The following is a 57,671-nucleotide window of genomic DNA, read 5'->3' on the forward strand; positions in this document are numbered from 1 at the left end:
CCGCCGGCCTTGAGGATGCCCAGCAGGCCGATGATCAGCTCCGCCGAACGTTCGCAGCACAAGGCCACGCGCTCGTCCGGCCGCACCCCCTGGGCGATCAGGTAATGCGCGATGCGATTGGCGCACGCGTTGAGCTCCGCATAGGTCAGCACGCGGTGCTCATCCACCACCGCCACCGCGTCCGGAGACTCGGCCGCCTGTTGCTCGAACAGCTCATGGATCAGCGACTCGCGCGGATAGTCGACCGTGGTCGCGTTGAACTCGGACAGCACCCGCTCGCGCTCGGGCGGAGGCAGGACATCCAGGGCACGCAGCGAACGCGCTCCATCGCGACGCAGCTCCGCGGTCAGACTCTCTATGGTGTGGGCGAAGTATCCGGCCAGGCGCGCCGCGTCCAAGCCGTCGACGACCTGCGCGGTCAGCGCGAACCGGTCGCCGAAGTCATCCACGCTCATCGAAATCGGATAGTTGGTCGTTTCCTCGGCTGCGAGCAGGCGCATGCCTCCTGACATGGCGAAGATGTCGTCGCTGTGCCGATAGTTCAGCAACGCCGTGAACAGGGGCAAGGACGACGGCACGCTGCTGCAGCGCTGCGCGAGCGAAAGCGGGGCGTGCTCATACTCGAGCAACTCGGCCAGGCGGCGCCGCGTCTGTTCGACAGCGTCCGCCGCCGTGCCTTCCACCACCACCCGGATCGGCAGCGTATTGATGAAGATGCCCCAGGCACGGTCCGCGCCGCCCGCGCCATGCATGCGCCCGGACAGCACCGTGCCGAACACCACCTCGTTGCGGCCTGTGCAGCGCGCCAGAACCTGCGCCCACGCCACATGGAACAGCACCGCCGGCGATACGCCGCGTCGGCGTGCCTCCGCGCGGATATCGCGTCCAAGCGACGCATCCAGAGGCAGCTCGACGGTCTCGGATACTGCGCCGCTCTGCCGCGCATCGAGCACGTTGAACGGCGCCGTGGGCTCATCGATATGCGCCAGTTCCTGGCGGAAATAGGCCTCGTGTGCTGCCGCAGGCACGCGCAGCGCCTGCGCCACCAACTGGCGCATCGGCACCTCATCGGCCAGATCCGCACCGTTTCCACTGCGTATCGCATCGATCTCGGCAAGCGCCAGGCCCAGCGTCACGTGATCGCAGACCAGGTGATGCTGCAACATCGACAGCATCCAACCGCCCGCGCGGTCTTCGGCGACGTAGGCCGCCAGCAAGGGCGCACGGGTGAGATCCAGCCGCAAACTGCGCGGATCAGAGAGCCTGGCAAGTTCTTCCAGGGCGTCGCCCACACCCGGCAAGGTCAGTTCGTGCACGGGCACACGCGCCTGTCGATAGACCACCTGCACTGGCGTCGACAATCCTTCCCACACCACAGCGGTACGCAGGATGTCGTGACGCGCCACCACCACGTTCAGCGCGCGCAGGAAATCATCGAGTTCCTCGCGGCGATCGAACGCAAGCAGCGCCCGCAGCAGATAGGTGTCGCCCTCGCCATCCAGCATGTGATGAAACAGGATGCCTTGCTGGGACGGCAGCAGCGGGTAGATGTCCTGGACGTTGGCGACGCCACCGGGCACGGTTGCGACAACGCAGTCGATCTCAGCCTGCGTCAGGCTGACCAACGGCAGCAGCTCCGGCGATATCGACCGCAGCTCCGGCGTCAGCAGGCTGGGCGGTACGGCCTCCGCCTCTTCCACTTCGCCACGACGCAAGGTGGCGGCATAGGCGCTCAATACCGGTGCGGCGAACAGGTGGCGAACTTCGCCGCGCAAGCCCTTCGCGCGCAGACGCGTGGTCATCGCGACCACCAGCAGCGAATGCCCGCCGAGCTCGAAGAAGTGATCGTGGCGACCCACCTGCTCGATATTCAGCAGCGACTGCCAGACCTCGGCCAGCTCTTGCTCGATCTCGCCCTGCGGCGCCTCGTACTCGCGCCGCATCAGCGACGTTGCGTCCGGTGCCGGCAAAGCCTTGCGATCGAGCTTGCCGTTGGGCGTCAGCGGGAACGTGTCGAGCACCACGAAGGCGCTGGGCACCATGTAGTCGGGGAGCTGAGCCGATAGATGCGTACGCAGCTCGGCCACCGAAAGCTCCGCGCCCGTATCCGCCGTCAGGTACGCCACCAGGCGTTTGTCGCCCGGCTCGTCCTCGCGCGCCAGCACCACCGCCTCGCGCACGCCGGCACACCCCGCCAGCCGGGCCTCGATCTCGCCCAGCTCGATGCGGAAGCCGCGGATCTTCACCTGGAAATCGTTGCGCCCCAGGTACTCGATGTTGCCGTCCGGCAGCCAACGGCCGAGGTCGCCGGTCTTGTACATGCGCGCCTGCGGGTCGGCACTGAACCGATCGCGCAGGAAACGTTCGGCCGTCAACGCCGGCTGGTTCAGATAGCCGCGTGCCACGCCATCGCCGCCGATGTAGAGCTCGCCCGCCACGCCCACCGGCACCGGCTCGCCCTGCGCATCCAGGANGCACAACGGCAAGCCCTCGCGACGCTGGAAGGGCGAGGGCGATCTCGCCGGCTGGTTCAGATAGCCGCGTGCCACGCCATCGCCGCCGATGTAGAGCTCGCCCGCCACGCCCACCGGCACCGGCTCGCCCTGCGCATCCAGGATGTACACCTGGGTGTTGGCGATCGGTCGGCCAATCAGCACCGGTCCCGCATGGCTGCGGTCCATCCGCACCCAGGTCGAGTACGTCGTGGTCTCGCTGGGACCGTACAGGTTCACCACCTCTTCGGCCGACGTGCCGGCAAACAGCTGCGCCACCAGCGCCGGCTTCAAAGCNGGTCGAGTACGTCGTGGTCTCGCTGGGACCGTACAGGTTCACCACCTCTTCGGCCGACGTGCCGGCAAACAGCTGCGCCACCAGCGCCGGCTTCAAAGCCTCGCCGGCTAGGTTGATCGTACGTACCGTATCCGGCACGCACTGAGAACGCAGCAACGCGTCGATGCCGGAGGGCACCGTGTTGATCAGCGTCATCGTGTCCTGGGCCGTCACCGCCAGCACATCCGGACGCAGGCTCACCGTGGCCCCGCACGACAGCGGCACGAACAACTCGAACACCGCCAGGTCGAAATTGGTGGASGTGGCAAACAGGGTGTGGCTCAGCTCGGCCGCCGTGAAACTGGCCTGCGCCCAGGCCAACAGRTTGAGCGTGTTGGCATGCTCGATCGCCACGCCCTTGGGCGTGCCGGTGGAACCGGAGGTGTAGATCACATAGGCCAGGTGACGCGAGCTCAGGCCCTGSCGTCGTGCGTCGASGTTGTCGACCGGATGGCTCGCCAGCGTGGCTGGCGCCTGGTCCAACCACAGCACGGGCACGTCGCCGGCGGGCAGATGCCCGTCCAGGCGCGTGGTCGNGTTGTCGACCGGATGGCTCGCCAGCGTGGCTGGCGCCTGGTCCAACCACAGCACGGGCACGTCGCCGGCGGGCAGATGCCCGTCCAGGCGCGTGGTCGAGAGCAGCAGCCGGGGCGMRCTGTCCTGCAGGATGAAGGCCAGCCGTTCGGCCGGATAGGCTGGGTCCAGCGACACGTAGGCSCCGCCGGCCTTGAGGATGCCCAGCAGGCCGACCACCAGGTCGAAGCTGCGTTCGCAGCAGATCGCCACGCGATCATCCGGCCGCACCCCGCGCGCGATCAGCTCGTGCGCCAACTGGTTCGCGCGCGCGTTCAACTCGCCGTACGTCAGATGGTGGTCTTCGTAAACCACCGCCACCGCATCCGGCTGCGCGGTCGCCTGCTGCTCGAACANAGGTGCCAATGCTTGTTGGTGACCCAGGGGTACACGCCGCCGTCGGTGGGGAGCTCGTGCGCCAACTGGTTCGCGCGCGCGTTCAACTCGCCGTACGTCAGATGGTGGTCTTCGTAAACCACCGCCACCGCATCCGGCTGCGCGGTCGCCTGCTGCTCGAACAACTCGTGGATCAGGGCGTCGCGCGGATAGGCGGCCTCGGTGGCATTGAACTGCTCCAGGATGCGTTCGCGCTCTCCATCCAGCAGCATATCCGCCGGAACGAGCACGGCATCGGGCGAGAGCACCGCCAGCTTCAAGGCATTCGCAAAACGCTGGGCGAGCAGCGTGGCCTCATCGCGGGTGAAATAAGCCTCGTTGCAATCGAAATGCACCGCGACGTCGCCGTTCGCACGGACGTCCCATACGGTGACCATCAACGGCGTTCTTTCGCTCTCATGACTGACATAAGTCAGTTCGAGTCCGCACCCCTCGATTTCCAGCGCGCTGTCGGCCTTGAGATAACTGAACCCGACATCGCCCAGCAAGGCATGGCCACCGGTCCGACCCAGATCGCGCAGCAAGTCGCCGTGCGGATAGCGCTGATGACGAAAATGCGCCTTTTGACTGCTCGCAACCTGGCGTACCAGATCCGAAAAGCGCGAGCCGGCGACCTGTTTCAACGGCAACGGACTGACGCCCGAAAATGCGCCGATAAGCTGCTTCTGCGCGGCGCCGCGACGGTTGTGCACCGCGACGGAAATCAGCACGTCCGGCTGTCGGTATGTCAGTCCAAGGCAGGCCCCGAGCGCCCCCAGCAACACCGCATGCGGCCCCACCCCCAAATGCGAAGCGAGCTGCTCCACGCATGCGAATGTGTCGGACGACACCTGCTGCGTGACACGGAAACTGCGGGTCGGCGCATCGCCGGCGCTGCCTGCGTAAAACGGTTGAAGCAAACGCTCCGGCAACGTTGCGCATTGCTGCGCCCAATAGTCCCGATCGCGCAGGTATCTTTCGGTTCCCAGATAGGCATGCTGCTCGGCCGCAACGCTCACGCAGCTCGACACCTGCGCTGCCGCTTCGCCGTTGTAGTACCTCGCCAGCGCCTGCGCCCAGTTGGCGAAGCCCCAGCCATCCACCGCCAGATGGTGGGCGATACCCACGTACCAATATTCGGAATCGCTCAATCGTATGAGCGCCGCCTTGAACATCTCCGTGTTCTCGAACGCCAGTGGCGTGGCGAAAAGCTGGCGAATCCAGACTTCCGCCGCCATCGAAGGGCGCGCCTCAGACGACAGATCCACTTGTTGCAGCACTGTCGTGCGCTCGTGCACGACACCTTGCGCCACATCGTCGTCGGTACAAAAAATCCGTAGACCGAACGCGTCATGCTCCATCACCAGGTCGCTGTGCGCCTTGGCAAGCCGTGCCGTATCGACAGCACCCAGCTTCAGATAGCCGCCTACGTTGTAGCAGGGGCTTTGCGGACGGCGAATCTGATCGAAGTAAATGTCGCTTTGATGCGGACTCAGATGAGCAAGCCGATTGACTCCCCGCATGACATTTCCCTGTCCTTGCATCAGCAACGAAAAATAAGCACCACTGGCTGCGACGCCTATCGCAACCACTCGAACACACGAAGAATCAGGCACCGCACGTATTTGGGATACGTTGCTTCCGAGACGCGGCGTGAGACAGCCGCCCCTTTTACCTGGCTCGTAAGCAATACCCGCAGCACCGCAGCACCCGCAGCGCGCTAAGGCAGCCCTGTTTGACCCCTTTGTTCGACTTGCTTAACTACCCCGCCTCGACTTTCGCAAAATTTGTGAGGGTCGTCAATTCGGAGGCACGACACCAAAGGCAACGCCGCAAAAGTCCTTTGGCAACTTTCGCGTGCATTTCCAAATAGGCGTTCATGGCGTTACGCCTTGATCGAACGCGGCGAACGCAAGCTCAACATGTGGACGATGTGGCGTGTCGCGGAAGGTCTCGGCGCAAAGCCGTCGGAGTCGCTAGCTGACGCTAACTTGCAGGAAAGCATCCGGAAGTTGCTGCCGTCGTTGCCGTGGGAAGCCCTTCAGATTGAAGTTGCTCGAAAGGAACGCATACAGCCGCATGAAATTGTCGAGACTGCCCGTACCAAGGCGTATGCGGCCTACCGGCAGTGCTCGACGGACTCCTATCGACGGATCTATTTCCTAAAGAACGCCCATCACGTGAGAGGTCCTCTCGAGCGACACAGTAGCTCATTGGAATACTTGTGCGCGAAACCTTTGGCAACTACTTACTTTTCTTCGGCGGAACGGTGCTTACTCTTGCTCTCACGGCGGCCTGACCGACTCGCAGCAGGCAACGGCTGCCGTACGACGCCACGTCGGCGCGCTCGTCGATCGCACCACGCTGTATGTGAGCTTGGTTCGGATGGCGGGCTGTGCGGCGCAGGCGGCACCGGAGGGGTTCGCCAAGGCGTTTGCTCCGCTGCCTGAGTCTGCCCGGCAAACCCTGACCTACGACCAAGGCAAGGAGATGGCGTTACATCGCCTCCTGCCACAACGCACCGGCCTGGCAATTTGCTTCGTCGACCCCGCACAGCCCTGGCAACGGAGCATCCGCGAGCTGCGAGAACAGCAATGGCTTGCTACGGCAGTACGTACCGAAGGGGACCGGTCTGTCCATCTACAGCCAGCGTCAACTGGATGCCATCGCCAAACGGTTGAACTATCGACCCGCGCAACACTCGGCTATCACTGTCCAGCGAAAACATTCAAGCGTCACTTAGGGCATCACGATCTCGCGGATCGGATCGATTGACTCCGCCACGTTTTTTGAACTGCCCAATAAGAAGAAGCCCTCTTGGATAGAGGGCTTCTTCGTTCCATCTCTCTAAAAATCAGAGATGTGTTTCTTAGAACGGGATGTCGTCGTCGGCGAAGTCGTCGCCGAAGTCGTTGGACTTGGCCGGGGGCGCATCGCGGCGCGGGGCAGATTCCTGGCGACCGCCACCACCGTAGCCGCCACCGCCACCACCACCGCCGGCAGGACGCGCGGCACGCTCGCCACCGCCACCGCCGCGGAATTCGCGACCGCCGCCACCACCGCCGCCGCCGCCCTCGCCGCCCGGGCCGCCGAGCATCTGCATGTCGTCGGCGACGATATCGGTGAAGTACTTCTCGACACCGTCCTGACCGGTGAACTTGTCGTAGCGGATCGAGCCTTCGATGTAGACCTGGCGGCCCTTGCGCAGGTACTCGCCGGCGATCTCGCCGAGCTTGCCGAACAGCTTGACCCGGTGCCACTCGGTGCGCTCCTGGGTATTGCCGTCCTTGTCCTTGCGCACGCTGGTCGTAGCCAGGCTGAGCGTGGTCACGGCCATGCCGCCCTGGGTGTACTTGGTTTCGGGGTCGTTGCCGAGGTTGCCGACCAGGATGACCTTATTGATGCCACGTGCCATGAGGATGCGGGTCCTTAAGTTGTCGCCGAAAGCGGGCGATAGATAGTGAAGTATAACCGCCGGCCCAGGACCGTCGGGCCGCCGCCCGGTCCGGTGTCGGGAAATGCCGCGGCGAGGGGTAGGCCCGGCCGACCGGCCGAAATGGCTCAGAGCCAGCAGGGACGGGCTTCGCGCGATGGCGACCGGCAGCGACCGGGCCCTTGGCGTCCCGCTCCGGACCCCACCGGGGCCTCCGCCGGTCGTCCCGCCGCGCCGCCTTCGCAGCCCCACCTGCCCGCCCCGCGCCCTGGGTCGTCCGCCGCCCCCGTCTGCCTGCGTGCTGCCCTGCCGCCCGCGGCGGCCGAGCCCCGGAGACCGAGCTGCGCCGGCGGGTCCAGGAGAACCCGGACCCGGTTGCGCACCCCCGCACCTGGCCGCCCCCTGGGCGGGCACGGCCGAAGGCCGGAATCTGATCGCCGAGCAGGTTCGGGCCTTGCAGGCCGATCCGCCGCCACGGGCGCCGCCCGCCGAACAACTGTGCGGCCAACACGGCGCGCGGCCCGGCTGTGGGCCAACCCCGTTGCGCCGCGCAGGCGACGTCCTAACCTGCGAGCGTAGCGTCCAGGCGGCGACCGTCCATCGCGCCCAGGTCATCGATGTTCTTCGCACCCGCGCACCCAATCATGCGACGAAGTTCCCAACGCGACGCGCAGGGCCGCGCCTTCGGTTTGTAGATCGTCGCGAAGGTTTGGATGTCAGTACGACCCAAGCGGTGAGCGCAGCGCGGTTCGGATGACTCCGTCGCGACCGACCCGATCGTCGCGACAATTCCATCGCGCATGGATCACGCGTCGCCGCGACTCGCGCGACGGCGCCGCACGACGCGCAGCGATAGCCACGACGGGCGTTCGCGGCCGGCGCGCTAACAGGTTAGCGGTGCGCAGCGCGCGCATCTCAAGGCAGCGCGAGTCTCATTGCATCGTCGCGTGCGCATGCCGCGCGCGAACGCAAGAGTCGCGCGACACCGGCCGCGCGCTGGAAAAAAATCGCGTGTCCGGTCGCGCGTTCCATCGCCGTTCTTTTTCCAGTACCCCGAACGGCGGACGGCCAGGCAGGCCGGCAGCGACCAGCTGCACAGATTCGGCGAACCAAGGAAGGAGTGATGTATGCCGCACGGCGCAGCGCTAGGACGATCGCCCCACATACGCGGATTTCTCTACGCCAGCGATGCGTGCGCGAAGGTCGCCGAGCGCCTGCCGGTGATCGCCGGCAGCGATTCCAGCGTGTTGATCGTCGGCGAGACCGGAACCGGCAAGGAGATCTGCGCGCAGGCGTTGCACTATCTGTCGCGGCGCTCGGCCGGACCTTGGGTCGCGGTCAATTGCGCGGCGGTGCCGGTGGAGCTGATCGAGAGCGAGCTGTTCGGCCACGTCAAAGGCGCGTTCACCACCGCCCACAGCTCCCGCCACGGCCTGGTCAAGGAGGCCGAGGGCGGCACCATGTTCCTGGACGATATCGACTGCCTGCCCCTGCTTGCGCAGGGCAAGCTGCTGCGCTTCCTGCAACAGCAGGAGTACCGCCCGGTCGGCTGCAACGCCGTGCAGCGCTCCGATGTGCGGGTGATCGCGGCCAGCAACCGCGACCTGCGCGTGCTAGCGCGCCAGAACAGTTTTCGCCAGGACCTGTACTTCCGCCTCAACGTGCTGCCGATCGCGCTGCCGCCGCTGCGCGAGCGGCGCGAGGACATCGCCCTGCTGGCCGGCCACTTCGTCCACCAGTTCGATCAGGCCCACGGCGGCGGCGACGGCCGCCGGCTCACCGCCGAGGCGCTGCAGAAGCTGTTGGCCCACGACTGGCCCGGCAACGTGCGCGAGCTGCGCCACGTGATCGAACGCTCGGTGCTGCTGGCCACGGGCGACAGCATAGGCGCCGACGACATCGACATCGATCCTGATCTGGACGCCGACGCGGACGCGGGCAGCGGCGAACTGGCCGGCGAGTCCTTCCAGTCGGCCAAGAAGCGTGTGGTCGAACGCTTCGAGCGGCAGTACATCGAAACCCTGCTGGCCCTGCACCACGGCAACCTCACCCACGCCGCCCACGCGGCCAAGAAGAACCGACGCGCGTTCTTCGAGCTGGTCCGCAAACACCAGATCGACACCCGCCGCTTCAACGACGCCTCCTGATGACTTCCACCTCGATCACCACGGCGCCTGGCGCCGGCGAAGCGCTGCGCCCGCACCATGCCGAATCGGTCCGTGAGCGAGCCGTTCGCGTGGAATTCGTTCGCGCGGCAACCGCGCACGAGCGCAGCGCCACCGTACCCGGTCGGATTCGTCCGCTTTCCAGGACAAAAACGCCCTACCCCTTACAGCGCGTCGCAGCAGGCTTTCGCCGCATCGGCGCGGCGCGGGCGCAGGACAAAGCAGCACCGATGCCGGCCAAGGCCGCGACCCGCAATCGTTTGGAATCAATCGTTTGCGGTACCGACGGTGTTGGCACGCGACTTGCGCTCTTCAGTCCAAGGCTGGGACGCATGGACGACTACCCCGAAATGCTAGCGATCGTAAGAGCGCTCGCCCGCTACCTGCGGGTGAATCCGAACAGTTCCGATACCGCGGAGGGAATCGCCATGTGGTGGTTCCGCGAACAGACCGTGGTCGACGGGCGCGCCTTGCTCGATGCGCTGGATTGGATGCGCGAACGCGGCCTGGTCGAGATGCTCAGCGCCAGCAGCACCGGCGACCGCTACCGCTGCACCGCCAGCGCCGACGAGCTCGACGGCGTGCTGCAGGAACTGTCGAGGCGCCGGCTGACATGACGTCCGCTCACGCAAGGATGCAGGAGAGTCGCTCGTGCCGTCGCTGACGCTCGCCGCCTTCACCCAACTCGCCGGCTGGCAGACCCTGCAAGGCGATGGCGTGACGCCGTCGGCGCAGATCGCGGTGGCCGAGGACCTGCTCGGCGACACGCCCAGCGGCGACCATCGCAGCCTGACCCTGGCTTACAGCGCGGCCTCGCTGGACCACATCGCGCGGCGTCCGCTGGCCGCGCTGGACCTGGACGACTACGACGAACTGCGGCTGGTCCTGCGCGGCGATCGCAGCTCCGCGCCCGGCTTCTATCTGGAACTGCGCCTGGGTAGCGTCGCCCTGCCGATCGGCGCGCCCGGCAACACCTGGCACCGGCGTGTGCCGGTCGGCGGCGGCGCGGGCTGGGACGTGGTGCGCTTTTCGTTGGCCGACTTGCCGGCCGCGGTGCGCGGCGCCGTCACGGTCGCGCAGTTGCACTGCATCGATGCCGGCCAGGGCTATAGCGTCGCCATCGACGAGGCGCTGGCGGTGCGGCCGAGCATGCTCGCCGATCTGGAGCAGGCCTTGCTGGCACGTTTGCACGAGCGCACCAGCCTGGGCGGCATACCGGTGCCGGCCGAGTTGGTGAGCGCCGGCGGACCGTGGCCCGCGACCACCCCTTGCATCGCGATCGTGCCGATGGACGTGCGCAGTCTCGCCGAGCGCAGCGTCGGCAGCGCGCAACGCTGCGATTTCGTCGCCGATGGCTACCGCGTGCGCCCCGCGCCGAACGCGTTCGAGGCGGCGTACGCGATCGAGGCCGTCGCCGCCGAACGCGCCGATCAGGGCGCGGTGATGGATTTCCTGCTGCGCGAAATCGGCCCGCGCGGCGCGCTGCGCGTGGCCGCGCATCCGTGGTCGATCGAGACCCAGACGCCGCCGGCCTACGAATACAACCCCCACCTCGACCCCGCACCGCGTCAGCGGCTGTATTGCCGCGTGTACGCGTGGCAGGACCACGACGCGCCGTCGTCGGTGCAGCCGGTGCAGGGCCTGGTCAACCACATCGATTGGAAGGAGTCCGGCCATGGCTGAAGACAAGGCGAGCGAACGCGTCCGCCTGATCAATACGCGCTCGCAGCCGGTCGAGCTGCATCTGGGCTCGTCGGTGCACGTACTCGCGGCCGGGCAGAGCCTCGAGCTCGACGCCGCCGCGCTGGCGTCGCCGCAGTTGACCTATCTGCTCAACCGCAAGGCGCTGGCGGTACGCAGCGCAACGCCGCCGGAGGCCGCCGAGGCCGCCGGCAACGCAATCACTCCGCGCAGGCGCGGCCAGGGTGCCGCCGATGGATCCGCGCGGCCCCCGCAACCACCCAAGAGGAAGAAAGAATCATGAGCTTCATCGGCATCAATGTGCGGGAAGTCGACGGAACGGGCGCGCCGGTACTGGCCGCCGCCCCCACCTCCATCGCGGGCTTCAACATCCTGACCCGGCGCGGCACGCCGAATCAGGCCGTGATGGTCGATTCCTACGCTCGCTTCGTCGAGCGTTTCGGCGGCTATTTCCCGGGAGGCCTGGGCGCGTATCTCGTCAAGGGCTACTTCGACAACGGCGGCCAGGTCGCCTACGTCAATCGGGTGGTCTCCGACGACCCCGCCACCGGCCATGCGCCGGGTACGCTGGCGCTGCGCGACGGCAGCCCCGCCGACACGCTGCGGATCTCGGCCGGTTTCCGCGGCACCGAGGATCCGGGCAGTTGGGGCAATACCCTGCAGGTGCGGGTGGCGCGCTCCACGCCCACCACCACCCGCCTGCGCGAAGCCGCGGCTGCCACCATTACCGGCACGGTGGCCATGGTCGCGCCGGTCGACATGAGCACCCTCCCCAGCCTGACGCTGCGCGTGGACGGCTCGCCCGACAACACCGTGATCACCTTCCTGCCCGCCGATTTCCCGGGCGGCGCCGCCAACGCCACCCCGCAGCAGATCCGCGACGCGATCAACGGCCGCCAGAGCCGGGTGGTCGCGTCTCTGACCGGCCCGGGCAACCTGGTGCTGACCTCGACCGGCGAAGTCGCACGGCTGAGCGACGGCTGGACGTCGATCCAGGTCATCGCCGCCAACGCGACCCTGGGCTTCGCGATCGCCGCGGCGGTGCCGGGCACGGCCAGCGCGGTGGCCACCAACGGCGCGACCCTGCGCCGCACCGAGGACTTCGACCTCGGCGACGCGATCGAGGTATTCGACCCGACCGTGCCGGCCAACACCGCCATGGTCAAGCTGCTGTCGCGCAATCCGCTGACCGGCGCGGTCACCTGGGGACCGCCGATCGCCGGCATCGCCGGCTGGACCGCGCAGAACATCCGCGTGCGCAACCTGCGCTTCACCGTGACCGTGGCCGAAGGCGGCACCGAGGCCGAGAACGTGCGCGAGACCTGGTCGGACCTGTCGATGGAAGCCGACACGCCCAACTACGCGCCGGCCCGCATCAACGACACCATCCGCGGCTCGCGCTACGTCGTCGCCGAGGACATGCTCAGCGCCAGCGCGGTCGGCGCCGACCGTCCCGCGGTGCTGGCCTGGACGCCGCTGGCGGCCGGTCGCGACGGCACGCCGACGTCGGCGCACTTCAACGGCGACGCCTCGGTGCGCAGCGGCTTCTTCGCCTTCGATCCGCACGACGTGCAGTTGCTGACCTGCGAGCGCACCGATCCCGGCATCGTCGCCGCTGCCCTGGCCTACTGCGAGAACCGCGGCGACTGCATGTACGTGGGCGCGGTGCCGGAAGGCTTCACCGAGGCCGGCCAGGCGGTCGCCTATGGCCAGTCCTTCCAGGCCAAGAAGGCCTACGGCGCCCTGTACGCGCCGTGGATCACCATCGCCGATCCGGCCGGCGTGGGCGATAACCCGCGTCGCAACCTGCCGCCGGTCGGGCATGTGCTGGGCGTGTTCGCTCGCGTCGAGCGCTCGCGCGGCGTGTGGAAGGCGCCGGCGGGCGACGAGGCCAACCTGGCCGGCGTGCTCGACGTGACCTATCGCCTCACCGACGCCGAGCACACCCAGTTGGTCAAGGACGGTAGCGTCAACGGCATCCGCGCGATCCCGCGCGCCGGCATCGTGATCGATTCCTCGCGCACGCTCAGCACCGATCCGCGCTGGATGTACGTCGGCGTGCGCCTGCTCTTCAACTTCGTCAAGAGCAGCCTGAAGAACGGCCTGCGCTGGGTGCGCCAGGAGCCGAACCGCAGCTCGCTGTGGAACGCCGTCAAGTTCAATGCGGTGAACCCCTTCCTGCTGGGGCTGTGGCGGCAGGGCGCGTTCGGCACGGGTTCGCCGGAGGAAGTGTTCACCGTCATCTGCGACGCCTCGAACAATCCGCCGGACCAGGTCGATCAGGGCTTGCTCAACGTCGAAGTCTATTTCTATCCGTCCAAGCCGGCGGAAACCATCGTCATCACCGTCGGCCAGCAGCCCTCCGGGGCCGCCGCGGCCGAAGCTTGAACTCATCACTAGCGCACGCAGGAGGGCGTCATGCCACAAGTCGGAGACATTTGGGAAAGTTATCGCGCGAGCGAGTTCGTACTGGTGATCGACGGGCGCGAAAGCCCCGGCGTGAGCAAGATCGGCGGACTCAGCGAAGGCGAGATTGAAACCGTGGAACAGCCGCACGGCGGTTCGTTCCGGGTGTTCAAGACCGCCGGCGCGAAGGTCAAGTTCGACTCGCTCACGATCGAGCGGTATGTCGACGGCAGTCCGGAGGACCAGCGCTTCAAGGACTGGTTCCAGGAGTGCTTCAAGCTCAATCGCGACGATCAGGGCGGCTCCGTCCCGCGTCGCGACGGAATGATCGTCAAGCGCCACAACGGCGCCGACGTGCTGACCTTCGCCTTCTACGGGGCCTGGGTGAAGTCGTCGAAATTCACCGACCTGGAAGCCGGGTCGACCAACCACTTCAAGCAGACCATCGTCCTCGAACACGAAGGACTGGAGCGTGTCGAATGAGAACCGAAGCCACCGCACTGCGCGAGGTCCCGCTGGCGCCGCCGCCGAGCACGACCCACCGCACCTACGAGTTCGAGCTGCCGATCGGCGTCTACGACGACGAAGGCCGCCTGCACCGCCACGGCATGCTGCGCAAGATGACCGGCCGCGACGAGGCGATCCTGGCCGATCCGCAGAACCAGCGTAACGGCGGCAAGCTGGTCACCGAACTGCTGGCCAGCTGCATCGTCGGCCTGGGCGAGCTCAAGTCCACCGGCCCGTCTGTGGTCGCGGAAATGTACTCGGCCGACCGCAACTACCTGTTGCTGCGACTGCGCGGCGCGACCTTCGGCAACGAGCTGCAGGCGAGCTACAAGTGCCCGTCCTGCGGCCACAGCCACGAGGTCACCGAAGAGCTCGACGCCCTGCCGGTGCGGCGCATGCCGGAAGAGGAATCGGCGGGCGAGATCCGCATCCGCCTGGAGGACGGCTACATCGACAACCAGGGCGTGGCCCACCACGCGATGGTGATGCGGCTGCCCACCGGCGCGGACGAGTCGGCGGTGGCGCCGCAGATGCGCAAGAACGCCTCGCTGGGCAAGAACGCGCTGCTCGCCCGCTGCCTGAAGTCGCTGGGCGACGTGCCGCAGCACCGGCTCAACGCGATCGGGCCGAAGCTGCTGGCCGAGCTGACCATGACCGACCGGCGCTTGATCGACCGGGCGCTCAACTCGGCCGCGCCCGGCGTCGATCTGATACGCGCGCTGGAGTGCCCGGCCTGCGGCCACGAGTTCAAGGCCAGCCTGGATCTGTCCCATTTTTTGGCATTGGACTGACGCTCGAGGATTTGCGTCGCGAGGTGTTCTTTCTGGCTTACCACCTTCATTGGCCGCACGCCGAGTTGATGGACATGCCCACCGAGGACCGACGCAGCTTCGCGCGTCTGCTGATCGAGCAGATCGAGCGGGAAAACGCCGAGATCGAATCGTCCCGAGGACGTTGAGCCGCAGGTCGTTGAATTGGAGCCGTTGAATGCCCATCGGGCTGCTACTCACATCGCTCTCTGCGCCGTTGGCCGGTATGGCCACGGCGTTCGAGCGATGGAACTCGGTACTACGGCTGGAAGCCGTGGTGATGGACCGCGCGCGCGGCGCCTTCTTGGTGGAATGGTTCGGCGTGCGTCTGCCGCGGCTGGATAGCCGCCTGCGCGTGGTGATCGCCAACATCACCGCGCTGGGCGAGCGCTACCGCGAGGCGCGCGCGCAGTCCAAGGGCGGCCAGACCGGCCCCAACCTGCTCGAACCGGTGGCCGGTATGGCCGGCATGGCCGTCGGCATGTTCATCAGCCCCAGCGGCATCGTCATGTATCTGTACGTGAAGATCCGCGAATCCATGTGCGCGATCGCGGCCAGCCTGCTCACGATTCTCTACAGCCCGATCTTCCTGGCCGAGTTCACCGGCCTGGGCACCGCGGCCGCGGCGATCCTGTTCCCGCTGGCCTTGCTAGGCGGTTTCGTCGTCGCCATCGTCGCAGCCGCGCAGGGCGCCAACGGCGTCCTGGTCATGGCCTACGAGCTGGTCGGCGACGCGACCCGCGCGATCCAGGCGCTCACGCGCTTCATCAACCTGCTCACCGGTCCGCGCGAGGCGATCCGCAACCCGCTGCTGCGCGGCATCCTGGAGCTGGTCGATCGCGTCGCCGCGCTGTTCGCGCAACTGATCGGCGCCGCGGCCTGGCTGTTGACCCGCTTCGGCAGGCTGATCCTGCCGACCGCGATGCAGTTCCACGCCCTGATCGAATTCGGCAAGGGCATCTGGGAGGTGGTCAAGAGTATCGGCGAAGGCACGGTCGCCGCCCTCGAAGGCGCCGATCCGGAAGCGTCGCCGATGGCGATCCTGACGCGCATGATCGACCACGTCATGGCGATGGCGCGACACCTAATCGCAGGCGCGGGCGCGATGCTGGCGCAGATGGCGATAGCGCTGAAGGACGGTTTCGGTTCGATCGCCAACCAGACCCGGGCCTCGATCGATCTGTCGGTGTCCGCCGCGCGCGGACTGATCGAGGACATCCCGCTGATCCGCCAGTTCCGCGCGGCCGCACGCGTGGTGACCGAGGTCCGCAAGATCTTCGCCAGCACCGGCGCGGCCGCCCCGGCCGCGCCGCCGGCCGCCGCGCCGCCGCCATCCTCGTCCGCCAGCCCGGGCGCGATCAGCAGCGCGCTGGCGCCGGCACGCGTGCTGAGCGGCATGCTGGTGGCGCCGCCCACGCCCAGCATGGACATGGCCAAGCGCATGGTCGGCGCGGCGCGCGGCGGCATCACCCTGTCCACGCCCTGGGGCCCGGAGTTCGACGTGGACATGGCGGCGCCGTTCGCGCTGGACCCGGCCACCGACGCATTGGCGCAGCAGCTGATGGCGCCGCCGGCGAGCGTGTTCCGAGGCGAACCGGCGCTGATGGCGCAGGAGTTCGGCGTCGATACGCCCGACCAGGCCTTCGAGTTGCTGCGCACTCACGAGCTGCGCTACCGCGATCTGCTGTACACCGTGGTCGCGCGCATCCTGCCCGCGCAGGTGCGCATCCGCGTGCCCGACCTGCTGGACGCGTTCGACCGCCTAGACCGCGAGGTCTACGGCCGCGACGTGCCCGCGCGCGACCCCGATTTCCCGGTGCGCGATCTGCCCGACAACGGTCGCCTGCGTCCGGTCGTGCGCAAGATCACCGTGCGCTGCCCCGGCGGCGACGCGGTTTCGCTGCGCAATATCGGCAACGACCTGACCCGGCTGCTGCGCGAGCAGACCTACCTGGCGCCGGCGAGCTGACGATCATGCCCATCGATCTGATCCCGCTCGCCTCCGACTGGCTGGCCGCCTTCGACAGCCAACGCCGCCGCATCGGCGGCCTGTCTGCGGCGCTGCAACGCTGGCTGACTCAGCGCCTGGAGCGCATGGGCGAACTCGAGCGACGCACCCGCGCGTTCCCGATCTTCCTGTTCGAAGGCACCGCGCTGTCGGTGGCCATCGACGCCCAGCAGCACGGCGCGTTGCGTCCTTACCGCAGCGCCGGCGCGACCTGGGCGGCTCCGTTCGTGGCCTTCGGGCGCGGCTTCACCCGCATCCCGCAGGCGGTCGAGGACGAGATGATCCTGCCGAACCTGCTCGGTGCGATCGAGGGCATCGTCACTGCGATCGCCGATTCCGTCGACCGCCTGGCCGACCCGCGCGCCTCCACCTTCGATCCGCGCAATGCGCGCGCCTCGGATCTGTTCGGCCTGCTCGGCATGGCGTGGCGCGGTCTGACCACCAGCACCGGCCAGCTGCGCAACATCGTCGGCGACTTTGCCAAGGCCAAAGTCCTGTTCGATGGCCCGGCCGGCGCCGCTGGCGCGGCCGGGGGCGCCGCCGCGGCCACGCCCAGCGCCGCCGTCGCGGCGGCGGCGCCCGCGCCGGCCGGCATGGGCGGCGGCGACAACATGCTCGATACGGTGCTGCGCGGCTTCACCGCGGTGATGCTGATCCTGCCGATCATTCCGGACTGGATCCGCACCCTCGCCAACGCGATCTGGCTGCGCATCCGTCTGACCATCGTCAATGCGCTGCGCGGCATCGAAGCGCGGGTGTTCCGCCTGCGCCGCGAGGTGCTGGCGTTCTTCTTCGAGTCCCTGCCCAAGATGCTGCGCGAGGTGCCGGCCCTGGTCGGGGCCATGGCCACGATGCTGCAGTGGAGCATCAACTACTTCGCCGTGGTCGCGCGCATCTACCTGGAAGTGGCGTTGTTCGCGCTGCAGCGCTTCCTGCACGGCCTGCGCCAGCAGGTCAACGAAGTGATCATCATCGTCAACATCGTGTTCCACATGATCGACGAGATCCTGGCCTTCGATCTGCTGGAGCTGGTCAAGCCCTTTATGGGTCCGACCGCGATGCTGATCGACATGATCGGAGTCACGCTGACCGTCAATCAGGTGATCGATGCGGCCGGCACCGCGATCAACTGGACCCTGTGGGGCGCGGCCAAGGCCGGCATCAACACCGCACGCGCGACCATCGTCTCCACCGCCTTCATGCCGGTGATCAACGACGTGCCCTGGGTCGGGGGCAAACTGGCCGCGCTGCGCGCCAGTCTGCTGCACGACCTGAACCTGATCGACCAGATCGTCGATGCGCTGTTTGCCGATACCGGCGGGCCGATGGTCGAGACCGAAAAGCCGCGCATCAAGCGCATGCCCAACTTCTACAACCTGCTGTTCGGCGTCCCGCCGGGCGTGCTGGGCCGCGAGGTGCGGGATTTCGGCCGCGCCCTGGGCGCCAATGTGCGCGGCCTGTTCGAGAATGTATCGCGCAGCCTCGCCGACCTGGGCGAGGTGTTCTCGCGCACCGCCACCGATTTCGCCCGCACCGGCCCGGCCGGGCGCATGCAGGAGTTCGCACGCGAGTCGGCCGGGCTGGCCAACGGTCTCTACAACGACCAGATCCGCGCCCTCGGCGACCGCATCCACACCGCGCCGATCGGCGCCTTCGAGCGTTGGCTGGCCGGCAACGGCTTCCGCATCATCGAAGCGGCGATCCCGCTGTACATCGGCGAGATGCGTCGCTGGTGGCGCGAGCGCGCCATGGCCGGCGAGGAAAGCTACGTCGAACTCACCCCGACCTCGCCGCACATCCTGGCGCGCCGCGCGCGCCTGGGCCGGGTGCGGGTGCCGCGCCTGACCCTGCGCGCGCACGACCGCGCCCACGACGAATCGCTGGTGCGCGACCTCGCCCAGCATTTCCGCGACGCGATCGGCCAGGCTTACGCCGAGGGCCGGCGCCAACTCGATCAGATCGCAGCGGGAGCCACCTGAGCCATGGCCGACGACCACGCCTCCGACGATATGGTCACCCAGATGGGTCTGATGCTGACCCAGCTGAAGGGCCTGCGCGGCACCTTGGAACAGGTGGCGCAGGCGACCGCGCGCTATGCCGGATTCGCCTTCGCCGAGGCGTTTACGCCCAGCGGCCGCTTCGGCGCGCCGCCGATGCGCGGCGGCGCCTTGCTGGTGCACGTCAACAACCTGCGCGACCTGGTCGCCAGCAGTGGCGTGGCCGGCTTCTTCGAAGGCCTGCTCGGCGGCATCGGCCGCTTCTTCGGCGGCCTGTTCGGCGGATTGATCGGCGGCACCATCGCGGGCGTGGCCTTGCCGGTGATGATCTGGAAGATCGATTCCATCGTCACCAAGCTGCAGGACATCCTCAAGCGCCTGGGCATAGGCGGCGACGACAAGAAGCCCGCCGCGGCCGCCAAGAAGGGCGCCGGCAAAGCGCTCACGCCGACCGAGGCCGCGGTGGCGGCGGCCGACGCCGAGCCGACCGCCACGGTCGCGGGCGCGCCCCTGACCGATCAGATTGGCGAATTCCGCGAAATCCTGAATCTGCTCACCGGCCTGTTCGAGGCCGCCGGCAGCGGCGGCGGCAGTGGCGGCGGCTCGCCCGCGCCCGAGCGACTGCAGGCCTCGCTGACGCCGCAGCACGAGCGCTGGATGGCCATGCTGCAGTCGGTGGAGACCACCGTAGGCGGCGTGACCCGCATCATCAACGGCCTGATCATCCTGGTGCCGATGCTGGTGGGCAGCATCGCTTTGCTGTTCGACAAGCTCGACACCTTCAAGCTGGCGGTGGTCGAAATCCTGCAGTTCCTGGTACGCAACGTGTTGTTGTTGCGCGGCGTGGTGCTGGTGACCGTGTTCGACCTGCTAGGCGTGGTCGCACGCCTGGCCGCCGGACTGGCCCAGGTCATCGGCCAGATGGTCCAGGGCATCCTGGGCAGCCTGTTCGATATCGCCGGCACGGTGCTGGAAGGCGCGCTGGCGGTGTTCCAGTTCCTGGCCGGCGGCCTGCAGCGCACCGTCAACGGCATGCTGCGCTGGTTGGTCGACACCTTGTTCATCGTGCTCGCGCGCTTCAGCGACCTTCGCGTGTTCCGTTTGATCACCCACCTGATCCAGGTCCTGCCGGCGGTGCTGCCGCCGCTGTACGAACTGCTGCGCGACAAATCGACCAGCGCGGGTGGCACCCCGGTCAGCGCACCGCTGACCGGCACCCAGATCAAGGCCCTGACCGATGCCGCCGCCCTGCCCTTGCCGGGCCCGATCACGCCTTCGACCACGTTGCCTTCGACCCTGATGCCGGCCATGCCCGATCCGGCCGCGTTGGCCGCGCCGCCCGCCGCGCTGGTGAGCCTGCGCGCGCAGATGGATGCGCTGCGCACCGGCCTGCTCGACGGCGTGCGCGACTTGGCCGGCAGCGTCGCCACTGGCTTCGGCCTGTTGTCGGATCGCTTCGATCAACTGATCTCGACCGAACTGGACCGCAGCCGCAGCGATTACGCCACCAACTTGAACGCGGTGCGCCAGCGCTCGGCCGAATTCGCCGGCGCCTTCGCCGAGGCCGAACGCGCGGTGCGCGAGCGCCCGGAGACGGGCCTGGAAGCGATCGCGCGCGCCTACGAGCAATGGCTGTCCGGCAACGGCCTGGCCACGCTGCTCGATCAGATCACCCGCCAGTTCTCCAGCACCCCGGCCACCGCCGGCGACTCCATCCCCGGCCGCATCGTCGGCGAAGCCGTCGACCGCCCGCGCGCCTCGATCGAAATTCAGGAAGTGATCATCGACCTGACCGCGGCCACGGTGGCCGGCGGCGACGGTCCGGTCGCCGCCTTGCCCGCTCCCGAAGTGCTGTACGCGCAATTGCTCGCCTATCAGCGCGAACTCGCCCAGCGCGGTTCCGACGACCCCGCCTTGATCACCGCCTGAGCCCACGGAACCGGAGACGCGCCATGGCCTACGGATACCTCGCCTGCTGGAACAGCCTGCCGCCGCTGGTGTTTCGCTTTCAATTCAATCCCGAGGCGCTGACCGAGAAGCGCGCCTACAAGTACACCGACGTCGAAAACTTCGGCAATTGGGCCTTCGACAAGACCTCCGCGGCGATGAGCGCCAGCCAGCCCTGGTACGTGAAGCTGGCGACCGCGCCGGCCGGCGCGCTCGAGGACCTGAAGGAGTTCGGACCGCAGCTGGTGCGCACGCATCCGCTGGAGGCCGGTTGCGGTGAGGCCCGCACCTTCGCCCTGGATTTCGTGCTCGACGGCGCGGTGCGCCCGGAAGGTTCGACCTCGGACGTGGGCAACCTCTACGACGGCGACATCTCGCCGGACCTGGCCCTGCTGCGCTCCTTCGTCAATCCCGGCGTCGACGTCGGCAGCCTGGTCGAGTGGATCAGCAGCGGCTTCGAAAAGACCTTCGCGCCGCCGCTGTGCACGCTGATCTACGGCGGCATCAACACCGACTGCGTGATGGAAAACCTGAGCATCAAGATCACCCGCTTCAACGCCGATACCTCGCCGGCGCGCGCCGAGATCAGCGTCAGCCTCAAGCAGCAGACCAAGGCGATTTCGCCGCTGGTCGAAACCATCGAGCGCTACGTCAACGTCGCCCGAACCATGGGCCGCTCCGGCTACGGCATGGACTACGTCAACGTGCTGCCGGGTGCGTCGGTCATCAAACACATCTTCGATCTCTGAGCAGGAGCCCCCATGCCCGTTTCCGCACGATCGCGATACGCCCGCCTGGCGCCGATGCAGGCCCCCGACGCCGACGGCGAGCCGCGCACCGGCCTGCCGATCCGTCGCCACGAGAGCGTGCCCGCCAGTTCGGCGCGCTATGCGCACCTGGTCACCGGCGCCGAGTCGCTGGAGTATCTGGCATGGCGCTATCAGGGCTCCAGCGAAGGCTGGTGGCGCCTGGCCGACGCCAATCCGCTGCGTTTCCCGCTGGAGTGGCGCCCGGGCGACAAGCTCGACATCGCCTCCGGCGGCAGCGCCCCGGGTCTGGTCGAACGCGACCGGCGCTTCTGAGGACGCGCCATGAGCGACAGCCGCCAACCGTACAAGCGCGTGCACCTGCAGGGCATCGACATCAGCGCCAACGTGCGCAGCGCCGAAGTCGAGGACAACGATCGCCTGATCGACAAGGCGGTGGTGGTGCTCAACGACCCCAGCGGCAGCGGCAGCGAAGCGCCGCGCGAGGGCAACACCTTGCTGGTCGACCTGGGTTGGGGCGAGAACCACGCGGTGTTGTTCGAAGGCGAAGTCACTCAGATCGCGAACGCGGCCGCGGGCTGCAATCCCAAGCAGCTCACCATCACCGCGCTGGACCTGTCCTACCGCATCCGCAAGCGCCCGTTCCGCGCCACCCACCACGTCGGCACGCTGAGTTCGATCCTGCGCGCCCTCGTCACCCGCGAGCCCACCACCGGCATCGCGGTCGGCCAGATCGAGCCCAGCCCGGATCCGGAGTTCACCGAAGCCGCGCCGCTGCGCCAGACCACCCAGAACGACTGGGACTTCATCGTGCTGTTGGCGCGTCGCTACTCCTGCCGCGCCTTCGTCGAATACAACGGCGGCGCCTCCAAGTTCTATTTCATTCCGCTCGCGCGCCTGACCGAGGGCGAGGCGATGGGCACCTTGGCCGCCACCGGCATGGCCGGGCGCATCACCCGCTTCTCCTACGAGCGCACCGCCAGCGCCGCTTCGCCGCGACGCAGCACCGCGACCGTGGATCCGCTCACCGGCGACACCGTCACCACCACCGCGCCACCGCCGCCGGCCGAGCCCGCGCATGCGCCCAGCGAGACCGTCGCCGAAGCCGGCGGACCCGCGCTGGACAGCGCGCTCAGCGTCGCCGGCGAAGCCACCGAAACGCCGCAAAGCCAGCGCCCCGAGACCTTCACCCCCGGCACGCCCTCCAGCGCCGCGCGCGCGACCAGCGACGCCGCCCAGGACCCGACCATGGCGCTGGGCTTCACCGCCCGCGGCGCCTGCGTGGGCACGGTGATGTTGCGCGCCAAGGGCGCGGTCGACGTCACCGGCATCAGCGGCTGGGGCGCGGGGCGCTGGTACGTACGCAAGGTCAAGCACACGGTGCGCACCAGTTCCGGCGGCGGGATGTCGCCTGGCTACACCTCCGAATTCGAACTCACCCGCTAGGACGCCATGAACGCCATCCACCGCCATGCCGAACGCTGGTACGGAAAATACAGCGGCACCGTCACCGGCAACGAAGACCCGGACAAGCAAGGCTGCGTCCTGGTCAACGTGCCGGCGATCTTCGGCACCGAACTCGCGGTCAACGCGCGCCCCTGCTTCCCCTACGGCCACTTCTTCGTGCCGCCGGTGGGGGCCAAGGTGTGGGTGGAGTTCGAAGGCGGCGATCCCGAGTTCGCGATCTGGGTCGGCACCTGGTACCCCAAGACCGCGACGCCAGAGGAGAGTCGGGTCACGCCGCCCGACAACCGCGTGATTCAGACCGCCAGCGGCCACACCATCGAACTCAACGACACCGACGGCGGCGCCAAGGTCGTGATCCGCCACAAGGACAACTCCTTCCTGGCCATCGACGACAAGGGCAGCGTGGTGGTGTCGAACAAGAGCGGCTCGACGCTCTATCTCAACGCCGACAAGGGCGAAGCCTCGCTGATGTCCGAGCAAGGCCACGTACTGGCGATGAACGCCGATGGCGTGGTGCTGATGAACAAGGACGGCGCCAGCCTCGACCTCACCGGCGACACCGTGCGCATCACCGCGGCCAATATCCTGCTCGAAGGCACCACGGTATCGGTGGGTTCCGGCGCCAGCGAACCGACCCTGCTGGCCAAGCAGTTCGACATTCTGTGGAAGCAGTTCATGTTCCACACCCATCCGTCCGCGATGGGTCCGACCGGTCCGGCCACGCCGCCTGCGATGTTGGTGCCGCAACAGCACTTCAGCGCTTCGGTGCTGGTGAAGTGAGGAGACCGCGCGCATGAGCCGCTGCAGCTTCCCCGAACTGCCGATCCCGCTGTCGCTGCCGCCGTTGCCGCCGCTGCCGCTGCCGCCGGCGTTGCCGTCGATGCCGGCGCTGCCCGCCTTGCCGTCCCTGCCGGGACTGGCGCTGCCGACGCTGCCGATCGCGATCACCCTGCCGCCGTTACCGCCGCTGCCGGTGCCGCCTTCGCTGCCGGCGCTGCCGGAGTTGCCGGCCTTGCCGGATCTGCCGGGACTGACGCTGCCGACCTTGCCGATCGCGATCACCTTGCCGCCGCTGCCGCCCCTGCCCGTACCGCCTTCGCTGCCCGCGTTGCCGGCGCTGCCCACCCTGCCGCCCTGCCCGCTGGACTGATGCCATGGCCCTGGACCGCAACACGCTCGAATCGACGCTGGCCGCGACTTTGCGCACCAATTTCCAGAAGGGTGTGGACGAGGAATGGAGCGGCGACGATGCCGCCGACGCGATGGCCAAGGCCATCGCCGACGTCGTCCATGCCTACGTGGTCGGCGCGCGCGTGACCGGTGTGCAGTCGCAAGTACGTGATAACGGCAACGTGCCGATAGGAACCGCCACCCAAACCGGCGAAGTCGGACTGAGCTGAGGAGCACTAGCGACATGGACAACGTCATGGGTTTCGCCTTTCCCTTCGCCCTTTCCGACGGCGGCGTGCAGCGCGCCAACGGTCAGGACAAGATTCGCCAGAACATCCGCGCGCTGCTGGCCACGCGCTTCGGCGAGCGCGTGATGCTGCGCGAGTACGGCACCCGCATCCACTCGCTGGTGCACGACCCCAACGACGACGTCATGGCCACCCTGGTCAAGCGCCAGCTGCAGGAATGCCTGCTGGCCTGGGAACCGCGCGTGCTGGTCACCAACGTCGCCTTCGAACGCCGCGAGGCCGAGCTGTACGTGCGCCTCGACTACACCCACACCAGCGAACCCAGCACGGATTCGCTGCTGGTCCCGTTGGCCTGAGCAAGGAGCGCCGTCATGGCCGTCACCGATCCGTTGCCGCCGGCGATCGATTACACCAACAAGGACTACGCGTCCTTGCGCCGCGCCATGCTCGATCTGGCGCGCCTGCGCCTGCCCGAGTGGACCGACCACACCCCGTCCGATCTGGGCGTGGTGCTGACCGACATGGTCGCCTACGTCGGCGACGTGATCCTGTACTACCAGGACCGCATCGCCAGCGAACTGTTTCCGGGCACCGCGCGCGAACGCCGCAGCGTGCTGCAGCTGCTGCGCCTGATCGGCTACGAACCCACCCCGCCGCTGCCCGCGCGCGCCGACCTGCTGCTGACCTTCTCGGTGCCGGTGGGCCCGGCGGTGATCGCGATCCCCAGCGGCGCGCAGTTCATCGCCAGCCAGCCCAGCGACGATCCGGCGACCTTCGAATACCTGGGCCCGGCGCTGTCCATCGATCTGCATTCGGATCAGGTCCTGCCCGGCGCGGTCGCCGGCCAGGCCCAGTTCGTGCTGCCGGTCTCGCACAGCCGCAGCCTGCCGCCGACCCTGCTCGGCTCGTCCAGCGGCGAGCCCAACCAGAGTTTCCGCCTGCCGCACAAGCCGCCGATCCTGGAAAGCCTGGTGGTCGAAGTCGACGAAGGCGCGGGCTGGGTGCGCTGGGACCGCCGCGACAACTTCCTCTACAGCACCGGCCCCGACGGCCGCACCCTGCTGTCCACGCGCGACTCGCGCGACTACATCTGCCAGTTCGACGAGAACGACGCCTGCGCCATCCTGTTCGGCGACAACGTGTTCGGACGCGTGCCGCCGCGCGGCACCAACAACGTGCGAGCGACCTGCCGCGTCGGCGGCGGCGTGCGCGCCAACGTGGCCGCCAACACCATTACCCGCGCGGTCACCGTGCTGCCCAACCTGCTGGCGGTGACCAACCCGGCCCCGGCCGCGGGCGGCAGCGCCGCGGAAAGCAGCGAGATCGCGGTGCGCAACGGCCCCATGGTCTATCGCAGCGGCCGCCGCGCCGTAACGCCCGACGATTGCGTCGCCCTCGCCCACCACGCCGGCGGCGTGGCCAAGGCGCGCGCGCGCGCCCGCAACTGGAATCAGATCGACCTGATCGTCGCCCCGCAGGGCGATAGCTGGCGTCCGGTGCCGGAGGCGCTGCGCACCGCGCTGTTGGCCTACTTCGAGGACAAGCGCATGGCCGGCACCCAGTTGCGCGTGCTCGACGCCAGCCCGGCGCCGGTCGCGATCGCGATGACGGTGCGCTACGACGCGCGCTATCAGGCCGATCCGCTGCGCCAGCAGATCGCCGACACGGTGGCGCGCTACCTCGCCTACGACGCGGTCGATTTCGGCCAGGCCCTGTACCCCAGCGACCTGTTCGCGCTGATCGAGGCGATACCCGGGGTGCTGTCTCTGGATATCTACCGCTTCAACCGCGCCGACCAGCCCGCCTCGACCCTGGACGACGATCTGCGCCGCTACGACCTGCCGTCGATGGCCGAGCTGCCGGACTTCATCCGCAACGCCCTGATCTCGCGCAGCGCGGTCGCCAGCCGCGTCGACGTCGGGCCCTACGAGCTGCCGGTGCTGTCGCAGCTCGAACTCAGCCTGCAGATCGGCTGAGGGGGCCGGCGTGATCATCGACCGCTTCATCGCAGAATCCGACCTGGTCGCCCGCCGCGTGCGGGTGTGCTGGACGCTGACGCCGGGTCCGGGCGAGACGCTGGCCGACGCGCCGCGGCAGACGCTGCGGCGCAAGACGCGCGATTTCGAATTCCCGCAGCCGCCGCTGGCGCCCGATCCTTACCTCGTTTACGACAGCGCCGCGTTCCCGCCGACTCCCGGTGGCGGCATCAGCGTGATCGATCTGCCGGCCTGGGAAGAACGCGACGGCGCCGAGCGCATCGTGTTCGAGGCGATCAGCGTCGCCCAGGACGTCGGCGGCCAGCCGCTGGAGCGCGTGCGCCGCATCGTCGCCACCAGCTACGGCGCCGACGGCCAGCCGCTGCGGCGGCGCATCGAGATCGTCGATGGTGGCGACGCGCCGCTGTCGCTGACGCCCGGCGACGCCTGCTACTACCAATTGTTCAGCGCGGCCTTCGATCCGGTCGAGGCGCAGCGCCATCGCGCGATCGCCACGCCGGCGGCGCCGCACGGCCTCAACCGCACCATGTACGACCTGCTACCGGCCGTGCATCGCCAGTTCGACGTCAACCTGCGTCCGACCACGCCAGGTTCCGAGGCGATCCCGGAAATGGCCGCGCGTTCGGGCCAGCTGCGGCGCCTGCTCGACGTCTACGGCGCGTCCATGGACAGCGCGCGCAGCTCGGCCGAAAACCTGTGGGACCTGCACGACATCGACCGCGTCGACGGCCGCCGTCTGCCGCAACTGGCGGGCTGGTTGGGCTGGCGCCTGGGCGATGCCGATGCGCTGCCGCTGGCGCGCAACGAACTCAAGGCCACGCCGCGCCTGTACGAATCGGTGGGCACGGTGACGTCGGTCGGCGCCCTGGTCACGCGTTACACCGGTTGGACCACGCGCACCGCCGAGTTCGTGCAGCACCTCGCGCGCAGCAACCACGCGCCGCGTTATCAGATCCATGCAAGCGTGCCGGCGGGAGCGAGCTGGCGTTCGCCACTGGACGCGGCCGCCCTGCTCGGCTTCGGCGCCGGCAACGACGAAGCCTTCGGCGTCGGCCCGGCGCCGGCGACCCTGGTCGGCAACGTCGCCGGCCCTTACGCGATCTTCCCCGGCGCCGAACTCAGCATCGCCGTCGACGGCGGCGCTTCGTTCCGGGTACGTCTGGGCGCGTCGGCCTTCGCCAATCCAGCCGCGGCGACCGCGGCCGAAGTCGCGGCCGCGATCGCGGCGGTCGCCAGCGACATCGTCGCCGACGCGGTCGGCGGCCAGGTCCGGCTGCGCACGCGCAGCGTCGGTCCGGAATCGCAGATCAACGTCAGCGCGCGCGAAAGCGAAGCGCTGACCCTGGACGCAGCCGGCGGCGATCGTCTCGCCGCCGCCGCCGATGCGCTGGGCCGCGTGCGCGTGTTCGCCAGCGACGCCGCGAGCGCGCCCGACCCGGATCAACGCGAAGGCGAGCGCGCGCCTTACGGCGGCCTGGTCTGCAAGACCTGGGACGCCGGCCAATGGCGCGGCGCGACCCGCTTGCTGTCGACGCGACCTGGCGACGACGCCGCGGTCGCGCATCCGGCCGCGGCTACCCTGGCCGACGGCCGCGTGTTCCTGGCCCGTGTCGAAGCGGCCGAGAGCGCCAACGCGCGCGTGCGCTGGAGCTTGGGCAGTTCGCGTCCGCGCTTGCCTGCCGTGCTGCAAGGCCGCCAGCTGCCGCGTTTCCGCCTGGTGGTCGGCACCCGTCTGACCCTGCGCACCGCCGGCGCCAACGACGTATTCCAGGTCAACGCGGTCGATTACGCCAATCCCGCGCTTGCGACCACGGCCGAAGTGGTCGCCGCGATGAACGCGCAACTCACCCAGGCCGTCGCCAGCCCAGCCGGCGACGGTTCGATCCGCCTGACCAGTACCGCGGTGGGTCCGACCGCTCGCTTGTCGGTCGACCTCGCGCTGTCCAGCACCGCGCGCGCGCTCGGCTTCGCCCACGCCACCGCGCCCAGTTTCGGCAGTTGGGACGACACCCTCGATCTGACGCCCGCGCAGACCTTGCCCGCACTCACCCCGGGCAGGCCGACCGAACTCAGCGCGCTCGCCTCCGGCGATGGCGCCGTGCTGGCCTGGAGCGAACACGCCGACGGCCGCTGGCGTCTGCGCGCCAGCGCCTGGCTGGGCGCGTTCGATGCGATCGCAACGGTCAACGGCCTGGCCTTGCGCGGCGAGAACGGCACGGTCAACGTGCTCGACAGCGCCGACGGCCTGCCCAGCGACAACGTGCGCCATTGCCTGGTCGACGGCCTGGGCGCGCTCTGGGTCGCCACCGACGCCGGCGTCGCGCGCCGCCGCGGCAACCTCACCTGGCAGGCCTTCGACATCGGCGACGGCCTGTCCAGCGACGACTGCCGCCGCTTGCTGCAGAGCGACGACGGCGCAGTGTGGGTCGCCACCGACACCGGACTGTCGCGCGTCGCCGCCAACGGCGCGATCACCACGTTGGACGTCGGCGACGGCCTGGCCGACAACGACGTGCGCGCGCTCGCGCTGGCCGCGGACGGCGCGCTCTGGATCGCCACCGCCGCCGGCCTCAGCCGACTCGATCGCAACCTCAGCTTCGCCAATACGCTGGCGCCCGATCTGCCCAGCGACGACGTGCGTGATGTCGCGCTCGCCGCCGACGGCCGCGTCTGGGCCGCCACCGCCGCCGGCATCGCCGAGCGCAGCGCCGCCGGCGTGTGGTCCACGCTGGCGCCGCCGCTGGCGATCGGCAACGACGTGCGCGGTCTGGCCTACGCCGACAACGCCTTGTGGATCGCCGCCGCCAGCGGCGTGTGGCGGCGCGCGGCCGATGGCGCCTGGCGCGGCTGGTCGCTGGCCGACGGCCTGCCCAGCGTCGATGCGCGCGCCATCGGTGTCGACGGTGCCGGCAATGCCTGGGTCGCCACCGGCAACGGCGCCGCGCGTATCGATCGCAACGATGCGGTCATCGCCGTGCGCAGCGCGCAGGGCCTGCCCAGCGACGACGTCAGCGCCTGGTCGTCGCCGTGGTCGGGCGCGATCGCGATCAGCGACGGCGGCGCGGCCGCCGGCGCACGCGGCGATCGCGAACCCTATCTGCTGCGCGAAGCCGGCGGCACGGTGCTGCTGCTGTGGTCGCGCTGGCTGTCCGGCGCCGCCGGACAAGACCGCCGCGCGTTGCGCGCGCGTCGCTACGACCCGGTGGCGCTGAGCTGGGGCCCGATCGCCGACGTCACCACCCCGCCCGCGCCCGGCGCCGCCGATGTGCAGCCGTCCGCGCTAGCGCTGGGTGGCGGCGGCACCCGCGTGTTCTTCAGCAGCGACCGCAACGGCGGGCGCAGCCTGTGGGAAGTGTCCTTGAGCGCGGCCCTGGTCGCGGCCGCGCCGATCGCCCTGCCCTGGGACGAGAACGCGCGCATCGCGCCGCTGCCGCTGATCCTGCCCGTGGCCGGGTTGACCCTGTTGCACCGCTGCGATGCGTCGACCGCGCTGGACCAGCTGGCGCCGATCCTGGCCGGCGCGGCGCCGACCGCCGCGCCCACACGCGTGCCTGAAGCGGCGACGTTGCGCCGGCACAGCAACACCATCACCCCGCGCATGGCCGAAACCGCGCGCAACACCCGCCACCATCAATGGGGCGACCTGCTCGCGTACACGCCGCATCGGCCGCTGGGCGGCGACGACGAACCGCCGCTGTCGCCCAACGAGTTCTACACCCGCGGAACGCTGGGCTTGTACGTGACGCGCGGCCGCTTCGGCCAGGCGCTGACCGTGGCCAATGCCGCGCGCCTGAAACAGCTGCTGGCCGAATTCCTGCCGATCAACTTGCGCGCGGTGATCGTGCTGGCGCCGTCGCTGACCACCGAGGTTCTGTACGCGCCGGGCGCGGATCTCAGCGATTCCTATCTGGACGACTACCCCTTCGTCGAACAGTTCCTCGATCTGGCCGACTCCACCAGCGCCGCGCTGCCCGACTGGGTACTGCTGCTGAGCAACCAGGTCGCCAGCGTCAGCGCCAATCCGACCAACCTGACCACCTTGCGCCGCCGCACCTACTTCCCACCGCCGGTCTGAGCGCGTGCGTTCGCGCAGCGATCCAGCAGGCCTACCACCGAACACGCTCATCGAAGGAATCGAATTATGGACACGGACACCCGGATGCCCCTGCCGCAAGGCATGTACCGCGACGTGCTGCGCGACGCCGACGGGCGCGTGATCTGGGACCGCGGCTGGGCCAAGAACGCGATCCTCACCGATTGCCGGCGTTTGCTCGCCGCCTTCATGGGCGGCACACCGGGCGCCACGCTCGGCATTCAGGGCCTGGCGGTCGGCGCCGGCCTCGCCTCCTGGGACCAGGTGCCGCCACCGCCGCCGACCGGCAACGAAACCGGACTCACCGATCCCTCGCCCTTCGTGGTGCCGGCGGCGAATCTGGATTTCACCTTCATGGACGGACCGGTGCCTTCGGCCACGCCGACCAATCGTCTGCAAATCGTCGCCACGCTCGGCCCCAACGTACCGCCGTGGCCGAACGGCAGCCACGCCAGCGGCAACCTGCGCGAGTTCGGCTTGATCGCCCAACTCGGCGGCGCGCCGACGCAAATCAATCTCGTGCGCCATCCGGTGGTCGCCAAAGACCCGGCCAGCACGCTCGAACGCACCATCTGGCTCGTGTTCTGACACGACCACACGACGGGGACACGCCATGGCCATCATCTCGCCCAACACTTTCGATCCGATCCGCCGCTACGTCAGCGTGCGCCTGGCCCAGGGCGTGCCCCTGGCCGACGCCGACTGGAACGAAGGCGACGACATGCGTCGCTACGAGCTGCGCGCCTTCCTCCGCTGGTTCGTCGGCGACGGCGTGCCGGTCGGCAACGACGGCTTCCGCATCGCCGCGATCAATTCCGCCACCAGCTTCACCATCGTCGCCGGCGGCGGTCCGCAACCGCTGCAGGCCGGGCGCATGCTGGTCGACGGCATGGAGGCCTTCATCACCGCCGACATCGGCTTCAGCGCGCAGCCGCTGCACGCCGGCCAGGCCGGCGCCGCCGCGCTCGCCGCGAGCTGGGGCGTGCCGGTGATCGCCGCACTGCCGGCGCCGCCGGTCGCGCCGGCCACGCGCACCCTCACCGTCTATCTGGACGTGTGGGAACGCCTGGTCACCCTGGCCGAGGATCCGGCACTGGTCCTGCCCGGCCTGGGCACCGAAACCTGCTCGCGCCTGCGTCGCGAATGGGCGGTGCGCGTGCGTACCGGCGCCGCGCCGCCGGTCAACGGCGACCCCGATTTCATCGCCGGCCACAGCTACGCCGCGCTGGCCACGATCACCCAGACCTCGGCCGGCATCATCGACGCGCCGGCGGTGGTCGATCGCCGCCGGCGCGGCATCTCGCTGCCGTCGCAGATGGACTTCAACCAAGTGCTGTCCGACACCTTCGGCGGCGGCTATTCGGTCAACGGCAGCGGCGTGCCGCAACTGCCGTATCCGATGCGCGACGTGATCAACGCCATGCTGCGCGAACGCCCGGCCGCGGTCGGGCCGACCACCGTGCTCAACGCCGGTCCCTACAACACCCCGACCGCGGTGATCGATGCCAGCGGCGTGCCGTGGGTGTTCTGGGTGCGCGTGAACGGCCCCAACCGCTTCCTGTCCTTCAGCCGCCGCATCGCCGGGGTGTGGACGCCGCCCGCCGACGCCTTCCAGTTCACCGGCGTGCTCAGCGTGAGCAGCCTGGCGGCGGCCGCGCAATCCAACGGCACGATCCGCGTGTTCTACTCCGCGCTGTCCGGCAACAACCGCATCTTCAGCCGCGCCTTCACCGGCGCCTGGGGCCCGGAGGAACTGGTCGACTCGATCGATCAGAACTCCCAGGTCAGCGCGGTCACCGATCAGACCGGCACCATCATCGTGGTCTGGCGCCGCGACACCGCTGGCGTGTTCACCGCGCAGAGCGTGCGCTATCCCCTGGGCGGCGCCGCCGGCGCGGTCACCAACGCCGGCACCATGGTGCGGCCCGGCGATCACGCCATCACCATCGATCCCACCGGCGCGCCGCAACTGGTCTACGTGCAGGAGCCCAATCCCACGGGCCCGAACTGGAGCGTGTTCACCAAGCGCTTCATCGCCAACGCCTGGGAAGCCAACTTCACCGACTCCACCCTGACCGTCCCGGTCACCACCTTCATCGACCTGGCCGCGGGCTACACCGCCGACGGCTCGCTGTGGTTGTTCTATTCCACCGTGAGCGCCCCCGGCTTCAGCACCTTGCGCGCGCGCCGGCTGGTGCTCGGCGTAACCGAAACCCGCGAACTGCTGCCGCCGCAGCAGACCGCACGCTTCCCCAGTCTCGCGGTCGACGCCGCCGGCAACGCCGGCCTCTACATCCAGAACGGCGCCCTGCTCCAGCAGGTCGGCCTGGTCCAGCACATCTGAGCGAAAGGAGCTCCTCATGAAACGTCAACTTCCGCTATGGCGGGCCTGGGCGATGATGCTCGCCCTGTTCGTCGGCACCGACGCGGTCGCGGCTACGGCCAGCCCCAACGTCACCGCCGCCAGTACCTCCGAGCCCAAGCTCAACGGCACCGGCGACGCCTGGGTGCCGTTCACCAACGCGCTCGGTTTCCCCAACTCGAGCAAGTCGATCAAGGTCTTCTACTTGTCCGACGATCTGGCGGTGTACCCGCTCAACGGCGCCGCCGCGACCGTGCAGCTACGCGCCAAGACCGGCGGCCCGATGATCAACTGCACTTTCAACGCAGGCGTCCCGGTGCTCAGCGGCACCAACGGCGGCACCTGTACCTTCCGCATCATCAACACCGCCGGCCAGGTCGACACGCTGGAGATTTTCCATCTCGGCATGCTTGCGGGCGACATCCGCGTCACCGCCACCGGCATCACCGCCAGCGGCGGCGGCAACACCGTCGATGCCTACGACAGCGACACCGTGATTCCGGGCTCGAAGCCGACGCCCGCACTGGGCCCGCCGCTGTCGCGCCTGCCCGCACGCCTGGTGCTGGTGTTCGACAAGTCCGGCTCCATGGCCTGGTCGTCCAAGCTCAACGGCGACCCGGTCTGCGGCGCGTTGTACTCGCCCAATCCCGACTGCCAGCGCTGGAAGGTGCTGCGGCGCGCGACCGAACAGATGATCTCGGTGGCTAAGGCCTATCAACTGCCGACTGATAAGTTGGGCGTGGTGTTCTTCGACAACGACGCGACCAACACCGGCGGCATCGCCGCGATGAGCACCGTCAATCTGGATGCGGTGCTGAGCGAAATCGACAAGCCGGCGCATCAGCCCGGCGGCGGCACCTCGATCGGCGACGGCATCGCGAACCTGAATTCGGATCTGGTCGGCGGCGATAACGCCAACTTCAACAACACCATGCTGCTGTTCACCGACGGCGCCCAGAACACCAGCAAATTCCTGGTCTGGGACGGTCTGGACCTGCGCGTCAATACCAACAACAGTCCGATCGGCGGCGACTTGGTGCGTCCGGCCGGCAAGCAGCTGAGCCTGTGCCCGTTCCGCCTGCGCCTGGACGATCCCAGCGACCCGGACTCGAGTTCGCTGCTGCAGAACATCGCCAACTACAGCGGCTGCGGCGCGCTCAACATCGAGACCACGCTGGACAATCCGCCCGCCGGCGCGATCCAGTATTTCCTGCAGGTGCTGGCCGACACCCTGATCGGCGACAAGCTGGAACTGCTGCACACCGACAAGGGCGAGCAGGCCGCGCCGTCCGGTGCCATCGCACCGCCGCCGCTGGACATGAGCTTCAAGACCAGCAAGAAAGATCTGGCCTTCACCATCCTGCTGGGCTGGGACCAGGCCTTCCAGGCCGACGGACGCCCCAACATCAAGCTCAGCAAGGACGGCGTCGACTTCGATCCGCTGCATAACCCGCATTTCACCATCAGCGGTGGCGCCGGCCATGTCGCCTTGACTCTGCGCGCGCCGTTCTGCGACGCGCACGGCAAGTGCGTGTCCAGCGACGGCGATTGGAAAATGCGCGTGGCCCGCACCCTGCCGCGCGGTCTTGGCCACTGGAACCTGTTCGTGATCGGCGACAACGCCAGCATCGTCTCGCGCTACAACGTCGGTCAGACCAAATCCGGCATCGGCGAGCCGCTGCAGCTCAAGGCCACCCTGACCGAAGGCGGCAAGCCGCTGGTGGGGCTGCCCGCCGGCACGGTGCGCGCCTTCATTTCCGGTCCCGCACTGAGCTTGGGCAACATCCTCTCCGACGGTAAGGCCAAGGCGGGCGAAGCACCCCAGGGCGACGCGCTCAGCGCCTCCGGTTTGAAGCTGCAGGCCATGCTGGCCGACCCGGCACAGCGCGACAAGATCCTGAAGGCCCTGGAACTCGGCGCCGAGAAGGGCATCGAGCTGAAGGAAACCAGCCCCGGCGTCTATACCGGCGAGTACCCGGCCACGCTGGCCGAAGGCGTGTATCAGGTCACCTACCGCATCGACAGCACCAGCTCGGACAACGGCGCCTTCACCCGCGTCTTCACCACCGACCACTACGTGCAAGTGGCGCCGGATCCCGCCGCCACCGCCAAGACCATCAAGCACGAGCCCGCACGCACCTGCCCCTCCACCCACGCAGGCGGTTGCATCAAGCTGACCCTGACGCCGGTCGACGGCAAGGGCAACCGCGTCGGTCCCGGCAAGTCGACGAGCTTCCAACTGGTGCAGCCCTTCGAGGGCGCCATCGTCGGCGATGTCACCGACAATCTCGACGGCAGCTACAGTCTGGTGATCGGCTACAACAAGAAGGGCATGGCGCCGCCGGTGTTGCGCATCGACGGCCAAACCCTGACCCTGCCCGACGCGGTCGGTACCGGCGGCAAGGGCGGTGGCGGCAAGCTCACCGGCGACGGCGACAAGCCGATCTGGCAGCAGTGGTGGGTCTGGCTGATCGCCCTGCTGGTGCTGCTGGTGCTGATCCTGCTGATGCGGCGCAAGTAAGCCGTCTTGGGGGGCGCGAGCCGCGCCCTATAGGATACGAAGACGCCGCGAGTTATCGCGGCGTTTTCATTTATCACTTCGCGGTCAAGGTGAAAACGAGGTGCTTTGACGCTAGTCGACCTCCCCAACGGCAAGCTCCGTCCAAATGAGTATTCCGACCAGAGCGCCCACCGTCAGAATCACAGGCATCGCCAGTACGGCCCACCAGGGCATGCGCTTGAACCGATAGGCGATGAAACTCGCCAGAACGCTGGCCGAGCCGACAGGCCACCAGAATCGCATCGAGCTGGGAAACTGTGCGGCGTCACCCGCCAGCAGTCGCCCCATGAGATACAACAGCACCGGAACGACACCCATGCCAGTGGCTAAAGCAGCTACGGCCTGCCATCGACGCTCTGGTTCAGGCCTTACATCTGGCAATCCGCTGTTTGGCGGCCGATAAGGGTCTTCCAAGAACAGTCCATCACCGATGAGGTCAGAGCGATCTTAGAACCTTCGATGCCGCTTCGGCCATAAGCTTCCTGCCCTAGGAATCGCCCGAAGCCTCCTATTCACCGCACCGGCGGCGGCAGCATGGTCTCGCCGCACACGCAGCGTCCGTTCCACAGCAGCATCTCGAAGCCCGGCGCGCATTTCAGGAACTGCTTGCAGGTGTCCACGCCGCCCAAGCTGTCCAGCGGCCCCGGGCTGCGATCGGTGCGCGGCGGCGCGTCGCCTGGCGCCGGTTGCGGCGTGCTCAGGTCGCGACAGCCGCATTCCGGCCACTCGCCCACGCCGATCTGGTTGCCCTCGGCGCAGCCGAAGTTGTTTTCGCAGGTCAGGGGCGTGCGCGGCGGAGTCACCTTCTCGCAGCCGCATTGGGGCGGCTCGCCGGTCGCGATGGTTCCTTCCGCGCAATCGACCAGCTCCGCGCAGCTGCGTTGCGCCGTGGCCGAGGGTATCGCCGCTAACGCCGTCAACCCGATCAAAAGCGCTAGCGCCGCTCGCGATCTCGTTCGCGCATTCATGCCTGGCCTCCTTGCGGCGTTTCCGCAATGACAAGGCAAACACAGAATCGCAGCGGTCGGCGCTACCGCTCGTCGGCAGCGCGTCCGTCGGCCGGCTTATCCGCGCCTGGCGCGCATCCGGGGCTCAGGTGCCGCGGCGTACCTCTCGCCAAACCAGGATCAGCGGGGTCGCGAACACCAGCAAGGCGAAGGCCGCGTAGATCAGGGCCGGAAGCACCTCGCCCCGAAACAGCCACAGGAAGGCCGGCAGGATCACCAGCAGCAGACCCGCCAGCCGGCGCCGAGTCAGCAGATAGGCGCCCACCGCCACCAACATCCACAGCAGCGACAAGGCCATCGCCTCAAACGACGAGACCGGCTTGGCCTGCTGCGCGTCCGGCCCTGGCCCCAGGAACAACACGGCGACCACGGCCAGCACCGCGACCGTCATCAGCATCCAGGCGCACAGGTCGGAGAGACCGAACAGTATTTTGGTAAGGCGCATCGACCCGTTCTCCGATCAGTCTTCGCTGTCGATCGCGTGCAGCCGCGCATATCGGCGCAGAATTGCGGCCGACACGAATTGGTGCAGCACGATCACTCCAGCGAGCAAGACCATGTACAAGGCAAGCGAGAGCTTGCCGTCTCCATACCAGCGCACAGCCCACAGCGTCAGCATCATCGCGCCCAACGAAGCGATGCAGGCAATGATGGAGACTCTGCCGGAGAATATGGAAAGTCCCGAGCACTCGCTGCATTTGAAGGTGCCGCGCACGAACGAGACTCCTGGCATGAACCGATGCAGTCCCGAAGCTGGGGTCTTGCCGCAGTGCGGACAGACGATAGTGCTCAAAGATAGGATCCCGATGCTTCGGCCCCTTCCACTGCGATGCAGCGCAGGAACCCGTTCGCCGCCGACCGCGGCCAAGTCGCCAGAACCCCTGGCACGCCGCGCATCCTGCGCGGCGGAGAGGCCCCGGTCAATGACGGACCATGCAGCGAACGAATGGGAAATGGCTCGTTAGAGCGCAATAAGCGTCGAAGTTTCCAAAGCACCCCGGCCAAATCGCGTTCGCCGCCGCCCAGATCGCCGACCTCAGTTCGGAACGGACGGCTCGTAAGCCGCGAACGGGCCGAAACACACCCAGTCGGGCGATGCCAGACCGGCCATGACCTCGGCCTGGGAGGGGAAATGCTCGCGAAATTCGGGCCAGACCCCGGCCACGTACTCGTCCCACCGCAACGGGTCCAGCTGATGGACTTTGCCGTCGGCCAAATCGATGAACTCGTAGTCGCGCGCCTGGATCTGCGCCACGCCCTGCACCAACGCGGCTTCATGATTGGCTGCCGCTACGTAGACGGCGACGAAGGCGCCGGCCAAGTGCGAAGGCATCTCGCGATTCTGGCCGCGGCCGATCTGCAGGTTGAGTAGGAACAGCTGATTCATCGCCTCACCCGTCCTTGCTCGCACGCGTGGGATCGCCCACGCTGTGGTTCAACGCCACCGCCTGCTTGGTCAGCTTGCGCACGGTCGTGGCCGCGATCGTCATACCCTCGCGCAGGTCCAGGTTGGCCAGCTCGTATTTGCCGCCCGGCTTGAGGCGGGGCTCGATCTCCAGCAGGCGCTTGCCGCGCCAGAAGCCGAGCAGAACCCGCTGCGCTTCGACGCGGATCAGCAGCACCGGGCCGTTGCTGAAATAGACCAGGTGGCCCCACTTCACCACCTCTTCCAGCTTCGCTGCGCCGAGCACGCCCGCGCGCAGGCGTTCGGCGAGGTCGCGTCGCCAGCCGTCCAGCGCGGCGATATAGGCGTCGGGACTTTCGGCGGGCTTGATCTTCTGCATCGCGGGCTCCCGGAGCGGCCAAAGTCGGACAGAGCGAACTGCATGCTATCGAACCAGCCGAACGTCGCCGCGACTCCGCGCCGGCCGTCGGCCCGGCCTTGGCAGGCTCAGCCGGTGTACGGCCCCTTGACCTCGCCCCAGCCCCACTTCGGCATGGGCGCATCCGCGTCGACGGTGGCGCCGGGCTGCGAATTGATCACGGCCAGGCGCGAGCCCCATTCCAGGTAACCCACCAAAGCGGATCGGAACTCCGGATCGTCGGGCATGCCCAGTTCGTCCGCGGTCTCCAGCAACAGGCCGACCCAGCGCCGGCGTTGCTCCTGTCCGAGGTGCCGATTGAGGTGGTGCTGGATCATTTGCGGATGCCCGCCGTGCTTGCGCGAGTAGTCGTCCGGGCCGCCCAGCACTTCGGCCAGGAACGCCGCGACGTGGGCCGGATGATCCGCGCCCATATGCGCGAAGACCTCGCCCAGCAGCGCATCCGCGCGCACGTGTTCGTAGAAGCGTACGGTCAGGCGGTTGAGCGCTTCGATCCCGCCCAGCCACTCGTACAAAGTCGGAACGTCGGTGTTCTGCATGTTCGCTCGCTATGGGCTGGCGCACCGGCGCCCGGCGGGTCCGGCCACGCGCGGCGCCGGGACCCGCGCATGCTAGAGCAAGTCCGCACGCTTACGCAGGCGCAGCGAAGATCTCCGCCAACCGCGTCACGGAAGCGCCGCCCGCGTAGCCCACCGCCCCGACCGGGACACGTCCACCGGTGGCTTCCATCACCCGCCCCGGCCAGATCGGATCGAAGCCGCCGCAGAGCTCGATGAACTGCGCGCCCTCCTCGACCAGGGCCACCGCGACGGCGACCACCGCTGCCTGCTCCGGCACGCCGACGATGACGGTGCGTACGCCGCCGCGTTCGACGACCATGCGGTCGACGGCGGAATCCATTTCTGGCGCTTCGAATATGAATGCCCAGCTGATCACTACCACCCTCCCTGCCTATGCGGCGCTATGCGTGGCGTCAGCCACAGACCCGGCCGGGCATCGGTCCGATCTTGAAACTCCGGTTGCCGAGATCCGACACCTGGCTGGAGCTCACCCTGCCCGAGTTCGGACCTGCGGTGAAGTGCGCATGGATGGATGGCCGACCGTCTTTTGCCGACCGGCCAACGCGTCGCTGAATCGGCAGCTTCCGGGCTTAAGCGAAAGGATGAGGCGAAAGCGCCGCAGCCATCACGTCTTCTGACCCCGCCCTGCGCTAAAAGAGCCCATCGAAGCTGCGAGAGCCCCCCATGACCAAGTCCCTGACGACGGCGTTGGCGATCATGGTGCTGTCTTCGGCCTGCACGCCGATGGCGCATGACGCAGGCGGAGAGGCCGGCGGCACCCAGGAGACGACGCGCGCGCGATCTCCGGTGGCGCTCGCCGTGCGGACGCCGGAGACGCCTCCAACGCCGACCGCCGAATCGATGCCCGCACCGATCGCGCCGGTCGCGTCGGCGCAGCCCCTGGCCGAGCCGGCGGTAATGAAGGGCGGCCCCAACCGTCCCGCCGTCGAACCCGATCCGCCTTTCGTCGCCACCGAGTTCGGCCGCTTCAACGAGCCCTGGGCGATGACCTTCCTGCCCGACGGCCGCCTGCTGGTGACCGAGAAAAATCGCCGCCTGCGGCTGTTCAACACGGCCAGCAAGCAGACCACCGAAATCACCGGCCTGCCGACCGTGGCCTACGGCGGACAAGGCGGTCTCGGCGACGTCGTCCTGCATCCGCAGTTCTCCAGCAATCGCTACGTTTATCTCAGCTACGCCGAAGCCGGCCCCAACAGCACGCGCGGCGCGGCCGTGGCGCGCGCGCAGCTGACGCTCAATGCGGACGGCAACGGCGGCAGCCTGTCGGGCCTGCAAGTGCTGTGGCGGCAGACCCCCAAGGTCACCGGCGAAGGCCACTACAGCCATCGCCTCGCCTTCGGCGGCGACGGCAAGTTGTGGGTCACCTCGGGCGATCGCCAGAAGTTCGACCCCGCCCAGGACATGCAGCAGAACCTGGGCAAACTGATCCGCCTCAACGACGACGGCTCGATCCCAGGCGACAATCCCTTCGTGGGCGTGGGCGGCGTCGCGTCGCAGGTCTGGACCCTGGGCCACCGCAATCTGCTGGGCATCGCCTTTGACAACGCCGGGCGCCTATGGACCCATGAAATGGGACCGGCCGGCGGCGACGAACTCAACCTGATCGAGCGCGGCACCAACTACGGCTGGCCCATCGTCTCCAACGGCGATCACTACGACGGCACCCCGATCCCCGATCATCCGACCCGCCCGGAGTTCAACGCGCCCGAGGCCTACTGGTCGCCGGTGATCGCGCCTGCGGGCTTCATCATCTACAGCGGCGATCTGTTTCCCTCTTTCCGCGGCCAAGGCTTCATCGGCGGCCTCGCTTCGCAGGCGTTGGTGCGGATCCAGTTCGACGGCATACGCGCCAGCGAGTACAAGCGCTATCCGATGGGCGCACGCATCCGCGAGGTCGAGCAAGGGCCCGACGGCGCGATCTGGGTGCTGGAGGACAGCAGCAATGCGCGGCTGTTGAAACTCACACCCAGGCCCTACTGAGGATTCGCGGCCTTACGCGGTGCGGTGGCGCGCAAGCAGACCAAGCTGGCGATCACCGCGATCCCCAGGCCGGTGACGCCGGTCCGCGTGGGCACCAGCAACAACGCGACACCCGCGGACAACGCCGAAATCGCGAACAGATAAATCCCGGCCCTGGACCTGAGCCACAGCATCACGGCACCGGCCAGCAAGCAGACCGCGGCACTGACCGAAGCCAGGAAAGCGACGGCGCTGATTTCGCCGGCCTGCACGGCGCGCAGACCCGATGCCGCGTTGAAGGCATAGAACAACAACTGCAACAGCACGAGGATCAGGACGCTGGTACGCCAGCCCTCGGCTTGGTACGGCGCAGGGCCGACCGCAGCGGCCGGCGGTCGATAAGGGTCGTTCTGGTCCAAGGTCTTCATCTCCAGGTCGAAAGCCGACTGCCCCGATGCAGTATGCCCGCACGGCCGATCCCACCGCCTGCGTTCTACCGCACGCTCGGCGGCGACTAAACCGCCCGCGCGTACCGGCCCGGCGCCTGGCCGACATGGCGACTGAAGGCGGTGCTGAACGTACTGGCCGATGCGTAGCCGACACGCTCGGCGACTTCGGCCAGCCCCAACTCCCGGCGGCGCAGCAGATCCTTGGCCACGGCCATGCGCCAGCTCAGCAGGTATTCCATCGGCGGCAGCCCGACGGTGCGGACGAAGCGATCGAAGAACGAGGAGCGCGACAATGCGGCCTTCTTCGCCAGTTGCTCCACGGTCCAGCCGCGCGCGATCTGCGCATGCATATGGCGCAGGGCGGGCGCGATGCGTCCGTCGGCCAGGCCGCGCAGCAGTCCTGGCGGCGCGTCCTCACTGGGGGTCGCACGCAGCGCCTCGATCAGCAGCACCTCCACCAATCGCGTCAGCACCAGCTCGCGCCCCGGCCTACGCTCGCCGGATTCTTCGCCGACCAGGCGCACCAGGGTGGAAAGGCGCTCGACACCGCGTATGTGCACCAGCGCGGGCAGCAGGGGCACCAGCAGCGACGCATCCGGCGAATCGAACATGAAGTAGCCGCCCAACAGACGCGCATCCGGGCGCCGGCCACGGGTGCCGTGGCGCACCTCGCCGGTCTGCCCGGCCTCGCGATTCGGGTCGAACTGGCGTGCCTGCACCGGCGCGCCGCCCGCAAGGGTGAAACCCGGTGTGGCCGGCAACAGCACGAAATCGCCGGCTTCCAGCAATGCCGTGCTCTCCCCGTCCACGTCCAGACGACAGCGGCCTTCCAGCACCGCGCAGAAGCTCGGCTGGCCGAAGGCGGAATAGCGCACGGCCCAATCGCCGGCGCCGCCGATGCGCTTGGCGAATACCGTGCGCGGCTGCAGCAGGGCGATGACGTCCGCCAGGGGGTCGCTCATTCCGGACTCTCGCAAACGAATATCGGATTTTTCATAGTAGATCGTCCTATCCGTGCCCGGCAAGATGGCCATCCGCACCCTCCACTACGGACACCCTCATGAAAACGGTACTGATCACCGGCTGCTCCTCCGGCTACGGCCTCGAAACCGCGCGCCACTTCCACGCCCAGGGCTGGAACGTCGTCGCCACCATGCGCAAGCCGCGCGAAGACCTGCTGCCGCGCTCGGAGCGCCTGCGTGTAGTCGCCCTGGACGTTACCCGCCCCGACAGCATCGTGGCCGCACTGGAAGCCGCCGGCCCCATCGACGTGCTGGTCAACAATGCCGGCATCGGCGTGGTCGGCGCCTTCGAGGCCACGCCGATGGCGACCGTGCGCGAAGTGTTCGAGACCAACACCTTCGGCGTGATGGCGATGACCCAGGCCGTGCTGCCGCAGTTCCGCGCGCGCCGCTCCGGCGTGGTCGTGAACGTCACCTCCAGCGTGACGCTGGCGCGGATGCCGCTGGCGGCCGCCTACACGGCCAGCAAAGCCGCCATCGAGGGCTTCACCGGATCGCTGGCGTTCGAGCTGGAGGCCTTCGATGTGCAGGTGAAACTGGTGGAACCGGGCTACGGCCCCACCACGGCTTTCGGCCAGAACGGCGGCGCGCGCATGCAGGGCCTGGTGCCCGAACCCTACGCGGCGTTCGCCGAGCGCGTGTTCGCGGGCTTCGCGCAGCCCGCCGCCGTGACCACGGAGGCCGACGTTGCGCAGGTGGTCTGGCGCGCCGCCAACGACACGTCCGGGCAACTGCGCTTCCCAGCCGGTGCGGACGCGCTGGCCCTGGCCCAGTCCCGATAATCGGCACCAAGGCATGCACACCCATGGGCGCTGCCGCACATGGGTGGCGTGCGCTTACTTCTTGCAGGCCTTGGCCGGATCCGCCTGGGCCACGTCCGCGCTCCATAGACAGACGATACGGTCCAAGGCCAAGCCGGTGCGCGAGTTGCTGAAGAACACGATGCCGTCGCCGGTGCTGGGACGCATCAGGAATTTGGCGCGAAAACCGGCCTGATTGCGCCCATCGTGCCCCACCGCCGTACTGCCATCGGCTAGCCGTTCGATGAAATGACCCAGACCGTAGATGGCGTCGTCGGGCGCGCGGGGCGTGCTCAGTTCCGCCGGCGCGTACATCAGGCTCAGCTGCGCTTGGCCCAACGGATGGGCACCGGGGCTATCCGCCATGCCGGCGATCATCCAACGCGCGAAGTCGTTGACGGTCGTGCTCAAGGTCGAAGGCGCCTGCTCGACGTAATAGCGCATCGGCACCGGATCGCCGTCGTCGCCGTGGCCTTGCGCGGCGCCAGCCAGCAACTTCGGCGTCATCGTCACGCTGCTGTGCTTCATGCCCAAGGGCCGGAACACCAGCTCGCGCGCCAAGTCGGCGTACTTGCGTTTCGTGGTCCGCTCGATCGCCAGCTGCATCAGGGTGTAACCGCCGCCCGAGTACTGGAATTTGGCGCCGACGAGCGCGAACAGCTCCACCGCACCGCGCCCATTCGTTTTCCCTGCCAGCGATTCTTCCAGCGTCGGCAGTTCCTTGTAGTCCAGCCAGCCCTGATATCCGCCCAAGCTGGTGCCCGCGGTATGCGAAAGCAGACGGCGGATGGTGATCTGGCGATAGTCGAACTGGTTCTGCGCCAAGGGCCACGGCGACACCAGCTCGGCCACCGGCTGATCCAACCGGATACGCCCTTGCTCGGCCAGACGCATCGTTACCCAACTGGCGATCGGCTTGGACAGCGAGGCGGCGACGAATACGGTGTCCGGCGTCGCGGGCACCTTGCCAGCATGATCCGCGTAGCCGTAGCCGCGCGCATAGACCAGCTTGCCGTCGACGATCAGGCCTATCGCGGCGCCTTGGATCTTGGCGTCCTTCATGATCGTCGGCACTTCGCGCTCGATGACCTGCGCGAACGCCGGAGGCTCCTGGACGGACGCCGCGTGGATAGGCGCGACCACCGATGCGGTCGCGATCAGGGCCCAGCATGCGAGCGCCTTGGGCGAGACGATGCTGTGGGCGATTGCGGAGTAGCGTCCGTGGCGTAGGTGGGTCATGGCGTCCTGGCTGAGCTGGGTGGCGGATACGGCTGAGGGCCCCGACGAGAGCGTTGGCCTCGCGAGGCGAGACGAGAGCGTTGGCCTCGCGAGGCGAAAAGAATCGGGCCCGAAATAAGTCATGCGACGGCGCACCGACGCCCCCGGCGTCGCGCTGTCGACACGATGTCGGCGCCAGTAGGATGCGTCGCTTCCGCGCCAGGTTTAGACCGTCGCCCCTGCGTCCGCTTCGATCCGCAGACGCTAAGGCCGTACTTGACAGGCTCTAATAATTCGAAAATACTGGAATTATGGAAACAACAATCGCACTAGGCGCACTCAACGCCCTCAGCCACGAATCCCGCCTGGCCGCCTTCCGTCAACTGGTGCAAGCCGGGCCAGATGGAATGTCGGTAGGCGAGCTACGCGAAAAGCTGGACCTTCCACCGGCGACGCTCACCGCTCATCTCAACGTGTTGCGCAGCGCGGCCCTGGTCCACGACCAGCGCGAGGGGCGCGTGATCCGTGTGCGCGCGAACTACCTGCAGATGAACGCCCTGCTCGCCTATCTCACCGAGAACTGCTGCGCGGGCGTCGAGACCTGCACGCCGGCCGCAGCCTGCACCCCACGTCCGAAAGGAGCCCGTCGATGAATCGCTTCCACGTGCATTTGAATGTCGCCGACCTGGCGTCCAGCATCCGCTTCTACAACGAATTGTTCGCCACCGCGCCCAGCGTGCAGAAGGACGACTACGCCAAGTGGATGCTCGAAGATCCGCGCATCAACTTCGCCATCTCCAGCACCGGCCGTGCCGTAGGCGTCGATCACCTGGGCCTGCAGGTGGATAGCGGCAACGAACTCACCGCGCTGGGTCGTCGTCTCGACGCGGCCGGAGGCACTGTCGCCCCCGAAGCCGCGGCGGTGTGCTGCTATGCGCAGTCGGACAAGCTGTGGACCGAGGATCCCCAGGGCGTGCGCTGGGAGTCGTTCCATACTTTCGGCGAATCCACCACCTATTACGACCCCGAGGTCGGTTGCGCCGGGGAAGGCACGGTCGCCTGCGCGCCCACCGCCCAGGCGCAGCCCGTCGCGGCGGCCTGCTGCGCTTCCTCTTGCGGCTGAGACGCGCGATGTCGATTCGTCCAGCGCTCCCATCCGAGCACGCCGCGATCCGTGCGTTGCTGGCCGACAACGGCCTGCCGGTGCAGGATTTGACCGACGCCGACGTCGGCTTCCTGATCGCGGACACCGACGGTGCGATCGCCGGCGTCGTCGGCGTGCAGCGCTTCGGCGACACCGGCCTGCTGCGCTCGCTTGCCGTGCACGCCGATGCGCGCCGCTCCGGCACCGGCGGCCATCTGGTCGCCGCGGCCGAGAGCGCGGCGCGGGCGCAGGGCCTGCGCGAGCTGGTATTGCTGACCCAGACCGCGTCGGCCTTCTTCACCCGACGCGGCTACGTCGCCATCGATCGCGCATCGGCGCCCGCCGCCGTGCACAGCAGCGCGGAATTCCAGTCGCTGTGCCCGGCGTCCGCCACCTGCCTGATCAAGTCCCTCGAATGAACCAGCGCGACTCATCCCCGCGACAGCCCCATTGGAACGTCCAGAGCTCATGACATCCGCCCCGTCCAAGAAACGCGTGCTGTTCGTCTGCGTCGAAAACGCCAACCGCAGCCAAATGGCCGAAGCCTTCGCGCGCATGCACGGCGGCGATCGCGTCGACGCCTACAGCGCCGGTTCCGCCCCATCCGGCCGCATCAATCCCAAAGCCGTGCGCTACATGGCCGAATTGGGTTACGACTTGAGCGCCCACGCCTCCAAATCGCTGGACGAGATCGAAGGCGCCTTCGATGCGGTCGTCACCATGGGCTGCGGCGACGACTGTCCTTGGGTGCCGGCCCAGCGCCGCGAAGACTGGGCCCTGCCCGATCCCAAGCACCTGGACGACGACGCCTATCGCGCGGTGCGCGACGAAATCTCGGCGCGGGTCCGGACCTTGCTGGCTTCGTTGCCGTGAGCCTGCGCCGAAAGCTGCTGGCCGAGTTCATCGGCACCTCGGCGCTACTGGCCACGGTGGTCGGCTCCGGCATCATGGGAGCGAACCTGTCGGGCGGTAACGACGGCTTGGCCCTGCTGGCCAACGCCGCTGCGACCGCGGGCATGCTGTATGTGTTGATCGCCGCGTTGGGCCCGATATCAGGCGCGCATCTAAACCCGGCCGTCACTTTGGCGATGCGCTTGCGCGGCGAGGTGACCACGACCGTAGCCGTCGCCTACATCGCCGTGCAGACCGTCGCGGCCGTGACAGGCGTACTGCTAGCCCATGCCATGTTCGACCTGCCGCTGTGGCAGCCAGGCCTGCGTGCGCGCGGCGGCTCCGGGCAATGGTTGAGCGAAGCGGTGGCGACCTTCGGCCTGCTGCTCACCGTCCTCCTGGGCGCACGCCACCGCCCCGCCGCCCTGCCCATGCTGGTGGCTGGCTACATCTTCGCCGCCTATTGGTTCACCGCCAGCACCTCGTTCGCCAATCCAGCAGTCACCCTGGCGCGATCGCTGACCCAGAGTTTCGCGGGCATCCGGCCCGAGGACGTTGCGGGCTTCGTGCTGGCTCAACTCGCGGGCACGATCGCCGCGCTATGGTTCGCGGCGCTGTTGCGGATTTCAAACGCGGACGAGGCCGGACCATCGCAGGACCCGAAGCGCACGAACGCCGACACGCCCTAGGCTTCCGGCACCTAAGCGCCGGCGCGACGCACGATCAGCGCCAGCAGGAAGCCAGCCCACGCGAGCAACCACAACACGGCCATGAAGCCCGACGCTATCGACACCCGATCCCGGTACCTCAGCGTTTCAGATGCCGCTCTGCCAAACCGGCCCAGTCCCGCTCCGGTGAGAATCCGGCCCCCTGCACCACCGTCGCCAGGCCCGATAGCAAGGACCACGGTGGCGTAAGGTCGGTCGCATCCCATTTCACCTGCGCACACTTGAAACAGATCTCCATCGTGCTGACCAACTCGCCCCCGGCGTAGAAACGCAGGGTGTGGTGCGGCTCGAAGATGCAGGCGGCGTAGGCATCCTGGGTCTGCGGATCCAGGCCCTGGACCGTGGACAGGAACGCATCGGACTGGTCCCCGTTGAGCTCCCTCGTGCCGTACACGACCTCGTCCGGTATCAGCGACTTCCCGGCATGGCTGTCGTAGGCATCGTAAGGATAGGAATGCTCGGTCAGTACGATCCGGTCGGACTGACGAATCGCTGCGGCGAGCTGGTTGCGGTACTCCAGGCCACTCGAATCGGTGCGGGTGCTCATGAACGATCCTTCCCTAGGCATGGCGCTGGAATCGCAGCAGCCGCACAGGAGCAACAGCAAGGCCAGCATGCCCTGGCCGACGCCGACTCCTCGGCGGCTTGGACGGCAGGGCACGCGAACAGGCTCACCGCAATCGCGCACAGCCGTCGTCCACGCGCGCTACGCAACCTCCTCCCCGTGGCGACCGGATGCTCGGCCTAGGCCGATCCGCGGCGCGACTTCGATCTGAACGAATCGCCGGACGGTTTAGGCACGCCAAAGCGCTTGGCCGAAAGCTCCGCGGCCTTGCCCCGCTCGATCTCGCGGTTTTTCGGCGGGCTGAACGTGGTCAACGAGTTGATGAGCGTGGCCGCAGCCTCGCTGACTTGCTTTACGGCCAGGTTGAAGGCCTCCTCGTTGGCCTTCGACGGGGCATTGAATCCGCTCAATTTACGAACGAACTGCAACGCCGACGCACGGATCTCGTCGTGCGTGGCCGGCGGCTCGAAGTTGTACAGCGTCCGGATGTTCCTGCACATATCGCCTCCAACATCGACGTTTGCCGACGCGAATCGCCCCGCATCGGGGCGCCGCGCTCAATACTCGGACCGGCGCTCGAAGGCTGTCAACCCATCAGCGCCAGAGCGGAGGTCGGCGTACGCGGGCTCACTGACACGGATCCAGCGCTTTCATAGCGGCCTTCTGGACCACCGGATCCCCCGACGCCGCGACCTCTTGCAGCTTGATGTAGGACGGCATGCTGACGATGGGTGTGATCTGCTTCAGTTCGTCCTTGCTGAATTCGCTATGGGAGGCGCCACCTGTCTGTCCGAAGCGGATGTTGTCGTCGGTCCAACGCGTGCCGAGCGAAGTGCCGAAGAAGGAATCCAACTTGACGATGTCGGCCGCGGGCATCGTGCGAACGATGACGGATTGATAGGCTTCGCTGAGAGCGTAGTCGCTGATCTTGCCGACGCAGGTCGCCATGGCCGGGTGGCTCTTCGCCAGTCCGTACTTCATGCCCGCGACGGTGAGCCTGGAGAATTCATTGGCGGTCGGGTGCCGGGACTTGCCGGCATACGCCGCGGAGCTAAGCGACAATATGAGCGTCGCTGCGATACAAAGCGTCTTGAGCACGGATGCCCCCCCTGGATGCCACGGCCGAGTACGGCCCTAAGCGGCCGTTGCGGCGATGGTCCGGCGGGCATTGCGCCTTGTCAATGAAACGGCCGACGCATTCGGGGCGATGCGCCACGCCGGTGCGCTCCAGCATTCGCCGCGAACGGGGCGGTCGCGGCCCTCGCCGCTCCCACAGCGCTGGCGTCGCGTCCATTGGGTTGGCATCGCAGGCCCCACGCCCCTGCCTGGAGCAAAAAAAACGCCGCGGAGGCCGCGGCGTTTGTTGGAGCCTCCGAAGACGGCGGGTCAGTAATAACCCGCCAGATTCAAGAACCAGCCCTTGTTGTCGTATTTCAGATCGGTCAGGTCGTCGCTGAAGTCGGTGAAGTTGTAGCCCACGCCGACCTTGAAGTTGTCGCCGAGCTGGCGATCCAGGCCGATCAGCCAGCCGCGCTTGTCGCCGCCGTCCTTGACCTGCAGCCAGCGGTACTCGACCAGGCCTTCCCACTTGGCGATCAGGTGATAGCGCAGCTGGCCGGCGGCGAAGTCGGCGCGGCTGTCCAGCCACTGGCCTTCGCCGCGACCGATGCGGTAGTCGCCCCAACGGCTGGCGAGCTTGCCGGCCACTTCCCACTTGTCGTCGATGCGGTAGACGCCTTCGAACGACAGCACTTGCGAGCGCTGGTCGTAGGTGGCGCCGCCGTCCTGGCCGAGGGTGGCCAGGTCGTACAAATAGGTGTACTTGCCGAACAGGCCCCAGCGGGTGTTGTCGTGCGGGCGGTAGGCGAAGCCGAGGTTGGCTTCGGCCAGCTTGGCGCTTTCGGCCGGATTGAGGTCGTCCTGGGTATCGGCGTAATTGGCGCGCAGAGCCAGGCGCAGGTCTTCGTTGACCTTGTAGAACAGGCGATTGGTGGTGACCCACTGCTCGCGCTGCTCGGCACCCGTGTCCTTGCGGTACTCCAGCTTGCTGTTCCACTGGGCGATTTCGTCGGTGCGGCCACCGCTGACGCTGTAGGCGCGACGGTCGACGCGACCGGTGGTGGCGTCCAGTTCGCCGTCCATGATGGTGAAGCCGATGTTCCAGCCTTCGGACGGATAGAAGTCCATGCCGTAGGTGTGGACGATGCCCTGGCTGTTGTCGCTGGGGTCCTTGAGGAACTGGCTTTCGTTGAACAGGTTGACCTGATTGCTCAGACGCCAGCGCTGGCCGAGGGTCCAACCGTTCTGCAGATCGCGGTTGAACAGCGGATCGGTGGCGGTGGTGTCGGTGCTGTAGCTGTAGGCGCCGTAGATCGTGTGGTCGGGCTTGAGGCGGTACTCGGCCTCGACCTTGCCGCCGTGGCCGCGGCTGCCACCGCTGACTTCGGCGCCAACGCTGGAACGATCGCCGAACAGGTACTTGCCGCCCAGGGTGATCAGGTTGTTGCGGTCGTAGGCGCCATTGTCGTCGTCGGCGGTGAACTGGCCGACGCCGTACAGCTCCAGCGAGGAACCGAAGCGGCGGCGGTAGCTCACGGCCGCCAACAGGGCGTCGGCGGTGCCGCTGAGGCGCTCTTCGCGCACGCGACGCAGTTCGGCGCCCAGCTGGGTGTCGTTGGTGATGCGCCAATCGGCGGTCAGCTGGCTCTGCTCCAGGGCCTCGGCGCCGCGTTCGGCGCGCGAGTACTTACCGTACAGGCTGAAGTTGTCGGTGAAGTAGCCCAGGAACTCGGCGCCGTATTCCTCGATATCCAGGCCGGTGTCCGCGCGCGAGACCGAGAAGCCGGCGTCGACGTCGCGCCACCAGGCGCCCACGCTCCAATCGCGATCGGTCCAGCCGAGCTCCTTGAAGTTCGCGCGCGCCTCGACGGCCTTGGCTTCGCCGCTGCGCGCAGCGGTGGTCGGATTGCGCTGAATGAAGCTGAGACCGCCGTTGTCGGAATAGAAGATCGGCGCGACGGTGGATTCGCTGCGGGTCTGTTCCAGCTTCAGGTAGGTGCCGCGACCGGCCTGCAGGGTCAGATCCGCGCCCTTGAGGGTGTAGTCGTCGCCACGTCGGTTCTCGTCGATGTAGGTACCGCCCACCGCGACGTGCTCGCCGAACCACTGCTTGCCGCGGAAGCCGGCGCTGACGTCGTCGGCATCGAAGCCGACCGGCACGTATTCGTAGTCGACCAGCAGCAGCTGGGTGTAGCCGTCGAGCGGGTTGTCGCGGGTCAGGGTGCGCACGTTCTCGCGCGTGACCTGGGCCAGCGGACGGGTCAGGATCAGGCGACCCTGCAGCTCATCGATCTCGTAGTCGGCGCCGCGCTGCAGGTCCACGCGGCTCTCGGTGCGGCCGGTGGTGCGATCGCGGATTTCCAGGGTGACCTTGTCCGAACCCGGCAGTACGTCGGTGTGCTTGAGGTAGTACAGGCTGCCGCCGGTGCCGAGGAACTCGGTGTGGCCGTAGGCGCTCTGCGCTTCGGAACCGAACGCGCGCACTTCGCTCTTGGGCGCGCCGAGCTGGGTGGTGGCGCGCGAACGCCAGGACAGCGCCGCGCCGTACAGCGAGCGGTCGTACTGACCGTACTCGGTACCGGTGATGCCGGTGTTGAAGTTGCCCCACAACGCCTGGTTCTGATCCCAGTCCACGCGCACGTACAAACGGCCCTGGGTGTCGACGTCGCGGTAGGTGCTGGAGTCGTCGCCGTAGACCGGGTAGTACAGGTCCGGGTCGAGGCGGCGGAACACGTCCTGGGCGTCGGCATCGAAGAAGCCGTTGAACAGCTGCTTGATCTCGCGCTCGCGGGTGTCGGCCTGGGCGGTGATCAGGTACTTGCCCTTGACCTTGCCCTTCAAATAGAACGCCAGGCGGCCTTCGCTGATGAAGTCCTTGTCGTAGCGTTCGTCGCCGGCCAGCGGTTCGATGTTGCCGCTGACGTTGTTCTCGGACACGGTGACATCGGCCAGCGCGACCAGGAAGGCGTACTTGCCGGTGACGTCGACGTCGAGGCGGTGCTGCAACGGTGCGCCGCCGCGCGGCTTGACCGCTACGTCGTAGCCGTGACGGCCGATCGGCTCCAGGAACTCGGCCACGAACTTGCGCTCGAGGTCGATCGGGAAGGTTTCGCCGTTGATGGTGAGCTGGGTATCGCGCGGGATGTCGCGGCCGTAGATGCGCACGCGCGAGCCGTAGATCGGGATGTTCTGGATGCGCAGCGAGCTGCGCCCGTAGATCGCGTTCTCGATGCCCTGAGACTCGGCGTCCTCGGTGTCCAGCGCCTTGCCCAGCGAACGCTGGTTCTCGTCGCGCAGCACCTGGATGCCGCGCTCGTAGTCTTCCGGACGCACCAGTTGCACGCGCTTGCCGACGGTTTCGTCGAAAGTGCCGTCCTTGCCGTAGGCGCGGGCGACGTAGATCAGCTCGTCGCCCGGCTGCAGGTTGAGATCGGCCGGCAGGGCGCCGTCCCATTCCTGGTCGGTGACGTTGGCCACCGGCAGGTCGATCTTGGTCAGCGGCGTGACCAGGTCGGCGTCGCTGCCGCGGTACACGGTGACTTCGATCTTGTCGATGAACGAGGCGTAGTTGGTGTAGCCGTGGAAGCGCAGCGGCTTGGCGATGCGGCCGTTCTCGAAGGGCACGGTCGAACCGCCCTGCACGTCGAGCACGGGGCGGCCGAGGGTGGGATCTTCGGTGGCCCAGATCACGCCGCCGTTAGGCAGGTCGATGCTGAAGCGGCCGGCGATCTTGGCGCTGCCGGGCAGCACGTCCTCGCGCACCACATCGACGCGACGATTGCGTTGCAGCGCGTCGGCGTCCGCGCCCTGCGCGACCGGGCGCTCTTCGCCTCGGGTGCGCACGCGGAACAGCAGGCCTTCGTCGCTGCGGCATTCGCCGCCGTCGCAACGTGCCGCGGCGCCCTCGCCTTCCGACTTCGGTGCCGCGTCCTGAGCCAGCGACGGGCCGGCGGCGCCGGCCGAGAGCAGGCCGATCAGGGTCATGTCCAGAAGCTTCATTTTCATCTTCATGGCCATGTCCTCAGCGGCCGCCCACGCCGACGGGGGCGTTGGTATCGTCAGTTATGTCCACTCGCACCTTCTGTCTCACCTTCGGCTCGAGCTCGGCCGATATCGCCTCGTACACGGCCTTGGCGCGGCGCATGCCGAGCTGGACGTTGTAGGCGTTGGCGCCGCGCGGATCGGCGCGGCCGACGATACCGATCACACCGCGACCTTCGCGGTTGAGGGTCTTGGCGATTTCCGAGATCAGGCCGCGGTACTGCGGACGAATCGTGGCCTGGTCGGTGTCGAACAGCAGCTCGCCGAGCTTGATCGCCTGGTCCAGGCTGACCAGCGCCGTGGCGTCGGTGCCCGCGACCACGTCGATGCGGACCTTTTCGGCGAGGTCCGGTTCCAGTTCCTTGCTCAGCGCCGCCTGCACCGCATGGGCGCGGGCGAACGCCAGCGCCTCGCCTTCAGCCTGAGCGGTGATGGTGACGCTGCCGCCGTCGGCATCGCGCAGGCGCTGGGCGATCTTGCCGAACATCGGCGCGTAATCGCTCTTCACCTGGTCGCTGCCGGCCTCGAACATCACCTCGCCCAGCTCGACATCGGTCTGGCTGCTGCCGCCGCGGATCTCGCCGGCGGGCAGCTTGACGCCGAAGTCGAAGCGGGTCGGCACGCCCTGGGTCACGCGGCGCACGCGCGGGTTTTCGGTGGTGAACACCGAGCCCGGCGGCAACGTGGCCTGGTCGACCTTGAGGATGAAGTTGCGGCCGCGTGCGGCGTCGCCGCCCGAGATACCCTCCAGGTGGTAACGGCCGTAGGCGTCGGTCTGCATGATCAGGCCTTCCACCGAGGCGATGCGCACGCCGGGGATACCGCGTTCGTCGATGCCTTCGTTGCGGATCACGTAAGAGACCTCGTAGCCGTCGGCGACCTGGCTGACCTTGCGCGTGACCTGCAGGTCCTGCGCGGTCAGACCCTTGGCCGCGTCGCCGCGGGAGCGTTCGACCGTGGTCTGGCCGGCGGCGTTCATGCGCACGGTGCTGCCCTCGTCGGTGGCCAGGACGAAGTCGTCGCTGAAGTCGAGCGAGCGCAGAGTCTGGCGCACCACCACCTGACGGCGCTGGGCGCTGTCGGCGCTGGAGCTGCGGCCGGCGATGTCGCCGATCGCGATGCCGTGCAGCAGCGGCGCGCTGGCGTCGGGCTCCGGCTGCGGGCCGGTGCCGCGATCGACTGTGGTCGAACCCGCGACGTAGGCCCCCGGGGCGAAGCCGCCCTGCACGCGCACGCCGCCGGCCTTGGCCGGATCCTGCCAGCCGTCGCCGTCGCGGTCGTCGTAGACCGTACCCATGATCAGGCTGTCTTCCAGCAGCGGATCGCCGGCCATGTCGACATCGGCGGTGGCGACGTTGCCGATCGAGGTGCCGTTGACGTCGAGCGCGGTGACGCTGTTGGTGTGCACGCCCTTGCCCACGCCGGCGTCGACGCGCAGGAAGTAGACGATGGTGGCGCGCTGACCGATAGCCACGTCGATGCCGTTGATGCGCAGCGGATTGGTGCCGCCGACGCTGGCGGCGTCGTCCTCGTCGTCCACGCTGAGCGAGCCGTCGACGTAGGTGAAGCCCGCGGGCGGCGTATCGACCAGGGTCGCGTTGCGCGCCGGCGAGTCGCCCACGTTCTCGGCGATCACCGTATAGCGGATCAGATCGCCGATCTTCACCGAGCGCTGAGCCGCCTGCTTGGTCAGGCGCAGCACCGGGGCGTTGGCGTTCACCGTGATGGTGACCACGGCGGTGTCGCAGACCGGGGTCGGCACCGAGGTGTCGCAGACGCGGTAGGTGAAGCTGTCGGTACCGGCGAAGAACTGGTTCGGGGTGTAGGTGCACACGCCCGCCACGCAGTTCACCGTGCCGTTGGTCGGCGCCACGGTCACGCTGACCGAGGCCGGATCCAGCGGCGCGCTGAGCACGCTGTCGTTGGTGAGGACGCTGATCGTCACCGGCACCTGCTGATCGGTGCTGGTCACGTCGTCGACGGCGTCGACCCGGTTGGGCTGGACCAGCACCGAAACGGTGGCGGTGGCGCAGTTGGCCGGATTGAGCTTCTCGCAGATCGTGTAGGTGTAGCTGTCGTTGCCGCTGAAGTTCGGGTTGGGCGTATAGGTCACGGTGCCGTCGCCGTTGACCACGACCGTGCCGTTCGCCGGGTTGCTGGCGATGGTGATGTTGACCAGGGCCGGATCGATCGGCGCGCCGTTGAGCGTGTCGTTGGTCAGCACGCTGGTGATGATCGGCGTGTTCTGCGGGGTGACGCCGCGGCCTCCGCCGACCAGATCGTCGGTGGCGGTGATCGCGGGAGCGACCACGGTGACCGTGACCACGGCCGTATCGCAGTTGCTCGGGTTCAGCACTTCGCAGATGCGGTAGGTGACGGTGTAGGTGCCGGCCGGGGTGTTCGGCGCGACATCGACCGTACCGTTGGCGTTCACCGTCAGCGGGCCGCTGGTGACCGGCGTCAGGCTCACGTCGGCCGGGTTCAGGGTGCTGCCGTTGAGCGTGTCGTTACCGAGCACGTTGATCACGCCGGTGCCGCCGGTGCTGCCGTTGACCGGCGTGGCGAGGGTGTCGTCGACCGCGTCGATCGGTGCGGCGTTGACCGTGACCGTGACCGTGGCGGTATCGCAGTTGCTCGGGTTGAGCACTTCGCAGATCCGATAGGTCGCGGTGTAGGTACCGGCCGGGGTGTTCGGCGCGACGTCTACCGTACCGTCGGCGTTCACCGTGAGCGGGCCGTTGGTGACCGGCGCCAGGGTGACGTTGCCGGTCGTGGCCGCGCCACCGTTGAGGGTGTCGTTGCCCAGCACGTTCACCACACCGGTGCCGCCCGTGGTGCCGTTGATCGGCGTGGCGACGGTGTCGTCGACCGCGTCGATCGGAGCAGCGTTGACCGTCACGGTGACCGTGGCGGTATCGCAGTTGCTCGGGTTGAGGACTTCGCAGATCCGGTAGGTGACGGTGTAAGTGCCGGCCGGGGTGTTCGGCGCGACATCGACCGTACCGTCGGCATTCACCGTCAGCGGGCCGTTGGTGACCGGCGCCAAGGTGACGTTGCTGGTCGTGGCCGCGCCACCGTTGAGGGTGTCGTTGCCGAGCACGTTGACCACGGCGGTCGCGCCGGTGCTGCCGTTGACCGGGGTGGCGACCGGATCGTCGACCGCGTCGATCGGCGCGGCGCCGACCACCACGGTGATCGAGGCCGTGTCGCAGTTGCTCGGACGCGCGGTCTCGCACAGCTGGTACGGAATCACGTAACTGCCGGCCGGGGTGCCCGGGGCGACCGAGACGGTGCCGTCGGCCGCGACCGAGACGCCATCGCCCGTGTTCGGGTCGTTGACGGTGAAGGTCACAAAGGCCAGATCGACCGCGCCGCCGTTGAGGCTGTCGTTGGTCAGCGCGTTGCCGACGTTGGCCGAGCCCGTGGCGCCGTTGACCGGCGTGCCGCTGTAGTCGTCGTCGTTGGCCACGATCACCGCCTGCGCCACGGTCACCGTGGCGGTCGCATTGGCGCAGACCGGGGTCGGCGTCGAGACGTCGCAGACGCGGTACACGAAGCTGTCGCTGCCGCTGAAGCCGGCGTTCGGCGTGTAGGTGCACAGACCCGCGCTGTCGCAGGTCACGCTGCCGTTGGTCGGCGCCGTGACGATGCTGACCGAGGCCGGATTGAGCGGCGCGCCGGTGGTGGTGTCGTTACCGATCACGTTGATGCCCACCGGCGTGTTCTGCGGCGTGCTGGCGCTGTCGTCGAGCGCGGTGACGGCATTGCCACCGACGGTGATCGACACGGTCGCGATATCGCAGACCGAGCCGTTCGGCGCCGGCAGGCACAGACGGTAGCTGAAGCTGTCCGGGCCGCTGTAGTTGGCATTCGGAACGTAGGTGTAGCTGCCGTCGGCGTTGAAGGTCAGCGTGCCGTTGCTGGTACCGGTCACCAGTGCGTAGGCCGAGCCCACCGGTGCGCTGTCGCCGCCGGTGACGGTGGCGTTGAGCGTGGTGTTCTGCGGCGTGGTGGCGGTGTCGTCCACGGCATCCGGGCCGACCACGACCGGCACGCTGGCATCGTCGCAGGTGGCCGGCGAGGTGGCCGGCAGCGTGCAGATGCGGTAGGTGACGGTGTAGGCGCCCGGCGTCGAACCAGCCGGCACGGTGAAGCTGCCGTCCGGATTGGCGATCAGACCGGTCAGGCCGCCGTTGCTGACGACGGTCGGCGCGGTGGCGTTGACGCCGATCGCGACGGCGACGCCGTTGGTGGTGTCGTTGAGGGTCACGTTCGGCACGGTGCCGCCTGCGAACGGCAGGACCGCGGCCGAGTCGTCGACGGCGTCGATCGAAATCGAAACCGGCGTGGTTTCGGTATCGCTGTCGTTGCCGCCGTTCGGATCGGTGGTGGCGCTGCTGACGCTGGCGGTGTTGCTGATCGTGGACGCGCCGCCGTAGTTGGACGGCACCGCCAGGGTCAGAGTGATCGCGGCATTGGCGCCCGCGGCCAGGGTCGGACGCGAGCATTCCACGGTGCCGGCGTTGTTCACGCAGGCCCAGCCGGCGCCGTTGGCGCTGACGAAGCTCAGGCCGGCCGGAATCGCGTCGCTGACCACGATCGAGGTGGCCGCCGAAGGACCGGCGTTGGCGACGGTGATCGTGTAGACCACGTTGTTGCCCGGTACCACCGAGGCGCCGGCGTCGTCCTTGTCGATCGACAGGTCGGCCGAAGCCACCGGGGTCGTCGTGGCCGTACCGGTGTTGTTGGTCGTAGTCGGATCGTTGGTGGTCGAGGTTGCCGTCGCCGAGTTCAGATACGTGCCGGTGGCATTGACCGTCGCGGTGATCTGCAGCGAAGCGCTGGCGCCGTTGGCCAGGCTGCCAATCGTCCACACGCCGGTGCCGGACACGTAAGCGCCCGCACCGTTGTCGGAGACGTAGGTGTAACCGTTCGGCAGCAGATCGGCGACCGAGACGCCGGCCGAGGCC

General features: G+C 68.0%; 46 protein-coding genes. 30 read left to right on the forward strand and 16 right to left on the reverse strand.

Going from position 1 to position 57,671, the window contains the following annotated elements; genetic code table 11:
• Positions 1–6,646: 6,646 nt before the first annotated feature.
• Entirely contained in the window at positions 6,647–7,192 is a 546-nt protein-coding gene (gene ssb, locus ASE43_RS06665) for a single-stranded DNA-binding protein (protein WP_057159960.1), read from the reverse strand.
• A 1,145-nt stretch (positions 7,193–8,337) separates the two neighbouring features.
• On the opposite strand from ssb, the gene ASE43_RS06670 reads away from it, so the two are divergent.
• The 23 genes from ASE43_RS06670 to ASE43_RS06775 all read left to right on the forward strand — a co-directional run bounded on the left by ASE43_RS06670 (position 8,338) and on the right by ASE43_RS06775 (position 35,375).
• The gene (locus ASE43_RS06670; RefSeq protein ID WP_056183168.1) at positions 8,338–9,357 is read left to right on the forward strand and encodes a sigma-54 dependent transcriptional regulator; all 1,020 of its coding nucleotides are present in this window, start codon (positions 8,338–8,340) and stop codon (positions 9,355–9,357) included.
• Positions 9,357–9,992, forward strand: coding sequence for a hypothetical protein (locus tag ASE43_RS21715; protein ID WP_157499704.1), 636 nt, complete (start codon positions 9,357–9,359; stop codon positions 9,990–9,992). The genes ASE43_RS06670 and ASE43_RS21715 overlap by 1 nt, the downstream gene beginning before the upstream one ends.
• 34 nt (positions 9,993–10,026) lie before the next feature.
• Positions 10,027–11,058 carry a hypothetical protein gene (locus ASE43_RS06680; protein WP_057159961.1) on the forward strand — a complete coding sequence of 344 codons (1,032 nt, stop codon included), beginning with the start codon at positions 10,027–10,029 and terminating at the stop codon, positions 11,056–11,058.
• On the forward strand, positions 11,051–11,359 hold the full coding sequence (locus ASE43_RS06685) for a hypothetical protein (RefSeq protein ID WP_056183159.1): 309 nt from the start codon (positions 11,051–11,053) through the stop codon (positions 11,357–11,359). Before ASE43_RS06680 ends, ASE43_RS06685 begins: the two co-directional genes overlap by 8 nt.
• Entirely contained in the window at positions 11,356–13,464 is a 2,109-nt protein-coding gene (locus ASE43_RS06690; protein WP_057159962.1) for a phage tail sheath subtilisin-like domain-containing protein, read from the forward strand. Before ASE43_RS06685 ends, ASE43_RS06690 begins: the two co-directional genes overlap by 4 nt.
• A 30-nt stretch (positions 13,465–13,494) precedes the next feature.
• The gene (locus ASE43_RS06695; RefSeq protein WP_056183152.1) at positions 13,495–13,965 is read left to right on the forward strand and encodes a phage tail protein; all 471 of its coding nucleotides are present in this window, start codon (positions 13,495–13,497) and stop codon (positions 13,963–13,965) included.
• The gene (locus ASE43_RS06700) at positions 13,962–14,780 is read left to right on the forward strand and encodes a hypothetical protein (RefSeq protein WP_056183149.1); all 819 of its coding nucleotides are present in this window, start codon (positions 13,962–13,964) and stop codon (positions 14,778–14,780) included. Before ASE43_RS06695 ends, ASE43_RS06700 begins: the two co-directional genes overlap by 4 nt.
• A gap of 23 nt (positions 14,781–14,803) precedes the next feature.
• Positions 14,804–14,947 carry a hypothetical protein gene (locus ASE43_RS22260; RefSeq protein WP_200944040.1) on the forward strand — a complete coding sequence of 48 codons (144 nt, stop codon included), beginning with the start codon at positions 14,804–14,806 and terminating at the stop codon, positions 14,945–14,947.
• 77 nt (positions 14,948–15,024) lie between these two features.
• Entirely contained in the window at positions 15,025–16,767 is a 1,743-nt protein-coding gene (locus ASE43_RS06705; RefSeq protein ID WP_057159963.1) for a hypothetical protein, read from the forward strand.
• 5 nt (positions 16,768–16,772) lie between these two features.
• Positions 16,773–18,785, forward strand: coding sequence for a hypothetical protein (locus tag ASE43_RS06710; RefSeq protein WP_057159964.1), 2,013 nt, complete (start codon positions 16,773–16,775; stop codon positions 18,783–18,785).
• Positions 18,786–18,788: 3 nt separating this feature from the next.
• The gene (locus ASE43_RS06715; RefSeq protein WP_057159965.1) at positions 18,789–20,732 is read left to right on the forward strand and encodes a hypothetical protein; all 1,944 of its coding nucleotides are present in this window, start codon (positions 18,789–18,791) and stop codon (positions 20,730–20,732) included.
• 23 nt (positions 20,733–20,755) lie between these two features.
• A complete protein-coding gene (locus ASE43_RS06720; protein WP_056183133.1) occupies positions 20,756–21,499 on the forward strand; it encodes a hypothetical protein in 744 nt (247 codons plus the stop codon).
• 12 nt (positions 21,500–21,511) lie between these two features.
• Entirely contained in the window at positions 21,512–21,832 is a 321-nt protein-coding gene (locus tag ASE43_RS06725; protein WP_157489433.1) for a hypothetical protein, read from the forward strand.
• A 9-nt stretch (positions 21,833–21,841) separates the two neighbouring features.
• A complete protein-coding gene (locus ASE43_RS06730; RefSeq protein WP_057159966.1) occupies positions 21,842–22,963 on the forward strand; it encodes a hypothetical protein in 1,122 nt (373 codons plus the stop codon).
• A 6-nt stretch (positions 22,964–22,969) separates the two neighbouring features.
• A complete protein-coding gene (locus tag ASE43_RS06735) occupies positions 22,970–23,764 on the forward strand; it encodes a phage baseplate assembly protein V (protein WP_056183123.1) in 795 nt (264 codons plus the stop codon).
• Between the two features lie 13 nt (positions 23,765–23,777).
• The gene (locus tag ASE43_RS21720) at positions 23,778–24,134 is read left to right on the forward strand and encodes a hypothetical protein (RefSeq protein ID WP_056183119.1); all 357 of its coding nucleotides are present in this window, start codon (positions 23,778–23,780) and stop codon (positions 24,132–24,134) included.
• 4 nt (positions 24,135–24,138) lie between these two features.
• Complete coding sequence (locus ASE43_RS06745; protein ID WP_056183116.1) at positions 24,139–24,384, forward strand: hypothetical protein; 246 nt, start codon at positions 24,139–24,141, stop codon at positions 24,382–24,384.
• A 14-nt stretch (positions 24,385–24,398) separates the two neighbouring features.
• Positions 24,399–24,758: a GPW/gp25 family protein gene (locus ASE43_RS06750; RefSeq protein WP_056183113.1), complete on the forward strand. Its 360-nt coding sequence runs from the start codon at positions 24,399–24,401 to the stop codon at positions 24,756–24,758.
• Between the two features lie 15 nt (positions 24,759–24,773).
• Entirely contained in the window at positions 24,774–26,378 is a 1,605-nt protein-coding gene (locus tag ASE43_RS06755) for a baseplate J/gp47 family protein (protein WP_056183111.1), read from the forward strand.
• Positions 26,379–26,388: 10 nt separating this feature from the next.
• Complete coding sequence (locus ASE43_RS06760) at positions 26,389–30,474, forward strand: hypothetical protein (protein WP_057159967.1); 4,086 nt, start codon at positions 26,389–26,391, stop codon at positions 30,472–30,474.
• 66 nt (positions 30,475–30,540) lie between these two features.
• The gene (locus ASE43_RS06765) at positions 30,541–31,080 is read left to right on the forward strand and encodes a hypothetical protein (RefSeq protein ID WP_056183105.1); all 540 of its coding nucleotides are present in this window, start codon (positions 30,541–30,543) and stop codon (positions 31,078–31,080) included.
• 25 nt (positions 31,081–31,105) lie between these two features.
• Positions 31,106–32,836 (forward strand): DUF6519 domain-containing protein, encoded by a 1,731-nt coding sequence (locus ASE43_RS06770; RefSeq protein ID WP_056183103.1) that lies wholly within the window; start codon positions 31,106–31,108, stop codon positions 32,834–32,836.
• A gap of 16 nt (positions 32,837–32,852) precedes the next feature.
• Positions 32,853–35,375 carry a vWA domain-containing protein gene (locus tag ASE43_RS06775; RefSeq protein WP_082607149.1) on the forward strand — a complete coding sequence of 841 codons (2,523 nt, stop codon included), beginning with the start codon at positions 32,853–32,855 and terminating at the stop codon, positions 35,373–35,375.
• Positions 35,376–35,486: 111 nt separating this feature from the next.
• On the opposite strand, the gene ASE43_RS06780 is transcribed toward ASE43_RS06775, so the two are convergent.
• From ASE43_RS06780 to ASE43_RS06815, 8 genes are all read right to left on the reverse strand, one after another.
• The gene (locus tag ASE43_RS06780) at positions 35,487–35,732 is read right to left on the reverse strand and encodes a hypothetical protein (protein ID WP_057159969.1); all 246 of its coding nucleotides are present in this window, start codon (positions 35,730–35,732) and stop codon (positions 35,487–35,489) included.
• Positions 35,733–35,926: 194 nt separating this feature from the next.
• Positions 35,927–36,217, reverse strand: a complete 291-nt coding sequence (locus ASE43_RS06785) for a hypothetical protein (protein WP_157499706.1) — start codon at positions 36,215–36,217, stop codon at positions 35,927–35,929.
• Positions 36,218–36,506: 289 nt separating this feature from the next.
• The gene (locus ASE43_RS06790; protein WP_057159971.1) at positions 36,507–36,866 is read right to left on the reverse strand and encodes a hypothetical protein; all 360 of its coding nucleotides are present in this window, start codon (positions 36,864–36,866) and stop codon (positions 36,507–36,509) included.
• Positions 36,867–36,881: 15 nt separating this feature from the next.
• On the reverse strand, positions 36,882–37,214 hold the full coding sequence (locus ASE43_RS06795) for a hypothetical protein (protein WP_157499708.1): 333 nt from the start codon (positions 37,212–37,214) through the stop codon (positions 36,882–36,884).
• A 243-nt stretch (positions 37,215–37,457) separates the two neighbouring features.
• Positions 37,458–37,808, reverse strand: coding sequence for a hypothetical protein (locus ASE43_RS06800; RefSeq protein WP_056183085.1), 351 nt, complete (start codon positions 37,806–37,808; stop codon positions 37,458–37,460).
• Positions 37,809–37,812: 4 nt separating this feature from the next.
• A complete protein-coding gene (locus tag ASE43_RS06805; RefSeq protein ID WP_057159973.1) occupies positions 37,813–38,205 on the reverse strand; it encodes a DUF1801 domain-containing protein in 393 nt (130 codons plus the stop codon).
• Positions 38,206–38,312: 107 nt separating this feature from the next.
• A complete protein-coding gene (locus ASE43_RS06810; protein ID WP_056183078.1) occupies positions 38,313–38,783 on the reverse strand; it encodes a group II truncated hemoglobin in 471 nt (156 codons plus the stop codon).
• Between the two features lie 91 nt (positions 38,784–38,874).
• The gene (locus ASE43_RS06815; protein ID WP_343123555.1) at positions 38,875–39,186 is read right to left on the reverse strand and encodes a DUF6506 family protein; all 312 of its coding nucleotides are present in this window, start codon (positions 39,184–39,186) and stop codon (positions 38,875–38,877) included.
• Positions 39,187–39,665: 479 nt separating this feature from the next.
• On the opposite strand from ASE43_RS06815, the gene ASE43_RS06820 reads away from it, so the two are divergent.
• Complete coding sequence (locus ASE43_RS06820) at positions 39,666–40,805, forward strand: PQQ-dependent sugar dehydrogenase (protein ID WP_082607150.1); 1,140 nt, start codon at positions 39,666–39,668, stop codon at positions 40,803–40,805.
• Here ASE43_RS06820 and ASE43_RS06825 read toward each other — a convergent pair.
• Positions 40,799–41,212 carry a hypothetical protein gene (locus ASE43_RS06825; RefSeq protein ID WP_057159974.1) on the reverse strand — a complete coding sequence of 138 codons (414 nt, stop codon included), beginning with the start codon at positions 41,210–41,212 and terminating at the stop codon, positions 40,799–40,801. The two genes, ASE43_RS06820 and ASE43_RS06825, sit on opposite strands and share 7 nt — an antisense overlap.
• Before the next feature lie 86 nt (positions 41,213–41,298).
• Complete coding sequence (locus ASE43_RS06830) at positions 41,299–42,195, reverse strand: AraC family transcriptional regulator (protein WP_057159975.1); 897 nt, start codon at positions 42,193–42,195, stop codon at positions 41,299–41,301.
• Positions 42,196–42,293: 98 nt separating this feature from the next.
• Here ASE43_RS06830 and ASE43_RS06835 point away from each other — a divergent pair, with 98 nt between their 5' ends.
• Positions 42,294–43,037: an SDR family NAD(P)-dependent oxidoreductase gene (locus tag ASE43_RS06835; RefSeq protein ID WP_057159976.1), complete on the forward strand. Its 744-nt coding sequence runs from the start codon at positions 42,294–42,296 to the stop codon at positions 43,035–43,037.
• Positions 43,038–43,091: 54 nt separating this feature from the next.
• Here the strand turns inward: ASE43_RS06835 and ASE43_RS06840 are convergent, their stop codons facing one another.
• Positions 43,092–44,294, reverse strand: a complete 1,203-nt coding sequence (locus ASE43_RS06840; RefSeq protein WP_082607151.1) for a serine hydrolase domain-containing protein — start codon at positions 44,292–44,294, stop codon at positions 43,092–43,094.
• A 290-nt stretch (positions 44,295–44,584) separates the two neighbouring features.
• Here ASE43_RS06840 and ASE43_RS06845 point away from each other — a divergent pair, with 290 nt between their 5' ends.
• The 5 genes from ASE43_RS06845 to ASE43_RS06865 are packed head-to-tail and all read left to right on the forward strand — an operon-like array spanning position 44,585 to position 46,997.
• Complete coding sequence (locus tag ASE43_RS06845) at positions 44,585–44,926, forward strand: metalloregulator ArsR/SmtB family transcription factor (protein ID WP_057159977.1); 342 nt, start codon at positions 44,585–44,587, stop codon at positions 44,924–44,926.
• Positions 44,923–45,396, forward strand: a complete 474-nt coding sequence (locus ASE43_RS06850; RefSeq protein WP_057159978.1) for an ArsI/CadI family heavy metal resistance metalloenzyme — start codon at positions 44,923–44,925, stop codon at positions 45,394–45,396. Before ASE43_RS06845 ends, ASE43_RS06850 begins: the two co-directional genes overlap by 4 nt.
• Before the next feature lie 8 nt (positions 45,397–45,404).
• Complete coding sequence (gene arsN2, locus ASE43_RS06855; RefSeq protein ID WP_057159979.1) at positions 45,405–45,836, forward strand: arsenic resistance N-acetyltransferase ArsN2; 432 nt, start codon at positions 45,405–45,407, stop codon at positions 45,834–45,836.
• A 49-nt stretch (positions 45,837–45,885) separates the two neighbouring features.
• Positions 45,886–46,290 carry an arsenate reductase ArsC gene (locus tag ASE43_RS06860; RefSeq protein ID WP_056183052.1) on the forward strand — a complete coding sequence of 135 codons (405 nt, stop codon included), beginning with the start codon at positions 45,886–45,888 and terminating at the stop codon, positions 46,288–46,290.
• On the forward strand, positions 46,287–46,997 hold the full coding sequence (locus tag ASE43_RS06865; protein WP_057159980.1) for an MIP/aquaporin family protein: 711 nt from the start codon (positions 46,287–46,289) through the stop codon (positions 46,995–46,997). Before ASE43_RS06860 ends, ASE43_RS06865 begins: the two co-directional genes overlap by 4 nt.
• A gap of 118 nt (positions 46,998–47,115) precedes the next feature.
• Here the strand turns inward: ASE43_RS06865 and ASE43_RS06870 are convergent, their stop codons facing one another.
• The 4 genes from ASE43_RS06870 to ASE43_RS06885 form a co-directional block, all read right to left on the reverse strand.
• A complete protein-coding gene (locus ASE43_RS06870; RefSeq protein ID WP_157499710.1) occupies positions 47,116–47,583 on the reverse strand; it encodes a hypothetical protein in 468 nt (155 codons plus the stop codon).
• A gap of 197 nt (positions 47,584–47,780) precedes the next feature.
• The gene (locus ASE43_RS06875) at positions 47,781–48,101 is read right to left on the reverse strand and encodes a DUF2277 domain-containing protein (RefSeq protein ID WP_057159982.1); all 321 of its coding nucleotides are present in this window, start codon (positions 48,099–48,101) and stop codon (positions 47,781–47,783) included.
• Positions 48,102–48,228: 127 nt separating this feature from the next.
• Entirely contained in the window at positions 48,229–48,699 is a 471-nt protein-coding gene (locus ASE43_RS06880) for a hypothetical protein (RefSeq protein WP_157499712.1), read from the reverse strand.
• A gap of 288 nt (positions 48,700–48,987) precedes the next feature.
• On the reverse strand, positions 48,988–52,671 hold the full coding sequence (locus ASE43_RS06885; protein WP_235568663.1) for a hypothetical protein: 3,684 nt from the start codon (positions 52,669–52,671) through the stop codon (positions 48,988–48,990).
• Positions 52,672–57,671 lie beyond the last annotated feature (5,000 nt).

The organism is Lysobacter sp. Root983 (genome assembly GCF_001429345.1).
Lineage (GTDB): Bacteria > Pseudomonadota > Gammaproteobacteria > Xanthomonadales > Xanthomonadaceae > Lysobacter.

Bases quoted from the DNA above. Each gene is read 5' to 3' on its own strand.
- ASE43_RS06770 (WP_056183103.1), top strand. From the start codon at position 31,106: ATGGCCATCATCTCGCCCAACACTTTCGATCCGATCCGCCGCTACGTC.
- ASE43_RS06715 (WP_057159965.1), top strand. From the start codon at position 18,789: ATGGCCGACGACCACGCCTCCGACGATATGGTCACCCAGATGGGTCTG.
- ASE43_RS06685 (WP_056183159.1), top strand. From the start codon at position 11,051: ATGGCTGAAGACAAGGCGAGCGAACGCGTCCGCCTGATCAATACGCGC.
- ASE43_RS06800 (WP_056183085.1), bottom strand. From the start codon at position 37,808: ATGAATCAGCTGTTCCTACTCAACCTGCAGATCGGCCGCGGCCAGAAT.
- ASE43_RS06850 (WP_057159978.1), top strand. From the start codon at position 44,923: ATGAATCGCTTCCACGTGCATTTGAATGTCGCCGACCTGGCGTCCAGC.
- ASE43_RS06845 (WP_057159977.1), top strand. From the start codon at position 44,585: ATGGAAACAACAATCGCACTAGGCGCACTCAACGCCCTCAGCCACGAA.
- ASE43_RS21715 (WP_157499704.1), top strand. From the start codon at position 9,357: ATGACTTCCACCTCGATCACCACGGCGCCTGGCGCCGGCGAAGCGCTG.
- ASE43_RS06765 (WP_056183105.1), top strand. From the start codon at position 30,541: ATGGACACGGACACCCGGATGCCCCTGCCGCAAGGCATGTACCGCGAC.
- ASE43_RS06835 (WP_057159976.1), top strand. From the start codon at position 42,294: ATGAAAACGGTACTGATCACCGGCTGCTCCTCCGGCTACGGCCTCGAA.
- ASE43_RS06690 (WP_057159962.1), top strand. From the start codon at position 11,356: ATGAGCTTCATCGGCATCAATGTGCGGGAAGTCGACGGAACGGGCGCG.
- ASE43_RS21720 (WP_056183119.1), top strand. From the start codon at position 23,778: ATGAGCCGCTGCAGCTTCCCCGAACTGCCGATCCCGCTGTCGCTGCCG.
- ASE43_RS06695 (WP_056183152.1), top strand. From the start codon at position 13,495: ATGCCACAAGTCGGAGACATTTGGGAAAGTTATCGCGCGAGCGAGTTC.
- ASE43_RS06710 (WP_057159964.1), top strand. From the start codon at position 16,773: ATGCCCATCGATCTGATCCCGCTCGCCTCCGACTGGCTGGCCGCCTTC.
- ASE43_RS06755 (WP_056183111.1), top strand. From the start codon at position 24,774: ATGGCCGTCACCGATCCGTTGCCGCCGGCGATCGATTACACCAACAAG.
- ASE43_RS06825 (WP_057159974.1), bottom strand. From the start codon at position 41,212: ATGAAGACCTTGGACCAGAACGACCCTTATCGACCGCCGGCCGCTGCG.
- ASE43_RS06735 (WP_056183123.1), top strand. From the start codon at position 22,970: ATGAACGCCATCCACCGCCATGCCGAACGCTGGTACGGAAAATACAGC.
- ASE43_RS06885 (WP_235568663.1), bottom strand. From the start codon at position 52,671: ATGAAGATGAAAATGAAGCTTCTGGACATGACCCTGATCGGCCTGCTC.
- ASE43_RS06820 (WP_082607150.1), top strand. From the start codon at position 39,666: ATGCCCGCACCGATCGCGCCGGTCGCGTCGGCGCAGCCCCTGGCCGAG.
- ASE43_RS06725 (WP_157489433.1), top strand. From the start codon at position 21,512: ATGCCCGTTTCCGCACGATCGCGATACGCCCGCCTGGCGCCGATGCAG.
- ASE43_RS06790 (WP_057159971.1), bottom strand. From the start codon at position 36,866: ATGCGCCTTACCAAAATACTGTTCGGTCTCTCCGACCTGTGCGCCTGG.
- ASE43_RS06810 (WP_056183078.1), bottom strand. From the start codon at position 38,783: ATGCAGAACACCGACGTTCCGACTTTGTACGAGTGGCTGGGCGGGATC.
- ASE43_RS06875 (WP_057159982.1), bottom strand. From the start codon at position 48,101: ATGTGCAGGAACATCCGGACGCTGTACAACTTCGAGCCGCCGGCCACG.
- ASE43_RS06780 (WP_057159969.1), bottom strand. From the start codon at position 35,732: ATGGGTGTCGTTCCGGTGCTGTTGTATCTCATGGGGCGACTGCTGGCG.
- ASE43_RS06840 (WP_082607151.1), bottom strand. From the start codon at position 44,294: ATGACCCACCTACGCCACGGACGCTACTCCGCAATCGCCCACAGCATC.
- ASE43_RS06700 (WP_056183149.1), top strand. From the start codon at position 13,962: ATGAGAACCGAAGCCACCGCACTGCGCGAGGTCCCGCTGGCGCCGCCG.
- ASE43_RS06830 (WP_057159975.1), bottom strand. From the start codon at position 42,195: ATGAGCGACCCCCTGGCGGACGTCATCGCCCTGCTGCAGCCGCGCACG.
- ssb (WP_057159960.1), bottom strand. From the start codon at position 7,192: ATGGCACGTGGCATCAATAAGGTCATCCTGGTCGGCAACCTCGGCAAC.
- ASE43_RS06870 (WP_157499710.1), bottom strand. From the start codon at position 47,583: ATGAGCACCCGCACCGATTCGAGTGGCCTGGAGTACCGCAACCAGCTC.
- ASE43_RS06860 (WP_056183052.1), top strand. From the start codon at position 45,886: ATGACATCCGCCCCGTCCAAGAAACGCGTGCTGTTCGTCTGCGTCGAA.
- ASE43_RS06745 (WP_056183116.1), top strand. From the start codon at position 24,139: ATGGCCCTGGACCGCAACACGCTCGAATCGACGCTGGCCGCGACTTTG.
- ASE43_RS06805 (WP_057159973.1), bottom strand. From the start codon at position 38,205: ATGCAGAAGATCAAGCCCGCCGAAAGTCCCGACGCCTATATCGCCGCG.
- ASE43_RS06670 (WP_056183168.1), top strand. From the start codon at position 8,338: ATGCCGCACGGCGCAGCGCTAGGACGATCGCCCCACATACGCGGATTT.
- ASE43_RS06775 (WP_082607149.1), top strand. From the start codon at position 32,853: ATGAAACGTCAACTTCCGCTATGGCGGGCCTGGGCGATGATGCTCGCC.
- ASE43_RS06750 (WP_056183113.1), top strand. From the start codon at position 24,399: ATGGACAACGTCATGGGTTTCGCCTTTCCCTTCGCCCTTTCCGACGGC.
- ASE43_RS06730 (WP_057159966.1), top strand. From the start codon at position 21,842: ATGAGCGACAGCCGCCAACCGTACAAGCGCGTGCACCTGCAGGGCATC.
- ASE43_RS06705 (WP_057159963.1), top strand. From the start codon at position 15,025: ATGGCCACGGCGTTCGAGCGATGGAACTCGGTACTACGGCTGGAAGCC.
- arsN2 (WP_057159979.1), top strand. From the start codon at position 45,405: ATGTCGATTCGTCCAGCGCTCCCATCCGAGCACGCCGCGATCCGTGCG.
- ASE43_RS06720 (WP_056183133.1), top strand. From the start codon at position 20,756: ATGGCCTACGGATACCTCGCCTGCTGGAACAGCCTGCCGCCGCTGGTG.